General features: G+C 70.7%; 41 protein-coding genes and 1 tRNA gene. 20 read left to right on the plus strand and 22 right to left on the minus strand.

The window, feature by feature from the left end; translation table 11 throughout:
- The first annotated feature begins 95 nt into the window (after window positions 1–95).
- Window positions 96–401 (plus strand): hypothetical protein, encoded by a 306-nt coding sequence (locus tag E6G06_13955; GenBank protein TML89673.1) that lies wholly within the window; start codon window positions 96–98, stop codon window positions 399–401.
- 618 nt (window positions 402–1,019) lie between these two features.
- Window positions 1,020–2,030, plus strand: coding sequence for a site-specific integrase (locus E6G06_13960; protein TML89674.1), 1,011 nt, complete (start codon window positions 1,020–1,022; stop codon window positions 2,028–2,030).
- Window positions 2,031–2,070: 40 nt separating this feature from the next.
- Here E6G06_13960 and E6G06_13965 read toward each other — a convergent pair.
- The 7 genes from E6G06_13965 to E6G06_13995 form a co-directional block, all read right to left on the minus strand.
- Window positions 2,071–2,146: transfer RNA gene (locus E6G06_13965), tRNA-Ala, on the minus strand.
- Between the two features lie 39 nt (window positions 2,147–2,185).
- On the minus strand, window positions 2,186–2,653 hold the full coding sequence (locus E6G06_13970) for a hypothetical protein (protein TML89675.1): 468 nt from the start codon (window positions 2,651–2,653) through the stop codon (window positions 2,186–2,188).
- A 179-nt stretch (window positions 2,654–2,832) separates the two neighbouring features.
- Complete coding sequence (moaC, locus tag E6G06_13975) at window positions 2,833–3,324, minus strand: cyclic pyranopterin monophosphate synthase MoaC (GenBank protein ID TML89676.1); 492 nt, start codon at window positions 3,322–3,324, stop codon at window positions 2,833–2,835.
- Window positions 3,325–3,401: 77 nt separating this feature from the next.
- Window positions 3,402–4,391, minus strand: a complete 990-nt coding sequence (gene moaA / locus E6G06_13980; GenBank protein ID TML89677.1) for a GTP 3',8-cyclase MoaA — start codon at window positions 4,389–4,391, stop codon at window positions 3,402–3,404.
- A 9-nt stretch (window positions 4,392–4,400) separates the two neighbouring features.
- Window positions 4,401–5,597, minus strand: a complete 1,197-nt coding sequence (locus E6G06_13985; GenBank protein TML89678.1) for a molybdopterin molybdotransferase MoeA — start codon at window positions 5,595–5,597, stop codon at window positions 4,401–4,403.
- A 43-nt stretch (window positions 5,598–5,640) separates the two neighbouring features.
- Window positions 5,641–6,525 carry a UTP--glucose-1-phosphate uridylyltransferase GalU gene (gene galU / locus E6G06_13990; protein ID TML89679.1) on the minus strand — a complete coding sequence of 295 codons (885 nt, stop codon included), beginning with the start codon at window positions 6,523–6,525 and terminating at the stop codon, window positions 5,641–5,643.
- Window positions 6,522–6,734 (minus strand): hypothetical protein, encoded by a 213-nt coding sequence (locus tag E6G06_13995; protein TML89680.1) that lies wholly within the window; start codon window positions 6,732–6,734, stop codon window positions 6,522–6,524. Before E6G06_13995 ends, galU begins: the two co-directional genes overlap by 4 nt.
- An 88-nt stretch (window positions 6,735–6,822) precedes the next feature.
- On the opposite strand from E6G06_13995, the gene E6G06_14000 reads away from it, so the two are divergent.
- From E6G06_14000 to cpaB, 4 genes are read left to right on the plus strand one after another with little or no spacing between them, the layout of a single operon-like run.
- Window positions 6,823–7,167 carry an FmdB family transcriptional regulator gene (locus E6G06_14000; protein TML89681.1) on the plus strand — a complete coding sequence of 115 codons (345 nt, stop codon included), beginning with the start codon at window positions 6,823–6,825 and terminating at the stop codon, window positions 7,165–7,167.
- Complete coding sequence (locus E6G06_14005) at window positions 7,167–7,598, plus strand: cyclic nucleotide-binding domain-containing protein (protein ID TML89682.1); 432 nt, start codon at window positions 7,167–7,169, stop codon at window positions 7,596–7,598. The genes E6G06_14000 and E6G06_14005 overlap by 1 nt, the downstream gene beginning before the upstream one ends.
- 27 nt (window positions 7,599–7,625) lie before the next feature.
- Complete coding sequence (locus tag E6G06_14010; protein TML89683.1) at window positions 7,626–8,438, plus strand: S-methyl-5'-thioadenosine phosphorylase; 813 nt, start codon at window positions 7,626–7,628, stop codon at window positions 8,436–8,438.
- Window positions 8,439–8,492: 54 nt separating this feature from the next.
- The gene (gene cpaB, locus E6G06_14015) at window positions 8,493–9,110 is read left to right on the plus strand and encodes a Flp pilus assembly protein CpaB (GenBank protein TML89684.1); all 618 of its coding nucleotides are present in this window, start codon (window positions 8,493–8,495) and stop codon (window positions 9,108–9,110) included.
- On the opposite strand, the gene E6G06_14020 is transcribed toward cpaB, so the two are convergent.
- Together E6G06_14020 and E6G06_14025 are read right to left on the minus strand one after the other, a co-directional pair.
- Complete coding sequence (locus E6G06_14020; protein ID TML89685.1) at window positions 9,079–10,038, minus strand: undecaprenyl-diphosphate phosphatase; 960 nt, start codon at window positions 10,036–10,038, stop codon at window positions 9,079–9,081. The two genes, cpaB and E6G06_14020, sit on opposite strands and share 32 nt — an antisense overlap.
- Window positions 9,947–10,654 (minus strand): PHP domain-containing protein, encoded by a 708-nt coding sequence (locus E6G06_14025; GenBank protein ID TML89686.1) that lies wholly within the window; start codon window positions 10,652–10,654, stop codon window positions 9,947–9,949. Before E6G06_14025 ends, E6G06_14020 begins: the two co-directional genes overlap by 92 nt.
- Before the next feature lie 88 nt (window positions 10,655–10,742).
- On the opposite strand from E6G06_14025, the gene E6G06_14030 reads away from it, so the two are divergent.
- Window positions 10,743–11,012 carry a 2TM domain-containing protein gene (locus E6G06_14030; protein ID TML89687.1) on the plus strand — a complete coding sequence of 90 codons (270 nt, stop codon included), beginning with the start codon at window positions 10,743–10,745 and terminating at the stop codon, window positions 11,010–11,012.
- A gap of 2 nt (window positions 11,013–11,014) precedes the next feature.
- Here the strand turns inward: E6G06_14030 and E6G06_14035 are convergent, their stop codons facing one another.
- Window positions 11,015–12,358: a TldD/PmbA family protein gene (locus E6G06_14035; GenBank protein ID TML89688.1), complete on the minus strand. Its 1,344-nt coding sequence runs from the start codon at window positions 12,356–12,358 to the stop codon at window positions 11,015–11,017.
- Window positions 12,355–13,743: a TldD/PmbA family protein gene (locus E6G06_14040; GenBank protein TML89689.1), complete on the minus strand. Its 1,389-nt coding sequence runs from the start codon at window positions 13,741–13,743 to the stop codon at window positions 12,355–12,357. The genes E6G06_14035 and E6G06_14040 overlap by 4 nt, the downstream gene beginning before the upstream one ends.
- Before the next feature lie 149 nt (window positions 13,744–13,892).
- On the opposite strand from E6G06_14040, the gene E6G06_14045 reads away from it, so the two are divergent.
- Complete coding sequence (locus E6G06_14045) at window positions 13,893–14,180, plus strand: thioesterase (protein TML89708.1); 288 nt, start codon at window positions 13,893–13,895, stop codon at window positions 14,178–14,180.
- 124 nt (window positions 14,181–14,304) lie between these two features.
- Here E6G06_14045 and E6G06_14050 read toward each other — a convergent pair whose 3' ends face one another.
- A complete protein-coding gene (locus E6G06_14050; GenBank protein ID TML89690.1) occupies window positions 14,305–15,975 on the minus strand; it encodes an acetolactate synthase in 1,671 nt (556 codons plus the stop codon).
- A complete protein-coding gene (locus tag E6G06_14055; GenBank protein TML89691.1) occupies window positions 15,933–16,772 on the minus strand; it encodes an alpha/beta hydrolase in 840 nt (279 codons plus the stop codon). Before E6G06_14055 ends, E6G06_14050 begins: the two co-directional genes overlap by 43 nt.
- A gap of 124 nt (window positions 16,773–16,896) precedes the next feature.
- On the opposite strand from E6G06_14055, the gene E6G06_14060 reads away from it, so the two are divergent.
- Complete coding sequence (locus E6G06_14060; GenBank protein TML89692.1) at window positions 16,897–17,802, plus strand: flippase-like domain-containing protein; 906 nt, start codon at window positions 16,897–16,899, stop codon at window positions 17,800–17,802.
- Between the two features lie 89 nt (window positions 17,803–17,891).
- On the plus strand, window positions 17,892–18,641 hold the full coding sequence (locus E6G06_14065; protein ID TML89693.1) for a phosphatase PAP2 family protein: 750 nt from the start codon (window positions 17,892–17,894) through the stop codon (window positions 18,639–18,641).
- Window positions 18,642–18,660: 19 nt separating this feature from the next.
- On the opposite strand, the gene E6G06_14070 is transcribed toward E6G06_14065, so the two are convergent.
- The 3 genes from E6G06_14070 to E6G06_14080 are packed head-to-tail and all read right to left on the minus strand — an operon-like array spanning window position 18,661 to window position 20,480.
- Entirely contained in the window at window positions 18,661–19,425 is a 765-nt protein-coding gene (locus E6G06_14070) for an SDR family oxidoreductase (GenBank protein ID TML89709.1), read from the minus strand.
- Window positions 19,422–20,255, minus strand: coding sequence for an adenylate/guanylate cyclase domain-containing protein (locus E6G06_14075; protein TML89694.1), 834 nt, complete (start codon window positions 20,253–20,255; stop codon window positions 19,422–19,424). Before E6G06_14075 ends, E6G06_14070 begins: the two co-directional genes overlap by 4 nt.
- Window positions 20,256–20,264: 9 nt before the next feature.
- On the minus strand, window positions 20,265–20,480 hold the full coding sequence (locus E6G06_14080) for a lycopene cyclase domain-containing protein (protein TML89695.1): 216 nt from the start codon (window positions 20,478–20,480) through the stop codon (window positions 20,265–20,267).
- 102 nt (window positions 20,481–20,582) lie between these two features.
- Here E6G06_14080 and dxs point away from each other — a divergent pair, with 102 nt between their 5' ends.
- From dxs to E6G06_14095, 3 genes are all read left to right on the plus strand, one after another.
- A complete protein-coding gene (dxs, locus tag E6G06_14085; GenBank protein ID TML89696.1) occupies window positions 20,583–22,475 on the plus strand; it encodes a 1-deoxy-D-xylulose-5-phosphate synthase in 1,893 nt (630 codons plus the stop codon).
- A complete protein-coding gene (locus E6G06_14090) occupies window positions 22,472–23,260 on the plus strand; it encodes a phytanoyl-CoA dioxygenase family protein (GenBank protein ID TML89697.1) in 789 nt (262 codons plus the stop codon). The genes dxs and E6G06_14090 overlap by 4 nt, the downstream gene beginning before the upstream one ends.
- A 97-nt stretch (window positions 23,261–23,357) precedes the next feature.
- Window positions 23,358–24,239, plus strand: coding sequence for an LLM class flavin-dependent oxidoreductase (locus E6G06_14095; GenBank protein ID TML89710.1), 882 nt, complete (start codon window positions 23,358–23,360; stop codon window positions 24,237–24,239).
- A 37-nt stretch (window positions 24,240–24,276) separates the two neighbouring features.
- Here E6G06_14095 and E6G06_14100 read toward each other — a convergent pair whose 3' ends face one another.
- Window positions 24,277–24,501 carry a WhiB family transcriptional regulator gene (locus E6G06_14100; GenBank protein TML89711.1) on the minus strand — a complete coding sequence of 75 codons (225 nt, stop codon included), beginning with the start codon at window positions 24,499–24,501 and terminating at the stop codon, window positions 24,277–24,279.
- Window positions 24,502–24,550: 49 nt separating this feature from the next.
- Window positions 24,551–25,759 (minus strand): winged helix-turn-helix domain-containing protein, encoded by a 1,209-nt coding sequence (locus E6G06_14105; GenBank protein TML89698.1) that lies wholly within the window; start codon window positions 25,757–25,759, stop codon window positions 24,551–24,553.
- Window positions 25,760–25,826: 67 nt separating this feature from the next.
- Between E6G06_14105 and E6G06_14110 the strand changes: the two genes are divergently transcribed.
- Both E6G06_14110 and lepB read left to right on the plus strand, forming a co-directional pair.
- Complete coding sequence (locus E6G06_14110; protein TML89699.1) at window positions 25,827–27,434, plus strand: AarF/ABC1/UbiB kinase family protein; 1,608 nt, start codon at window positions 25,827–25,829, stop codon at window positions 27,432–27,434.
- A gap of 1,131 nt (window positions 27,435–28,565) precedes the next feature.
- Window positions 28,566–29,123, plus strand: a complete 558-nt coding sequence (gene lepB / locus E6G06_14115; protein TML89712.1) for a signal peptidase I — start codon at window positions 28,566–28,568, stop codon at window positions 29,121–29,123.
- 58 nt (window positions 29,124–29,181) lie between these two features.
- On the opposite strand, the gene E6G06_14120 is transcribed toward lepB, so the two are convergent.
- From E6G06_14120 to E6G06_14135, 4 genes are read right to left on the minus strand one after another with little or no spacing between them, the layout of a single operon-like run.
- On the minus strand, window positions 29,182–30,963 hold the full coding sequence (locus E6G06_14120; GenBank protein TML89700.1) for a hypothetical protein: 1,782 nt from the start codon (window positions 30,961–30,963) through the stop codon (window positions 29,182–29,184).
- Window positions 30,960–31,745 (minus strand): WecB/TagA/CpsF family glycosyltransferase, encoded by a 786-nt coding sequence (locus tag E6G06_14125; protein ID TML89701.1) that lies wholly within the window; start codon window positions 31,743–31,745, stop codon window positions 30,960–30,962. The genes E6G06_14120 and E6G06_14125 overlap by 4 nt, the downstream gene beginning before the upstream one ends.
- A 31-nt stretch (window positions 31,746–31,776) precedes the next feature.
- The gene (locus E6G06_14130) at window positions 31,777–32,739 is read right to left on the minus strand and encodes an NAD-dependent epimerase/dehydratase family protein (GenBank protein ID TML89702.1); all 963 of its coding nucleotides are present in this window, start codon (window positions 32,737–32,739) and stop codon (window positions 31,777–31,779) included.
- A 1-nt stretch (window position 32,740) separates the two neighbouring features.
- Window positions 32,741–33,397, minus strand: coding sequence for a sugar transferase (locus tag E6G06_14135; GenBank protein ID TML89713.1), 657 nt, complete (start codon window positions 33,395–33,397; stop codon window positions 32,741–32,743).
- Window positions 33,398–33,907: 510 nt separating this feature from the next.
- Between E6G06_14135 and E6G06_14140 the strand changes: the two genes are divergently transcribed.
- The 5 genes from E6G06_14140 to E6G06_14160 all read left to right on the plus strand — a co-directional run.
- Window positions 33,908–34,846: a hypothetical protein gene (locus E6G06_14140; protein ID TML89703.1), complete on the plus strand. Its 939-nt coding sequence runs from the start codon at window positions 33,908–33,910 to the stop codon at window positions 34,844–34,846.
- On the plus strand, window positions 34,674–36,083 hold the full coding sequence (locus E6G06_14145; GenBank protein TML89704.1) for a glycosyltransferase family 4 protein: 1,410 nt from the start codon (window positions 34,674–34,676) through the stop codon (window positions 36,081–36,083). Before E6G06_14140 ends, E6G06_14145 begins: the two co-directional genes overlap by 173 nt.
- Window positions 36,076–37,512, plus strand: coding sequence for an O-antigen ligase family protein (locus tag E6G06_14150; protein ID TML89705.1), 1,437 nt, complete (start codon window positions 36,076–36,078; stop codon window positions 37,510–37,512). The genes E6G06_14145 and E6G06_14150 overlap by 8 nt, the downstream gene beginning before the upstream one ends.
- Window positions 37,513–39,142: 1,630 nt before the next feature.
- Window positions 39,143–40,057 (plus strand): FtsX-like permease family protein, encoded by a 915-nt coding sequence (locus tag E6G06_14155; GenBank protein TML89706.1) that lies wholly within the window; start codon window positions 39,143–39,145, stop codon window positions 40,055–40,057.
- Window positions 40,058–40,136: 79 nt separating this feature from the next.
- Window positions 40,137–40,482 (plus strand): alpha/beta hydrolase (locus tag E6G06_14160; protein TML89707.1); only part of this gene is annotated, 346 nt, incomplete at its 3' end.

The following is a 40,482-nucleotide window of genomic DNA, read 5'->3' on the forward strand; positions in this document are numbered from 1 at the left end:
CGAGCACAGCGTCAGTTTGCCTGAGTACCTAACTGCCGCTCGGCCCGCTCTCATTGGGCAGTATGTCGGTCGTGCGTAAGGCTGCCCTCACTCTGGTGGTCGCCGCGATCCTGGGCGCGGGCGGTGGCGCCGTAGCGTTCCGGTTTCAAGACGCCAATCAGCCGCGCAAGGTGATGCTCTGCCTGACTGGGGCTGTCGTCGTCGAGGTCGATGGGCGCGAGGTGCTGCTCGAAGACCAAGGCGAGCCGGGGCGTGATCGCTGCGACGTGGATCGCGTGCCTCGACGGGGAAGCGGCTGGCGCTTCGTGCTCGGCTTCGACTGCCGCATCCGCGATGTCGCCGGTCGCGTTGTTGGCACTCGCACTCCCAACCGTCCAGATCACACGTGCGGGCAGGAGTAGGTCCGAGGGACTGCGGCCCCTCGCTTCCCACGCTAACGCTCCCGTACCGCCGCTCGGGACTGGACGCAACCAGCCCTAGGCGGGAGGGCAGGGGATGCCTACTCGCGCCAACAGCGCGCAGAAGGTCGCTCGACCCATCTTCCAGCGGCCGTCCTCGACGCCCCGGGGAGGACAAGAGCTCGCTCCTTGCCTTCGTGGAGTGCTGCCAGCTAAGACGAGTCCGTGCGGAAAGTCCCCGTTGTTCTGGCGTTGCTCCTCGTGATGGCCGGATGCGGTGGCGACGACAAGGCGGCCAGCACGACCGCTGCAACCGACGCGCCGACCACGAACGCCGCGTTCTAGCGACCCATCGGCACAGACTTCTCGGCGAGAACGCTCGGCTGAGATAGGGGAAGCGTCTAACCCGCTCAACCCCTTGGGCAGTAGGGAGGATACGCCAGTCGGGCTTGGGGGCACCGGCCCGTCGCCTTGGCCGCGCGCACCAGAACGGGCACCTTCAGTCGAATGCTGCAACGCTAGGACCGTGAGGCGCATCACGGGAGGCCTGATCGGGGCGACGCGGACGGCAACGCCCGCTCGGAATCGCACCGCACTCTGACCGCGGCGCGGGCGCGCAAGGTGACGATCGAGGCCGACAAGCTGCACGGGACGTTCGTTGATCCCAATCGGGGCAAGATCACGTTCGCGGCGTGGTGCGAGGAGTACCTCGACTCGTCCAACAAGCGCGCCACGACGCTCGCGCGTGATCGGTCGGTCACCGACCGGCACCTCCTGCCCGCCCTGGGCCGGCGGCCGCTGAACGCAATCTCCAAGCGTGACGTGCAGCAAGTCGTCAACCGCATGAAGCGGAACCTCGCCCCCGCCACCGTGCGCACGAACTACGGCGTGCTCCGGGCCATCCTCAGCGCCGCGGTGACCGCCGACCGCATCGGACGCAGCCCGTGTCAAGGGGTGAGCCTGCCGACGCAGGAGCGCCCCAAGATCCGCTTTCTGACGGCCGACGACCTCGTCCGCCTCGCGGATGCCACGCCGGTCGAGTGCCGCCCGATGATCTACCTCGCCGGGGTGCTCAGCCTCCGCTGGTCAGAGGTGGTGGGCCTGCGCGTCGGGCGGGTCAACTTCCTGCGCGAGACGCTCGAGGTGGCCGAGACGACCGCCGAAGTCAGGGGCGTGCTTATCGAGCGGGCGGACGTGAAGTCACGCGCGAGCAAGCGGACGCTCGCGATTCCCCCCTTCCTGGTTGCGCTGCTGTCCGAGCACCTCGCGCGACGAGGGCTGACGGCCGAGACCCCCGACGCGCTCGTGTTCATCGCCCCCGAGGGCGGTCCGGTGCGCGCCGGGAACTTCCGACGACGGATGTGGGCCCCCACAGTGCACGCGGCTGGCCTGGACGGCCTCACCTTCCACGGGCTGCGCCACACCGCGGTGGGGTTGATGATCGCGCTCGACACCCACTTCGAGGCGATCAAGCAGCGGATGGGCCACGGCTCGATCCGGGTCACGTCCGACGTCTACGGCTCGCTGCTCCCCGCGGTCGATGCGTCGGTGACGCAGGCGCTTGAGGCACTGTTCCGACCCGAGGCCGCGAGGTCACGCGTTCACGGCGCGTTCACGGAGGGCGATGACTGAACGGGACGACGACGCGCAGGTGATCTGACCTGCGGTTTCGTGGTGGAGGTGAGCGGACTCGAACCGCCGACTTCTACGTTGCGAACGTAGCGCTCTACCAGCTGAGCTACACCCCCGGGCGGGAGCTTCAGGTTAGCCCTCCGGCAGGCGGGGGCTCAGTTGGCGGAGCGGCGCAGCGCGAGGACCGGCTCGACCTGCTCGCGGGTGCCGGGGAGGAAGCGCAGCTTCATCTCGCGCTCGGCGGTCACACCTCGGAGCCGGATGAGCAGGGCAACGTAGACGACGAACAGCACGTCGACGACCGCGTGCAGCAGCAGCATGGTGCGGAGACCCGGGACGAAGCTCAGCATCAGCGTGGTGACCATGGCTCCGCCGAGAACGAGCATCACGTCGCGCCGGCGCTTCTGGAGTCGCGCCCTCGCGCTCGGGGGGCGCGCGACCGGGAGCGCGCTCGACGCCGACGGGGTGCGGGGGGGTGCGGTCTCGGGGCCGGTGCGCTCGAGGGTGGTGAGCTGGCGGTGGAAGGCGCCGATCGAGTCGCCCGGTCGCCCCTCGGCCCGGCTTCGCAACCAGGGCGGGATCAGAACGACGGCCCACACAACGGCGAGGACAACCAACACCACGGTCAAAGCTCCTCGACCTACCTTTGCGACTCGGGGACCGTAACGCGGGCCAGCCACGTAGCGGTGGATGGGGTGGGGACCCGGCGGTTCCCTTTTACTACGGCGTTGGGGGAGGTCTCAACCCAAGCGCTAGGTAAATCTAGCACGCGCTCGCGTTAGATTGCGAGCGCAGATCTCGTTCAGACGCCGGGTTCGAGGGCCCGCCGATAGCTGCCCGACCGACCGCCGGACTTCTCCCAAAGCGTCAGTTCGCCGATCACCATCGACCGGTCGGTCGACTTGCACATGTCGTAGATGGTGAGCGCGGCGATGGAGCAGGCGGTCATCGCCTCCATCTCCACGCCTGTGCGGTCGACCGTCTCGACCGTCGCCTCGACCTCGACGTGGTCGTCGGCGAGTGTGAACCCGACGAACACCGAGCCCACCAGGAGCGGATGACAGAGCGGGATGAGGTGCGGCGTCTGCTTGGCGGCCTGGATGCCGGCTACCCGCGCCACCTGGAGCACGTCGCCCTTGGTGATCTCGGTGCTCGCGACCTTGTTCACCGTCTCCGGCTTCATGAAGACCTTGCACCGAGCGAGCGCCCGCCGGTGGGTGGCCTCCTTGGGCGTGACGTCGACCATACGGGCACGCCCCAGGGGGTCGAGATGGGTCAAACCGCGATCCGGCATTGAACAAGTCTAAAGCGACCAGCAGCGTCGCCGCGCTGGCCCCGGTCGTCGCCGACCAGGTCTTCGGCGCTCTCGGGTCAGCCGCCGATCTGGCTCATGCTGCGCGCCGGACGTATGAACGTCACCTGACCGATGCTGTGCCCGGCCCACTTGCCGGCGACGTCGCGGGCGATGGCGGACGCCACCTCTTCATCGCCGGCGCCGCTCCGCAATCGCGCCCGCAGGTCGGTCTCGGCCACGGCGAACAGGCAGTTGCGGAACTGACCCTCGGCCGTGAGCCGCACCCGGTCGCACGAGCCGCAGAAGGGCTGGGTGACGCTGGCGATCACGCCCACCTCGCCCCGGCCGTCCCGGTAGCGGAAGCGGGAGGCAGGTGCCGCGCCCCGGCGCACCGGCTCGACCGGGAAGACGGCGTCGATCCGCTCGACCACCTCGGCCGCGGGCACGACCACCTCGGGCCCCCAGGCTCCGTCGGCGTCGAGCGGCATGAACTCGATGAAGCGCACGCCCACGCCCCGCTCGCGACCGAACACGGCAAAGTCGACGATCTCGTCGTCGTTTACCCCGCGCATGAGCACGCAGTTGACCTTGACCGGGTCGAGCCCCGCGTCGAGCGCCGCCTGGATGCCGTCGAGCACCTGAGCCAACGCGTCGCGCCGGGTGATCTCGGCGAAGCGCTCGCGACGCAACGAGTCGCACGAGATGTTCACCCGCCGCAACCCAGACCGAACGAGATCGTCGGCGAGCAGCCGGAGCGTCGCACCGTTCGTGGTCATGGCGAGGTCGACGCCGAGCGCTGCGAGCATCTCGACCAGCACCGTCAGGTGGGCTCTCACCGTGGGCTCGCCTCCCGTGAGCCGGATGCCGTCGAACCCGAAGTGCTCGACGCAGATGCGGGCGACGCGCGTGATCTCCTCGAAGGTGAGCAGGTCGTCGCGTGGCAGCCAGTTCATCCCCTCGGCCGGCATGCAGTAGCGGCAACGGAGGTTGCAGCGATCGGTGACCGACACCCGCAGGTCGCGCACGGTGCGCCCGAAGGGATCGATCAGCGGCGCAGCCGGGGTCATGGCGCCAGGCTACGTCAGGAGGATCAGCTCGACGTCGCTGCCCTCCGCGACGCCGTCACCGTCGGGCACCACCGCCAGCGCGTTGGCCAGGGCCATGGCCCGCAGGAGGTTGGAGCCCTGGCCACCGGAGGAGCGGACGTGCCATCGGCGGTCGTCACCCGTCGACGCGAGCACACGCACGAAATGCACCTTGCCGTCGGGCCGGCGGCGCAGCGCCTCGTCCGCGACCGCCTCGACCGTGGGCCGGAACGGGTCGGTGTGCCCCATCATCCGGCGGAGCGCGGGTCGAGCGAAGAGCTCGAAGGAGACCATCGACGACACCGGGTTGCCGGGCAGGCCGAACACCGGCTTGCCCGAGACGATCCCGAAGGCCAGGGGCTTGGCCGGCTTGATCGCCACCTGCCACCACTGCATGGCGCCCAGCCGGTCGAGCACCACCTTGATGTAGTCGAAGTCGCCCATGCTCACGCCGCCGGTCGTGACCAGCGCGTCGCACTCGGCGAGGCCCTTCTCGAGCACCGCCGTGATGGCGGCTTCGTCGTCGGCGACGACGCCGAGGTCGACGGCGTCGCAGCCCGCCTCGTGCACCATCGCGACAAGCGTCGGCCGGTTGGAGTCGCGGATCTGACCCGGCCGCAGGGCACTGCCGTCGTCGACCAGCTCGTCGCCGGTCGACAGCACACCGACACGGGCCCGGCGGAACACCGGAACGCGCCGGTAGCCCAGGCTGGCCAACACGCCGAGGTGGCCGGGCCCGAGCACGGTGAAGGGCTCGAACGCGACCTGGCCCGCGGCGAGGTCCTCGCCCGCCGAACGAACGTGGTCACCGGGGCGCGCGGTGCGTGCGATCGCGACGAACCCGTCGTCGTCGACCCGGGTGTCCTCCACCATCACGATGGCGTCGGCCCCCTCGGGGATCGGTGCGCCCGTCATGATGCGCACCGCCTCGCCCACGCCGACCGCGCGATCCGGCGCCCGCCCGGCGGGCAGCGTGGCGACGACCTTCAGGCGCGCTCCTGCCTTCGCGTCGGCAGCCCGCACCGCGAAGCCGTCCATCGCGGTGTTGGCGAACGGCGGGACGTCCTCATCGGCGCGCAGCTCGACGGACGTGACGCAACCGAGCGCGTCTGCCAGCGCGACCGCGGAGGGATGGAACGGAGCGCACTCGGCGAGGACGCGTCGCTGCGCGTCGTCGAGCGCGATCACTAGGGACCCTGAAGGACACGGCCCACCGGCGGCCCCGGGAGCCTCAAATCAGCTTCTTGCGTTGCACGAAGTCGGCCAGGAAGGCGCGGAACTCCGGCCCGAGGTCTTCGCGGTCGACGGAGAGCTCGACCATCGCCCGCAGGTAGTCGATCTTCTTGCCGATGTCGTAGCGCCCGTGCTCGAAGGGGAACCCGTAGATGGTCTGCTCCTGGAGGAGCACCGCCATCGCGTCGGTGAGCTGGATCTCGCCGCCGGCGCCCGGCTGCACGTGCTCGAGCGCGTCGAAGATCTCGGGCGTGAAGACGTAGCGTCCCATGATGGCGAGGTTCGACGGCGCGTCTTCGGGCGCGGGCTTCTCCACCACGCCGAGGATGCGGACGAGCGCGTCGTCGACCACCTCGGGGCGGACGCACCCGTAGGCCGAGATCTCGGCGCGCGGGAACTCCTTGAGCGCCACCACCGACCGTCCATAGCGCTCGTACACACCCAGCATCTCGGAGAGCACGCGCGATTCGTCGATCATGATGTCGTCGCCGAGCATCACGACGAACGGCTCGTCGCCGACGTGCTGGCGCGCGACGGAGACCGCGTGGCCCAGCCCGAGCGGCTCACCTTGGCGCACGTAGTGGAGGTCGGCCATCTCGGCGATGGCGCGCATTTCCTTCAGCTGGTCGTGCTTGCCGCGGGCGTCGAGGTAGAACTCGAGCTCGAAGGAGCGGTCGAAGTGGTCCTCGAGCGACCGCTTGTCGCGTCCGGTGATGACGAGGATGTCGCGGATGCCGGCGCGCACGGCTTCCTCCACGACGTACTGGATGGCCGGCTTGTCGACGACGGGCAGCATCTCCTTGGGCTGCGCCTTGGTCGCGGGCAGGAACCGGGTGCCGAGCCCGGCTGCCGGTATCACCGCCTTGCGCACGACTTGCCTCATAGGTCGCCTCCTGCCGTGGTGACCACCACCGGTCGCCCCGGTTCGGCAGTCTCTCTCCGATGTCGGCCGTCGCCTGCCGTCCGGCGCGCCGCCCCGTCGGCCGCGGCGGTGTGCATCCTGTCGACCGGGACGGTGACGCCCTTGAGATCGACGGGTGTGAGCCTCGGAGAGGTGCCCGGTAGGTCGATCAGCGGTGCGAGCACGACCACGGCCCCATGGTACGGAACGCCCCGCTCCCGGTACACTGGCACTCACCCTGTTCGAGTGCCAACAGTGGAAGCCAACAGGAAAGACGGCATGCCCACCTACGAATATGCCTGCAAGTCGTGCGGCGAGCATCTCGAGGTCGTCCAGTCGTTCCGCGACGAGCCGCTCGAGGAGTGCCCCGCATGCGGCGGCCAGCTGCGCAAGGTCTTCAGCCCCGTGGGGATCAGCTTCAAGGGAAGTGGCTTCTACCGCAACGACAGCCGTTCGTCGACGAAGGCTGCGAAGGGCGACGGACACGACAAGTCGGAGGCGAAATCCGCCTCGTCCGAGTCGTCCGACTCCAAGGGCACCGACTCGAAGAGCGGGGACTCCAAGAGCGGGGACAAGCAGGGGACGAGCAAGAAAGAAGCGAAGTCCGAGGCGAAGTCGGCCTGATGCCGAGGGCGCGTCCCGAGCTCGATCTGCTGGCATCGGTCGACCTGTTCCAGGGGCTGACGCGCAAGGAGCTCGACGCCGTCCACGCCATGAGCCGCGAGCAGTCGTTCCCCGCGGGCGCCGTCGTCGCCGCGGAGGGCGCCGCCGCCGGCCGCTTCTACCTCATCGTCGAGGGCAAGGCCACGGTCACCGTCGGCGAGCTCAACCGGGCGCTCGCCACCCTGGGGCCGGGGGGCTACTTCGGTGAGATCTCGCTGATCGACGGCGAGCCGCGTTCGGCGACCGTCACCGCCGACACCCCGCTGCGCACGCTTTCCATCGCCAGCTTCAACTTCAAGGCAATCCTGTTCGAGTATCCCGCCATCGGCCGCAAGATCCTGCTGGAGATGTGCCGTCGCGTCCGGCGGCTCGACCAGTCCCTCGTGCACTGACCCACCTCGAGTGACAGTCGCGATCAGGTGACACTGCCTCAGGCCGACGTGGGCGTGTTCGGCGGATCGGGCTTCTACCGCTTCCTCGACGACCCCGTCGAGGTGGCCGTTCAAACACCCTTCGGGCCTCCGTCGGCGCTGTTGCACGCCGGTTCGATCGACGACGTACAGGTCGCGTTCCTGGCTCGCCACGGGCCGCACCACGAGACGCCAGCCCACCGCGTCAACTACCGCGCCAACGTGTGGGCCATGCGCCGGCTCGGCGTGCGCCGTCTGCTGAGCCCGTGCGCGGTCGGGTCCCTGCGCCGCGACGTGCACCCCGGTGAGTTCGTCGTCTGCGACCAGCTGGTCGACCGCACAGCCGGTCGCGAGGCGACGTTCTTCGACGGCCCGCTCGTGAACTCCATCTCCTTCGCCGACCCCTACTGCTCCGAGCTGCGCTCCGTCGTGGTCGATGCCGCACGCGCTGAGGGCATCACCGCCCACGACGGTGGCACGGTCGTCGTCATCCAGGGGCCCCGCTTCTCCACCCGAGCCGAGTCACGCTGGTTCCAGTCGGCGGGCTGGGACGTGATCAACATGACGCAGTACCCCGAGGCGGCGCTCGCGCGTGAGCTCGGTATCTGCTTCGCCAACATCAGCCTGGTGACGGACTACGACGCCGGCGTCGAGGACGACGACAATGTCGCCGCGGTCGACATGGACACCGTCCTGCGGGTGATGAACGACAACGTCGACAAGGTGCGCAGCCTGCTCATGCGCGCCATCCCCGCGGTCCCCACGGAGCGCGCCTGTGCGTGCGGCGTCGGCGCGCTCGACCCCGGATCCTTCGCGGACTGACGTAAGCTCACCCCATCGCTTCCCCGCGATGTCCCTTCGTGGGAGGAGCGCCCGATGCGCCTGCGCCGCGTCACTCGTTCGCCGGTTGCCTACTGGCTCGCTGTCATCGTGCTGGCCGCGGCCACCGCGCTGTTCGTGTTCCGTCTCGTCGACGCGACGGAGACCCTCCGCGCCCGGTTCGGCACGCGTCGTCCGGTCGCCGTCGCCGTCGATGAGGTCGGGGTCGGCCACGTGCTCACGGGCGACGACGTCGTAGTGCGGGAGGTGCCGACCACCTTCGTCCCGGCGGGCGCGGCCACCTCTGCCGGTGCCGTGGTGGGCCGCACGGTAGTGGTGGCGCTCTTCGCGGGAGAGGCCGTGCTCGAGTCGCACCTGGCGCCCGCGGGTGTCCACGGCCTCGGCGCTCATCTCACGCCGGGCCGGCGGGCGATGGCCGTCCCGGTCGGCGCCGCCGCCCCCGCGGTGCGCGCCGGCGACGCGGTCGACGTGCTGGCCACGCTCGAGGGTGAGAAGACGTTCGCGGTCGCCGAGGGGGCGACCGTGCTCGCGGTCGGCGCCGACGCGGTCACCGTCGCGCTCTCCATCGACGAGACGAGCGGGGTGGCCGATGCGATCGCGCGTGGCGCGGTGACGCTGGCCGTCAGGTCGCCGGTCGAAAACCCGTCACGATGAGCAGGAGCACCGCCGCCCCCGCCATCAACCGGTACACGACGAAGGGCGCGAACGAGCGGGTACGCAACAGCCTGAGCAGGAAGTGGATGGCCACCAGCCCGGTGATCGCGGAGGTCACCACACCCCAGAAGAACGCCGGGCCGGTGCCGTGGGGCAGCCCGCCGTCGGCCATCAACTTGGCGCCCTTGTAGACGAGCGCTCCCGCGGTGACGGGCAGGCTCATGAGGAACGAGATGCGCGCGGCTGCATCGCGATCGAAGCCGAGCAGGCGCCCCACGGTCATCGTCGCCCCCGAACGCGAGACACCCGGCTGCAGCGCCGCCGCCTGCCCGAGCCCCATGAGCGACGCCTCGCTCAGGTGGAAGTCCCCCTCCTCCCTGTTCGTCGCGGCGCGGTCCGCGATGAGGAGCACGACGCCGAAGATGATCAGCATCACCGCCACCAGCCACGGCTGGCTCAGGCTCTTCTCGATGAACGAGTCGAGCAGCGCACCGAGCACGAAGCCGGGCAGCGCCGACACCACGAGCAGGAAAGGGAGCCGCTCCTCGTGGCTCACGGCTCCGCGGCGCGCGATGGCGCGCAGGCCGGCCGGGACGAACGCCTTGAGGTCACCCCAGAAGTACACGAGCACGGCGAACAGCGTCCCGAGGTGAAGCGCCACGTCGAAGGTCTTCTTCAGCTCGGGGAACGCGTCGAGCTCGTGCCACGCGAAGAGCCAGGGCACGAGGATCAGGTGCCCGCTCGAGGAGATCGGGAGGAACTCCGACAGACCCTGAGTGAGGCCGAGCACGATCGCGTGCGCGACCGGGATCTGCGGGGCGGCCACCGCGAACATGTCAGATGCCTTTGGTCGAGGGGACGATGCGCGGCCGCCATTCGCGCGCGCGGTCGTACTGATGGCCGACGACCGCTCCGCCGCGCATGGCATCGAGGAAATCCGCCGGACCGTCGAAGTCGGGCATCTCGAGGTAGGCCGCGCCCACCGCCGACGGTTCGTGGGCGTCGCTGCCCGCGCCGCCGGGCAGGTCGTGCGCCTCGGCGTAGGCGCGGGCCTGCTCGTTGAGGTGCGACAACGACGTCTTGGCGTTGAACACCTCGATCGCGTCGACCGCCCGCGCCGCGACGAGGTCGTCGAGCACGCTCGCGCGCAGGCAGTGGCGGGTGGGGTCGAAGGGGTGCGGGATGTACACCAGCCCGCCCTGCGCACGGATGCGCTCGACGGTCTCGTCGGGCTTCAAGCCATACGGGAGACGCTCCGAGAGGAACAGGCCGATCACCTCACCCGCCCATGTGCGCAGCTCCTGGCCCACGATCACGCGACACGGCAGCTTGTTCGTCTGCGCGAGCTCGCGCGCGCCGTTCACCGTGCCGTGATCGGTGATGCACAGCACGTCGATCTCGGCCGCGCGGACGGCCTCGTCGAGCTCGTCGGGCGTCGTGGTGGCGTCGCCGGACCACATCGTGTGCAGGTGGAAGTCGACCCGCACCTGTCCGGGACGGCGCGGCGCGGCCAGGTGCGGATGGGTGTCGGCTGCCGCGGGCACGACGCGCAAGGGTACCGGCTTCGAAATGTGACCAAGTTCACAACATCGACGCGTTGTCAGCCGTCGAGCCCGAGCGCAGACTGCGGTGGTGATGTGCGGTCGCGCTCGACGGGACTTCTCAGAGTTCGACGAGACCGACGTCGACGCCAACGAGGCGCAGGCACGACGGGAGCGCGGCGTGATGCGCCACGCCAGCCGGGTCGGGACGATCGTCGTCGTCTGCCTGGCAATCTGGCTGCTCACCGGTGCGGGGTACTTCTGGCCCGGTTGGGTGCTGGCGTTCGGCGTCCTGCGGATCGGTATGCACGCGAGCGCCGTCTACGGGCGTCCGTTGCGCGGCGCCGACGCCGATTACTGACCTCAGGCGCCGCTGAGCGTGACGTCGCGGATCGCGAGGCTCAACCCCGCCGCGCCACCCGGCAGCCACTCGAGATCGGACCCCACCCCGACGACGTCGTGCAGCATGCGCTGGAGCGTCGACGCGATCGTCGCCTCGCGCACCGGCTCGGCGGCGACACCGTCACGCACCACGAGTCCTTCGCAACCCACGGAGAAGTCGCCGCTCACCGGGTTGGCGCCGGAGTGCAGACCCTGCACCGAGAGCACGAGCAAGCCGTCTCCGATGTCGGAGAGGAGCTCCTGTTGGGTGCGCGTGCCGGGCACGAGCGCGAGCGCCCGGGTGCCGACGCCCGGTGTGGTCTTGAAGCCCCCGCGCACCGCCGAGCCGGTCGACGCCGCGCCCGCACGCCGGGCCGTGTAGGCGTTCTGCACGAAACCCTGCAACACGCCGTTCTCGATGAGGACGTTGCGCCGGGTGGCCAGGCCCTCGGCGTCGTAGCAGCTGGCGCCCCGTGCCTCGGGATTGGTCGGGTCGTCGGTGAGGGTGAGCCCCACCACGGCGACCTGCTCGCCTTCGCGTCCGGCGAACATGGAGCGGCCCTTGAGCACCGATTCGCCCGACAGCGCGCCCGACAGGACACCGAGGAACGACGCCGTGACCATCGGGTCGAGCACCGCGGTGACTCGCCGCGACGCCGGCTTGGTGGCGCCGAGCAGGCGGGTGGCCCGTTCGGCCGCCATGGACGCGGCGCGGCTCACGTCGAGGTCGTCGGGCGCGCGGCCGATCGACCAGCCGAAACCCGTCTGGGTGTCCGCGCCTTCTCCTGCGATGGCGTACGCGTAGAGCGAGCACGTGGTGCGTCGGGCGTGTGCGCGGACGCCCGTGCTGGACGCGATCGCCGCCTCGATCGATGCGTCGCCGTACTCCGCGGTCTCGACCCCTCGGATGCGGGGGTCGGCGGCGCGCACGACGCGGTCGAGCTCGATCGCGAGCTGCACCTTCCGGTCGGTGGGAAACGCCGCCAACTCCACGCGGAAGAGGTCGAGCTCGGCCGCCGGTACCCCGTCGGGAGCGGGCAGGCCCAGGAACTCGTCGACCGTGCCGAAGCCCGCGTTGTCGCGGGCGTCATCGAGGGTCTCGCGCAGCGACGTCTCGTCGAGCGAGCCGGCGTACGCGAAGCCCTGCCGCTGCCCGGCGATGACGCGAACCCCTATGCCTTCGGTCTGCGCGGAGGACAGCGACTCTACGTCGCCGTCGTACACGCGCACGCTGGTGTCGTGGGTGCGAGCGACGTACGCCTCGACCTGCTCCCCCTCACGCGTCCACCCCGCCACCCGCTCAGCCAAGTCGAGCAGCTCGGTCATGCCGCGGTGCCCCCGACGGTCATGCTCGCGACGCGCAGGGTGGGTTGGCCGGCGGACACCGGCACCGACTGGCCGTCCTTGCCGCACGTTCCCGTCCACGTGAGGAAGTCGTTGCCAACGGCGTCGACGGCCTGCAGCACGTCGGGCCCGTTGCCGATGAGGTTTGCCGCCCGCACAGGATCGGTGACCTCGCCGTTCTCGATCAGGTAGGCCTCGGTCATTCCGAACACGAAGTCGCCCGTCGCGGTGTTGACCGACCCGCCACCCAGCGCCACGCAGTAGATGCCGTACGGCGTCTGCCGGATGATCTCCTCCGGGTCGTCGGCGCCGTCGAGCACGTAGGTGTTCGTCATGCGCACCATCGGCAGGTGTTGGTACGTCTGGCGCCGCCCGTTGCCCGACGAGGCGCGGCCCTCCTTGCGGGCGCGCAGGAAGTCCCACATGTAGTCGGTCAGCACGCCGTTCTCGATGAGCGTGTTGCGCTGCGCGACATGCCCTTCGTCGTCGATGGCGTAGGTGCCCCACTCGCGGCCGTAGGTGCCATCGTCGACGAGCGTGACGAGCGGGCTCGCCACGCGCTCTCCGACGCGGCCACGAAACACCGATGCGTCACGATTCACGAGGTCGGCCTCGAGACCGTGGCCGCACGCTTCGTGGAAGAGCACCCCGCCCGCGCCCGCCTTGAGGACGACGGGCAGCTTGCCGCTCGGCGCCGGGCGCGCCTTCAGCATGTCGAGGGCGCGGCGCGCCGCCGTGCGCGCCACCTCGTCGACGTCGACCTCGGCGAACAGCTCGAAGCCGATCGTGCGCCCGGGCGCCTCGAGCCCGGTCTGCATCCCCGTGTCTCCCGCGGCGACGCACTGGACCATGAAGCGCGTACGGACCTGGTCGTCAGTGGTGTGCAGGCCGTCGCTGTTGGCCACCAGGATGCGCCGGCGGCTGTCGGCGTAGGACGCGCTCACCTGACGGATCGAGCTGCCCTCGGCGCGCGCCGCCGCGTCCGCCCGCTGGAGCAGCTCGACCTTGCGCGCCTTGGGGACGTCGGCCGGGTACTCCGCGATCGGGTGGGCCTGCCGGTCGGCGCGCGGCTGCAGCGCCACCTCGTGCACTCCCCCGCCGCCGGCGCGGGCCGCGGCAGCGGCCGCCTCCGCCGCGCCCCGCAGCCCCGTCTCGGAGAGGTCGGCGGTGTGGGCGAACCCGGTCGTGTCGCCTCGCACCACGCGGATGCCGGCGCCGCGGTCGAGGCCCGAGGTCAGCTCCTCGACGCGACCGTCGTCGAGATGACCGGACGAGAGCCGCTTGTCCTCCGCGAACACCTCGGCGAAGTCGCCGCCCGTGCGCAGAGCCACCGCGAGGACGCGCTGGACGACGTTGTCTTCGATCACCTGAACGCTCCCAAACGGAGAAGTTCGCCTGTTTCGGCGGAAGTTCGTATGGTACCGCCGTGCCCGTGGAACCTGGACTGTGCGCCACGATCGAGCTGACGGTGGCTGAGAGCGACACCGCGGCCTCATTGCGCTCGGGCGACGTGCCCATGCTCGGCACCCCCCGGGTCGTGGCCCTGGTCGAGGAAGCGAGCGTCGCCGCCATCGCCGGCCGGCTCGCGCCCCACGTCACGAGCGTCGGGATGCGCGTGCAGCTCGACCACCTCATCCCCGTTCCCGTCGGCGTCACCGTGCGGGCCGAGGCGACGCTCGAGCGGGTCGAGGGCCGGCGCCTCAGCTTCACCGTGTCGGTCAACAACGACCGGGGGCTGGTGGCCGCGGGCAAGCTCACGCGCGTGCTCGTCAACCGCGAGCGGTTCCTCGAAAAGGCTCAGTAAATGGCGGCGGCCTCCAACTGACGCGGGCGATCGGCCCGCCAACGTCAGGCTTCTTGTCGCGCTCGACCACCGTGACGGTGGGTGAGCGCGACAAGAACGCGGAGGGGGACCCGACCCGCGGCCGTCAGGCGAGGTTGGACGTGCGCGGGTAGGCGATCGCGGGGTCGGTGAGCACGTTGACGAGGTAGGGCACACCCGCGGCGAACGCGCGATCGAGGGCGGGGCCGAGGTCGGCGGGCCGCTCGACGGTCTCACCTGCGCCGCCGAGGCCCTCGACCACACGGTCGTAGCGGCACCCGGACTGGAGGTCGGCGGCGACGTCGTAGCCGTAGATCGCCTGCATCGGATGCTTCTCGAGACCCCAGATGCCGTTGTTGCCCACGATGGCGACGACCGGAAGGTCGTGGCGGACGAGCGTGTCGTAGTCCATGCCGTTGAAGCCGATCGCGCCGTCGCCCTGCAGCAGCACGACCTGCCGGTCTGGATGCGCGACACGAGCCGCGATCGCGTAGCCCAGCCCGGTGCCGAGGCAGCCGTAGGGCCCCGGGTCCATCCAGCAACCGGGCTCGAAGGAGTCGATCAGCTTGCCTGCGTACGACACGAAGTCGCCGCCGTCGCCGATCACCACCGCGTCGCGCGCCAGGCGCGCGCGCAGCTCGCCGTAGACGCGTGCCGGGTGGATCGGGTCGGTGTCGGCTTCGAGCTCGGCCCGCTCGGCCTCACGCCGTGCCGTCTCCTCGTCGCGGAGCTTTGCGATCCAGGCTTCGTGGTCCGCTCGCGCGCCGGTGTGGGAAGCCATCCCGTCGAGGATGGTCGAGAGGTCGCCGGCGGGTGACACCGCCGCGTCGACGTGGCCGGCGCGGCTGTCGGGGTGGTCGACGACGTGCACGACCTGGGCGGCGCCGAACGAGCCGAACGACAGCCGGAAGTCGAGCGGAGTGCCGACGACGACCACCACGTCGGCCTGCTTGAGGAAGCTTCGGGTACGCGCGAACGCCAGCTCGTGATCGGCGGGCAGGCACCCGCGCCCCTGGCCGTTGACGAACGTCGGCACCCGTAGCGACTCGACACACCGTCGCAGCGCCTCCCACGCGCCATCGGCCCACACGTCGCCCCCCGCCACCAGCACCGGGCGCTCGGCGCTCGCGACGAGGGCCGCGGCGCGGGAAACGTCGTCGGCGTCGGGCTCGGGGCCGGCGGGCACCACACCGTCGGGCACGTCGGACGCGTCGCTCGCGAACACGACGTCGAGCGGGAAGTCGAGGAACACGGGCCCGCGGTGGGGAGTGAGCGCGAGGGTGACCGCCTCGTGCAGCTCCTTGGCGATCTGACCGGTCGACGTCACGGTGCGCGCCACCTTGGTGATCGAGGCCACCACCGGCACGTGGTCGAACTCCTGCAGCGACCCCGCGCCCCAACGAGCCTGCGGGGCGCGGCCGCCGAGCACCACCAGCGGCGACCCGTTGAAGTGCGCGGTCGTGACCGCGCTGACACCGTTGGTGACACCCGGCCCTGCGGTGAGCACCGCCACACCGGGTCGGCGTGTGAGCTTGGCGAAGCCCTCGGCCGCGAACGTCGCCGTCTGCTCGTGGCGGACGTCGACGATGCGGATGCCGGCCTTCACGCACCCGTCGTAGATGGAGAAGATGTGGCCACCCGACAGCGTGAAGATCTCGCGCACGCCGAAGGCGCCGAGCGTGGCGGCGACGAGCTGGCCGCCGTGGCCCTCGAGGTGCGTGCCAGGCAACTGCGTCACACCACGTCCTCGAGGAACGAGCTCAGCACCGCCCACCATGCGTCGGTGTTCTCGAACTGCGGCGAGTGCCCGGCCTCGGGAATGATCGCCAGCCGGGCGCCGGGGATCGTCTTCGCCATGCGCTCCGCATGGGCGACGAACGGTGTGTCCTGCTCGCCGACGATCAGCAGCGTCGGCAGGTCGACGTCGGCCAGCCGGTCGAGGCGGTCGGGTTGGCTGAGCAGGGACTCCGACATCGACAGCCACATGGCCGGAGAGGACGCGAGCAGCTTGGCGTCGCAGAACTCGCTGTAGCCGGGCTTCTCGTGGAGCAGTCGCAGGAAGGCCGGTGTCATGAGCGGGTCCTCGTCGCGCAGGAGCTTCAGCGCCTCCATCAACGCCGGGATGCCCTGCTCGCGGACGATCGCAGCGGCGAGCTCGCGCGTGTCCGGCTCGACCCAGTCGATCGGGCCGTGGGTCGTGTCCATCAGCGCGAGCGCGTCCACCCGCTCGGGCCGGGCGAGCAGCAATTGCTGGGCGACCATCCCACCCATCGAGTGGCCCAGCAGGACGAAGCTCTCCCACCCGAGCGCATCCGCGAGTGCCAGCAGGTCGGCCGCGATGATCTCGAGCGAGTAGCTCGCCTCGTCGCCGGGATGATCGCTCACCCCGTGGCCGCGCAGGTCGGGGGCGACTGCATGCCATCCGCGCTCGGCCAAGGGCTCGAGGAAGTCGGTGAAGTCCTCCTTGGCCCCCGTGAAGCCGTGCACCAGCAGGATCGGCCGACCGCCGACGCCCGCCTCCGCGATCGTCAACCGCACGTCGCCGAGCCGGACCTCTCTCGCATTCGTCGCCATCGGCACAGCGTATGGGGTCGCGCACCGTTCGGGTCGGGCCTAGGCTGGATGGATCGCCGGACGTCTCGCACGGGGTCGCCGACGGACGACCCTCCTCGCCCTTCGGCTTACGGTCAGCGTGGCCATGCTGGCGTACCTCCTGACGCGTCTCGACATCTCCTCGCTGCTGCCCCGTCATCAGGCGTCGACGCTCACGTGGGTGATCGCGGGCCTCCTCGTCACCGGCGCCTCGGTCGTCCTCTCGACGCTGCGCTGGCAACGGGTGCTCGCCGCGCTCGAGATCCCCGCCCGGCTGCCGACGCTGCTCGGGCACTACCTCGCGGGTCTCTTCGTCGGGAACTTCCTGCCCTCGACGATCGGAGGCGACGTGCTGCGTGTCACACGCCTGTCCGTGGAGAACGGTGAGCCGCCCCCGACGTTCGCGTCGGTCGTGCTCGAGCGCCTGAGCGGTTGGATCGTCCTGCCCGTGATGACGCTGGTCGCGATGGCCCTGCAGCCCGCGCTGCTGCACAAGGGCAGCGCGACCCGGGTGGCCGTCGCTCTCGCGGCGGGCACGCTGGTGCTGCTCGCCGGCATCGTGCTCGTTGCCGCCCATCCGCGGCTCCTCGGGCGCCACGCCGACAACCCGGGCTGGCTGCGCTTCGTCGGCGCGGTTCACCTGGGCGTCGACCGCTTCCGCCACCATCCCGCAGCCGCGGCCGGCGTGCTGGCCGCCGGCTTCGTGTACCAGTTCACCGTCGTCCTCGCCGCCTGGACGGCAGCCGAGGCGCTCGGCATCGACATCGGACTCACCGTCCTGCTCGCGTTCTTCCCGGTCGTGGCCATCGCCCAGGTGCTGCCCGTCACGTTCAGTGGGCTCGGGGTGCGCGAAGGTGCACTGGTGCTCTTCCTGCACCCGTTCGACGTCACCCAGGCCCAGGCCATCGCCCTCGGACTGCTCTTCTATGCCATGAACCTGGCCGTGAGCCTGCTCGGCGCCCCCGCGTTCGCGGTCGGTGCGCGGGCCAGGTCGGTTCCGGCTCCCTCGTGAGCTGGCCCGCAGCTTCCCGCTCTGCCCCTTCGGGCTCGACATCCGCGAGCGCGACGCTCGAGGGCGAGCCGCGCGGCGATCCGACCGCCATGCGACGAGCGCTCGGCCTGCGCTGGTGGCGCGAGGTCCTCTACATCATCGCGTTCTACATCGTCTACTCGGTCGTGCGGAACCTGCAGGGATCAGCGTCGGTTTCAAAGGCCCACGCGCTCAGCCACGCCCGCTCGGTCATCGATGTCGAGCGCTGGCTGCACATCTTCAACGAGCGTTCGGTGCAGAAGGCGTTCCTCGACTACCACGGCTTCATCGAGTTCTGGAACCTCTTCTACGGCACCTTCCACTTCTTCGTCACCATCGGCGCGCTGCTCTGGCTCTTCCGCCGGTTCCCTGAGCGCTACCAGAGGTGGCGCAACGCACTGGCATGCACGACCGCGGTGGCGCTGGTCGGCTTCGCGCTCTATCCGCTCCTGCCTCCTCGCCTGCTGCCCGGGTCGTTCCGCTTCGTCGACACGCTCCACGTCTACGGCAGCCTCTGGTCGTTCGATTCAGGCGCGATGCACAAGATCTCCAACCAGTACGCAGCGATGCCGAGCCTGCACTTCGGCTGGTCCGCATGGTGCGCCCTCGTCTTCATCTCCACGGTGCCCCGCACCTGGATGAAGGTGCTCATCGCGTTCTATCCGCTCGCCACCACGTTCTCGATCGTCGTCACCGCCAACCACTACTGGCTCGACGCGGTGGGCGGCGCCGTCGCGCTCTCCATCGGCTACGGCATGGGCGTCGTCATCACCAACGCGCAGGCCCGCCGTCGGCCCGTGCTTCGGCCCGTCGACACCTGACCGCGCGGCGACGCGAGCGTCAGAACAACGAGTAGCCGCCGTCGATGACGAGCGTGTCGCCCGTGTGGTACGCGGACGCGGGACTGGCGAGATAGACGGCGACGGCGCCGAAGTCGTCGGGGCAACCCCATCGGCGCATTGGCACGCGCGGCAGCACGCGCTCGATGAAACGGTCCCAGTGCAGCACGGGCGCGGCGAGCGCCGTGTCGACCCAGCCGGGCAGCACCGCGTTGGCGCGGATGCCGTGGCGGGCGAGCTCGACCGAGAGTGACTTCACGAGCGTGACCACCGCGCCCTTGCTCGCCGCGTAGTGCTCGCCGCGGGGCTGCCCGACGATCGACGAGAGTGACCCGGTCGCCACGAGGCTCCCCCCGCCACCGCGCTCGATCATGTGCCGCGCCGCGGCACGGAACGTGAGGAACGCGCCGTCGAGGTTCACGCGCAGCACGGCACGCCAATCGTCTAGGGTCATGTCGACGAAGGGACTGGCGCGGTTCGTTCCCGCGTTGGCGAAGCAGGAGTCGACGCGGCCGAGCGCTTCCACCGTGCGCGCGAACGCATCGTCGACCTGGGCCTCGTCGCCCACGTCGCACCGCAGGCCGACGACCGGCCGGCCGTGACTGCGCAGTTGCTCCGTGGCGGCGAGGTTCTTCTCCTCGTTGGTGCCCCAGATGGCGATCGACGCGCCCGCCGCCGCCAGGCCCTCGGCGTAGCCGAGGCCGATGCCGCTGTTGCCGCCGGTTATCAGCGCCACGTGGTCGGTGAGGTCGAACGCGCCGGTCACCGTGCGTCGGCCGCCCACATGACGGGGCTGATGCGCACGGGCTCGCCCACGCCCTTGTAGCTCTTCCGGCGGTAGCGCCCGAAGCGCAGAGACGTGAGCTCGGCCACCGCGACGCGCACCTCGGCGGTCACGAGCACCTCGCCGCCGCGCGCGGACTCGGTGACGCGGGCCGCGACGTTGACGACATGGCCGATGACGTCGTCGCGGGTCACGACCAGCTCACCCATGTGCACCCCCGCGCGCAGGCGGAGCGGCTTGGGGTTCGAACCCACGAGCTCGAGGCACGCGAGCACCGCGGCTTCGGGCTCCGGGAACGTGAGGAGCAGGCCGTCGCCCAGGCGTTTGGCGACCCTCCCGCCCCGACCGCGCACCAGTGGTCCGACCGCCCGATGGTGATCGGCGAGGAGACGGCTGGCCGCCTCGTCGCCCTCGCGCGAGGTGAACGCGGTGAAGTTCTCGAGGTCGGTGAACGCGACCGCGAGTCGCTCGCTGGAACCTTCACCGGCATCGTCCTCCGCCCCGGACGAGAGAACCTGGATCGCGGTGAGGCCCAGTGACGCGAGCAGCGACGGGCGCTTCTCGACCGATCCCTGGAGGTAGCGCTCGACCACCTCGACGGGGGTCGCGGTCGAGAGGGGGCCGTCACCGGGGCGCTCGAGCCACTCCCGCCGGATCAGGCCCACCTCGACCGCATGGGCGAGACGGTCGGGGTCGCGCTGGAGCAGGTCGGCGACCCGCTGGGCCAGGTTGCGCCGCCACCCGGCCACGGTGCGCTGACCCACGACCCGCGGGCCCTCGGGTCGGGGCGGTTCGACCGGGAGGCGCGCCACGTCGTCAACCTACCGGCCCGTCACCCCTCGAGCGCTTTCGAAGGTGCGCAGCGCGCACACGGGCACCACGACGAAGAGAACCACCTCGTCGACTGCCACCGAGTACAGGAAGTCCCATCCCGTGACGTACCGTGGGTTGTACTGCCAGATGTCCCGGGCCACCGCGATGGCATCCCACACGAAGAACAGGGCGACGGTCGGCAACAGAACGTGACGACGAGGCAGGCAGCCATCAGCAGTAGATACTGGAAGCGAGACATGAGCCGGGCGTTGAACCTATCGGTCAGGGTCGGGCTACCGTTTCGTAAGAGGGGGGACGCCGACGAGATGCTGCTAGAGACGATCCACAGGCCCGCCGACCTCCGAGGTCTCGACCACGACGAGCTGAGCACGCTCGCCACCGAGATCCGCAGCTTCATCGTGCAGGCGACATCCGTCACCGGTGGTCACCTCGGCTCCAACCTCGGCGTGGTCGAGCTCACGCTCGCGCTCCACCGGGTCTTCGACTCGCCCCGCGACATCCTGCTCTGGGACACGGGCCATCAGGCGTACGTGCACAAGATCCTCACCGGACGACGCGACCGGTTCGACACCCTGCGCCAGGCCGGCGGGCTCTCGGGCTACCCGTCGCGCGAAGAATCCGAGCACGATTGGGTCGAGAACAGTCACGCGTCAACCATCCTCAGCTACGCGCACGGTGTTGCCACCGCGCTGCACCTGAGCGGGGCCGAAGCCGAGCGGCGGGTCGTCGCGGTCATCGGCGACGGATCGATGACCGGCGGCATGGCCTACGAAGGCATCAACAACCTGGGACACAGCGGACGCCGCGTGGTGATCGTGCTGAACGACAACGGCCGCTCGTACGCGCCGACGATCTCGCGCCTGAGCCACGGCCTCACCAACCTTCGCCTCAAGCCGTCGTACGTGCGCAACCGCGATCGCATCGAACACGTCCTCGGCGAGGTGCCCGTCATCGGTGAGCACCTGCAATTGGGCGTGCAGGGCCTGCGCGCCGCGTTCCGTGAGTTCCTCGAGCCGCAGAACTTCTTCGAGGCGCTCGGCGTGCGCTACGTCGGCCCCGTCGACGGGCACGACGTGGATGAGATGGAGCACGTCCTGCGCTCGGTGAAGGACCACAACGGTCCGATCATCGTGCACGTCATCACCCAGAAGGGAAAGGGCTACGCGTTCGCGGAGGACGACGAGGACAAGTGCCTGCACGACGCGCCCATCTTCGACCCCGTCACCGGCCCACCGCCCTGGGCCCCGACGGGCTACACCGAAGCGTTCTCCGAGGCGATCATCGCCGCAGCCGAGCGCGACAAACGCGTGGTCGCCATCACCGCGGCCATGCCGAGCCCGACCGGGCTCATCCCCTTCCAGGCGCGCTTCCCCGACCGGTTCTTCGACGTGGGCATCGCCGAGCAGCACGCGGTCACCGCGGCCGCGGGAATGGCCATGGGTGGCCTGCGCCCGGTGGTGGCCATCTACTCGACATTCCTCACCCGTGCGTTCGACCAGGCCAACCTCGACGTCGGCCTCCATCACCAACCCGTCGTGTTCTGCCTCGACCGGGCGGGCATCACCGGAGACAACGGGCCCTCCCACCACGGCGTGCTCGACATGGCGTTGCTCCTCCGGGTGCCGGGCATGACGATCTTCGCCCCGTCGTCGGCCCAGGAGCTCCAGGTGATGTTGGGTGAGGCGCTGGCGATCACGAGCGGCCCGTCCGCCATTCGTTTCCCGAACGGCGCAGCGCGGCGCGTCCCGCTCGAGCAGGTCGGCTCCGGGCTGACCGCTCGCCGCGTCCGTCAGGGCGACGACGTTTGCATCCTCGCGGTCGGGAAGTTGCTCGAGGCGGCCGAGGACGCCGCGCTCCTGCTCGACGAGCAGGGGGTGAGCGCGACGGTCTGGGACGTGCGCGTCGTCAAGCCGCTCGACCCCGACATGATCTGCGACGCGGCCCGTCACCCGCTCGTCGTGACCGCGGAGGACGGCGTGCGCGACGGCGGAGCCGGGGCGGCCATGGCCGACGCAATCGCCGACCTCGACGAGAGCCGCCAATCGCCTCCGGTGCTCGTGCTGGGCACGCCCGACCGCTACATCCCGCAGGCCAAGCCGGCCCAGATCCTCGCCGAGTTGGGCCTCGACGGCGCTGGCATCGCCGCGTCGGTAATCAAGACGCTGCACGCGGCGCACTCCCCCCTGTCTCCCCGGTGACCGCCACCCTCACCACAGATTTCCAACGGGCTCAGGCCGACCTGGCCGAGCACGGTTACTGCCTCGTCGAGGGTGCGCTCGACGAGGCGCGGCTCACTGCGATCAAGACGCGCCTGGCCGAGCAGGCCGAGGCCGAGATCGCCGACGGCACCGACTACGTCTACGACGCAGGATCGAACCAGCGGGTGTGGAACCTGCTCAACAAGGGCGAGGTGTTCGAGGAGCTCGCGCAGGACCCGCTCGTGTGCCGGTTCATGGCGCACCTGCTCGACTCCGACTTCCTGCTCTCGAACATCGACGCCAACATCGCGGGACCGGGGGGCACGCCGATGTTCCTGCACGCGGACCAGAGCTTCGTGCCCAACCCGTGGCCCCCGTATCCCCTCGTGGCCAACGCCATGTGGATGCTCGACGACTTCACCGCGGACAACGGCGCCACGCGGATCGTGCCCGGCAGCCATCGGCGGGGCCGCGGCCCCGACTACGGCACCGACGACCCGGTCAGCGAGACGGTCCCCGTGTGCGCGCCCGCCGGCACGGTGATGGTGTTCGAGGGAAGGCTGTGGCACCAGACGGGCGCCAACGTCACCGCATCCGAGCGCCGGCACGGCATCCTCGCCTACTACTGCCGCCCGTTCATGCGGCAGCAGGAGAACTTCTTCGTCTCGCTGCGACCCGAGGTGCTCGAGCGGGCGACGCCGTTCCTGCGCCACCTGCTGGGCTGGGAGCACTACTTCTCGCTGGGGATGATCGACGGCATGCCGCGCGAGGGCTTCCGGTACTGACGCACGAGCTCGCTTCTCGTCGTACTCAGCCGTCCTCAGGACGGCCGGCTACGACAAGAAAGAGGGTCGTGGGGAGAGGAGACGTGTGAAGGTTCGCATCGGGTACGGCCTCGGCACACAGACCGTTGTCGACCAGGAGCGGTTCGCCGGATTCGTCGACGAGCTCGAGCGACTGAGGTTCGACTCGCTCTGGCTCTCCGAGCGGATCACGGGCACCGCGTTCGACCCCGTCGTCGGGCTGGCGTTCGCGGCGGGCCGCACCACCCGGCTCAAGCTCGGCACGAGCGTGATGGTGCTGCCCGGACGCAACCCGGTGCTGGTAGCGAAGGCGCTGGCGAGCCTCGACCGGTTGTCCGCTGGTCGCCTGCTCCCCGCGTTCGGGCTCGGCGTGGTCGACCCGAACGAGCAGCAGGCATTCGGGGTGGCGCGCGAGGAACGGGCGGCGTGGTTCGACGAGGCCCTGCCGCTGATCCGCAGGCTGTGGACCGAGGACTCCGTCGATCACGACGGACCGCGCTTCACCTACCGCAACCTCACCGTGCGACCCCGACCCGCGCAGTCGCCGCCCGACGTGTGGCTCGGCGGCATCGCGCCCAGCGAGTTGCGCCGCGTCGGGCGCCAAGGCGACGGTTGGCTGCCGAGCTTCTGCACCCCCGCCGACGCGATCGCCGGTCGCGTCGTGGTCGAGAAGGCGGCAGCCGATGCGGGCCGCGCCATCGACCCCGAGCACTTCGGGGCCCTCGTCATCTACACCCGGCGGGAGCTCCCCGAGCGCCTGGCGCGCGCCGTTGCGGCACGCCGGCCCGGCGTCGACCCGGCTGAGCTGATTCCCGCGAACCTGCCCGCGGTGCGCGCCACCATCGAGCGCTTCATCGCGGGCGGCTTCTCGAAGTTCGTGCTCGTGCCCGCCGAGGAGCCGTCGTCGTGGTCCGACGAGCTCGCGGAGATGGCCGGCGAGCTGCTTCCCTTGCAGGCCTGACCCCGGCAAACGCTCGACCGGCGCGAGCCGGGCTCGGTCAGGCAGCCTGCCGGCGGCGGCGGCGCAGGCGGCGACGTTGCGTCTCGGTGGCGCCGCCCCAGATGCCGTCGGGCTGGTTGGTGGTCAGGGCGAACTCGAGACATGCGTCGCGTACGGGGCACTCGGCGCAGATCGCGAGCGCGGGACCGGCCTGGGCGTCGGAGTCGGGAAAGAAGATGTTGGTGTCAGAGTCGCGACAGGCTGCCTGTTGGCGCCACATCAGCTTCTGTTCCTGCATGTTGCATCACTTCCAAAGAGGCGGAGAGCTTGGCTCATGAACAACGGCCGCCCCCGCCCAGGCATTCCCGTAGCCCACCGGCCAGGTCGCCCCGTTCGCCGACCTCGATGTCGTCCAGCCCCAGCCATCCCGCCAGGCGGACCAGCTCACCCACGAGCGGCCCGACCAGCTCCCTGCTGTCGGCGTCCGGCTCCGCGAACGCCCCGGGCACGAGCAGCACCCGGCGGCGCCGATCGGCCTTGACGTCGACCCGGCCCATGAGGCGCTCGCCCAGGAGCAACGGCAGGACGTAATAGCCGTGCACCCGTTGGGCGGATGGGACGTACACCTCCAGCCGCAAGCGGAAGCCGAAAAGGCGCTCGGTGCGTGACCGCTCGAACACGAGCGAGTCGAACGGTGAGAGCAAGGCGCACCCGTCGATCCGACGCGGCAGGCGAGCGTGGACGTGCAGGTAGGCGGGCCGCTCCCACCCCTCGACCTCGGCCGGCACCAGCTCCCCGGCCTCGACCAGCTCGGCCAGTCGGGGCCGGGCTTCGGGAACCCGGATGCGGAAGTAGTCGGCCAGGTCGGCGGCCGTGCCCACCCCGATCGCGGCCGCGGCCTGGGCCAGGAGGCGGCGGTGGGCCTCCTCGACGGGCGGCGTGGGCAGGGCCAGCACCTCAGGGGGGAGCACCCGCTCGGGCAGGTCGTAGCGCCGCTCGAAGTTGCGACGCTCGGCCACCGCGACCTGGCCGGTCCAGAACAGCCACTCCATCGTGGCCTTGCCGTCGCCCCAGCCCCACCAGGGCCCCCGCCTCACACCCGGCTCGCTGAGCTCGGACGCCGCGATCGGGCCCCGGTCGGTCACCTCGTCGAGCACCGCCTGCACGTAGCCCGGCTTCTCGTCGGCCATGCGGGCCATCCGGCCCCACGCCTCACCCCGTGCCATGCGCCACCGCAGCAGCGGGTGGAGGGCCACCGGCACCAGCGAGGCCTCGTGCGCCCAGTACTCGAAGAGCGTCCGTCGGCGATATGCCTCGCGGTCGATCAGGTCGCGTTCGTAGGCGCCGAGCCGGGAGAACACGGGCAGGTAGTGCGAACGAACGACGACGTTGATCGAGTCGATCTGTAACACGCGGAGCCGCCCCATCAGGCGCTGCAGATGCCGGCGGTCGACGCGACCCGCGGGCGCTGCGGCCGCGAAGCCCTGGGCGCCGAGGGCTACCCGGCGGGCCTGAGAGACCGAGAGTCGCTTCGGGCGCATCGGCGAGCGACGCTACAAGGCCGGTTCCTCACTTGGCCGAGACCCTCGGTACGGTCGCGACCAACGCATGAGCAACGATCACATCAGCTACGACGCGACCTCCGATCTCCGACTGGGCGCCTTCCGCGAGGGCGGGCCGTGGGTCGTCGACCCGCCCGCGATGGCGTGGAGGCACAACATCGAGCGCATCCGGGCCGCCACCCATTCCGAGGTGCCGCGCCTCCTGCGCGCCCGTCGGGTGCCACCGGGCGGACGGGTGGTCGCCGTCGCCGGACGGGTGGGCCTCGCGCTCGCAGCGTGGGCCCGCATCGAACGGGGCACCGGCGGGCCCACGTCGCGCGCGGGCCTGTCCCGCCGGCTGCGGCGGGCGTTCGAGCGCCTCGGCCCGACCTACGTGAAGCTGGGCCAGATCGTCTCGTCGGGCGACGGCATCTTCCCCGAGGAGTTGGTGAACGAGTTCCGGCTGCTGCGCGACAAGGTGCCGCCGGAGCGATGGGTCGACGTCCGCGACATCATCGAATCGGAGCTGGGCCGGCCGTTGCATGCGGTGTTCGCGAACGTCGACGAAAGGCCGCTCGCGGCCGCGTCGATCGCGCAGGTACACGCCGCCACGCTCCTGACCGGCGAGCACGTGGTCGTCAAGGTGCAGCGGCCGTCGGTCGAGCGTCTCGTCCGGCGCGACCTGGCAGCCATGGCGTGGCTCGCGCCGCTACTCGTCGGGCGCATCCCCGTCAGCGCACTCGCCAACCCGCCGGCGCTCGTCGAGCTGTTCGCCGAGACCATCGTCGAGGAGCTCGACTTCCGGCTCGAAGCAGAGAACATGCTCGACATCGCGCGCGTGCTCGCGGCCACCGACCAACGCTCACTCGTCGTCCCCCGGCCTCATCCCACACTCGTGACGAGGCGCGTGCTGGTGATGGAGCGACTCGACGGCTTCGCGTTCGACGACGTCGCCGGCATGCATGCGGCGGGCATCGACACCTCGGCGGTCGTGCGTGCCGGGCTCGTCGCCGTGCTGGAGGGGGCGGTGCTGTTCGGCGTCTTCCACGGCGACCTGCACGGCGGGAACCTCTTCGTGATGGCCGACGGACGGGTCGCCCTGCTCGACTACGGCATCACCGGCCGGCTCGACGAGCGCCGCCGGCTGGCGTTCCTCCGCCTCCTCATGGGCGGCACCATCAACGACGTGCGGATGCAGCTCGGTGCGCTCGTCGACCTCGGCGCGCTGCCCGAGGGCACCGACCTCGACGCGGTCGTGCACGACCTCGGCCTCGACCGGCCGGCCAAGGACCCGACGACGATGTCGGCCGACGAGCTGGTGCAGGAGATGCGTGAGCTGACCAAGTCGCTGCTCGGGTACGGTGCCCACCTTCCGAAGGAGCTCATGCTCTTCGTGAAGGACCTGCTGTTCCTCTCCTCGGCGATCACCCTCCTGGCCCCCGACGTCGACCTGCTGGGCGAGGTGACCTACATCGCCACCTACTTCGCCCGCGTCCACGGCGAGCAGATCACCCGCGACGTGGGCCTCGACCCGCGTGCCCTTCGCGTCGACCTCGACGGCGTGCGGGCGTCGATGGGCCTGACGAGCGAGGTGGAGAGCATCACCGCCAGAGACCTGCAGCGCAGGCGCCAGCTCATCCTGAAGCGGATGGGAGAGCACCGGGGCCGGCGCTGAGCGACCGCTCGCCGGAGCGAGAAGCCCAACGGGATGACAGGGATTCCCCCACACCCCTCCGCCACGCGTCATCCTCTAGGTGTGGTCGCGCCACCCGATGACGACGCAGTCAAGCGGGAAACTGCCGACGCCGAGAACGACCAGGTGGGCGTGAACGGCGGGGAAGAACCCCGCCGCCGCGACGACGCGCTGGCCGACTGCGACCGGCTGCTGGCCGACGCCGCCCGCGTCATGCGTGACGCGCGCGTCGTCTCGCAGCGCTTGCGGGACGACACGCTGGCGGAGGTCGAGACCCAGGCGAGCCGCCTCATCGCCGAGGCCGAACAGGCGCGCGACGCGATCATCGGCGACGCCCGCCGCATCCGCGACGAGGTGCTGGCCGAGGCCGACGCCGAGGCCGAGCGCCGGCAGGCCGAGACGGAAGAGGCGCACCTCGCGGCGGTCGCCGCAGCCGAGACCCGGGCGCGTGAGCTCCGCGAGGAGGCAGCCGCCCACGCACGCGAGGTACGCGACCGCGCGGTCGCCGCCGCTGCCGCCGAGGCCGAGCGCGAGGCCCGTCGCCGCGAGGCGGAGGCAGCGGCCGAGCGCCGGGCCCGCGAGGAAGCGTTCCGCGCCGAGCTCGAGCAGAAGCAAGCGGCGGTGCTCGAGGTTTCCGTGAACCAGGCCGAGCGGCTGCTCGCGGAGGCCGCGGCGAGCGCGGAGGAGCACAGGGTCCAGGCCCAGAACGAAGTGGCGCGCATGCTCATCGAGGCACGCGCCGAAGCCGAGCGTCTCACCGCGGCCGCCCTCGCCGAAGGCCGCGCGGAGGCAGCGCGGCTGCTGGCGGAGACCCTCGCGCAGGGACGCGAGGAGGTCGAGCGCCTGGTGGCCGCGGCCACCGCAGAGCGGGCCCGCCTGCTCGACGACGCCCAGCGCGAGGTTCGCGAGCTCGTGCGTCAGGCCGAAGCGGACTCGAGGCTGGTGCGCGCCGAGGCCACCCGGTGGTTCGCCGAACGCGCCCGCGACGTTGCCGCCATCGCCCTCCCCGAGCCGGGCGCGCCCCCCGAGACGCGACCCGAGGCGCCCCCCGAGACGCGACCCGAGCCGAAGGACGCGGGACGCACCCGCGCCCGCCGCGTCGCGGGCGAGATCATGCTCCTGGTCGCGGTGCCGATGCTCGCCGCCTTCTTCCTCAAGAGCTACGTCGCCCAGGCCTTCTACATCCCCTCCGCCTCGATGGAGCCGAAGCTGGAGGTGGGCGACCGTGTGATCGTGTCCAAGCTCGCCTATCGCCTGCAGTCCCCGAAGCGGGGCGACGTGGTCGTGTTCCATCCGCCCCTTCCCGCCCCCGAGGACCACGCCGCGCTCCCGCTGCGGGTGCTGCACGGGATCCTGGCCGCGATCGGTGTCCGCCAGCCGGGAGACGACACCTTCATCAAGCGGGTGGTCGGCCGTCCCGGCGAGACGGTGGAGGGCCGCGAGGGCAGGGTGTTCATCGACGGCGAGCCCCTGAACGAGCCCTACCTCAGGCCGGGCGTGGTCACCAGCGACTTCCCTCCGGTGCATCTCGACAAGGACCAGCTGTTCCTCATGGGCGACAACCGGCCCAACTCGAGCGACAGTCGGTCGTTCGGGCCCGTCGACCGCAGCCGGGTGGTGGGCGAGGCCACGACGCGCGCCTGGCCACCACCACGCGCCGGGTTCTTGTAGCCGCGACCTGCCGGCTCAGCCCACGTGCTCGCCGACGCGCACCGGTGAGTGGCTCGACTCAGCCGCCCGCCGTGTGCTGACGGGCGAGAGAGTCCGACTGAGGACGTCCACAGCGCGGGCAGTTGGCGAACGCGGGTGGGTTGTCGCGGCCGCACGAGCACGTCCACGACGCCCCCGCGGCAACGATTGCCGGTCGCACGCCTCGACGCGCGGCGGCCACGGCGAGCCCCGCAGGCGCGTCGGCGATCGCGGCCGGGACCGCGGGCTTGCGACGGACGCCGCCCGCCACGCGCCGCTTGCTCGCGGGGTGGATGTAGAGGTAGCCGATGGGCGCGCGGCCGATCAGCCGCAGCCGCCGGCCGATCTCCTCCTGGTCGGCCAGAGCGCCACCGTGGCTCACGACGACGAGCACGCTGTCCGCTCCGCCGGCGAGGGTGGCGGCGTGGGTGACCTGCAGGAGGGGAGGCGCGTCGACGATGACGACTTCGTAGCGGTCCGCGAGCTCGGCCAGTAGCACCTCGAGCAGCCGACGCGAGTTGTCGGCACCGAAGAACTCGGCCGCCGACGTGCGCGTCTTGCCCGCGGTGAGGAGGTCGAGCGGGAGGCCCTCGGCGTTGGCCGCCGGAACCTGCACGATGACATCGCTGAGACCTGATCGCCCGGCGACGAGGTCGAGCCACCCGGGGTGGTCCGCGAAGTCGCTCCGCAGAAGGCGACTGAGACCCTGCGACTCGAGGTCGCCGTCCATCACGAGGGTGTGCACCCCGCTCGCGGCCAGTGCGAGCGCGATGTTGGCGGTGGCGGTGCTGCGGCCGCCGTCCTCACTCGCCGAGGTCACGGTGAGGCGCCGTATGCCGGACGACACGCGCTGGATGTCGATCGACGCCGCCGCATACCGGTACGCGTGCGCGGCGGGCGACACGGGCCGGTCGACGACGGGCAGCACACCCGTCGACGAATGCGACGCGAACGCGGGCACGTCGGCCAGCAACGGAGCGCCGAGCACCAGCTCCGGCTCGTTGGCGCGGAAGAACGTCGGCTTGCGGGTCGCTCGGACGTACGCGGCCAGGCCCGCGATGATCCCGCCGAGCACGAGCGCGAGGACGAGGGTGCGGGCCGAGCTCATCAGGCCGGCCTTGGTCGCCTTCTGGGGCGGGTCGTAGAGCGAGACCGTCCGCGTGGCCTGGTCGACTTGAGTGTCGATCGATGCATGCTCGACTCGCAGCGCGTCCTGGCGGTCGAGCAGCTGACGCTGTTGCACGTCGAGGCCGTCGAGGAGCGGGCCCGTCGGGGCGGGGATCGCCTTGAGCTGCGCGGTGAGGGCGGTGAGCTCGCCGTCGATCCTCGCCAGCTCGGCGTCGATCTGGCCGAGCGTCCCTTCGAACTTCGTGATCGCGTTGGTGCGCAGGACGCTCTTGTACGCCTGCACGACGTTGTCGACGCCCAGCTTGGCGGTCGTGGCCGTCGAGGTCGAGAGGCTCACGCGGATGAGGTTGCTGTCGCGCGCCGACAGGGTCATCGTCACGTGCTTGAGGTAGAAGGCCGTGGGCAGCCCGACCGGGGTCTTGCGCGCCCGATCGATCCGTACCGCCTCTCGCGCCACGTTCGACGAGCGGAGCACCGCGGCCTGGTCCGCGACATAGCGCTCGGGCGGATCGCCGCCGGCCTGGTCGCGCGGGTCCTCGACCAGCACCGAGGCGGCGGCGGTGTACCGCACGGGCCGGGTGACCGCGTAGGCGATGGCGAGGCCGAACGAAACGAGCAGCACCAGGACAACCAGCCGGCGGTCGCGCCAGATGGCGCCGACGAGCGACGGTTCGAACGGCGAGGTATCGGTCATGCGTGCACCTGGACTTCCTGGTCGATCCGTGCCGTCGTCATCGGGCGCGGGGGGTGCGTCATCAGACGCACCGCGAATCTGGGATTGTTGCTGAGGTAACGCCGCCACAGCCGTCGGGGCTCGACGGCCAAACGGAAGAGCCACTCCGTGCCCGACCGCTGCATCCAGCGCGGGGCCTGCCGCAGCGTCCCCGCGTGGATGTCGAACGCAGCACCGACACCGAGCAGCGCGGGAGCGTGCAGCAGCCCGACGTGCGCGGCCATCCAGCGTTCCTGCTTCGGCGTGCTGAGCCCCACGTAGACGAGGTCGGGTGCCGCCGCGTTGATCCGCTCCACGACCTCGATGTCCTCGGTCGGGCTCAGCGGGCGGAAGGGCGGCGAGTAGGTGCCGGCGACGCGTAGGCCCGGGAACCGGGCGGTGAGCTCGTGCGCGAGCCGGTCGGCCACGCCCTCGGCGCCACCGTAGAAGTACGACGTCCAGCCCGACTCGACCGCCCGCTCGCACAGGGCGAGCATCAGGTCCGGGCCGTACACGCGCTCGACGGCGAGGCCGGCCCACTTGCCGGCCCACACCATCGGCATCCCGTCCGGCGTGGTGAGGCCCGAGCGGTTGTGGATGGCCAGGAGCTCGGCGTCGGACTGCGACTCCATGACGCCGTGCACTCCGGTCACGCACACGTAATGCGGCTCGCGTCGGTCGATCCAGCGGCCGATCTCGTCGGTGGCAGTGGGGATGTCGATGGCGTTCACGTGCACGCCGAGGACGTCGAAGCGAGGGATCATGGTCGTCGAGGCGAGGAGCGGCGGAGCCCGGCTAGCGCCCGGCCACCTGCTTCTCGATCCATCGATAGGTTTCGGCCAACCCGTCCTCGAGCTTGATGCTCGGCTCCCAACCGAGCACCTCCCGCAGCCGCGTGTTGTCGGAGTTTCGGCCCCGCACGCCCTGCGGTCCGTCGATGTGGACGATCGAGACCGACTTGCCGGCCACGTCCATGACCATCCCGGCCAGCTCGTTGATCGTCACCATGTGGTCGGTGCCGAGGTTGAGAGGCTGCCCGTAGTCGGAATGCATGAGCCGGTAGATGCCTTCGACGCAGTCGTCGACGTAGCAGAACGAACGGGTCTGCTCGCCGTCGCCCCACATCTCGATCGAGCCGCCGTCCTCGGCGAGCGCCACCTTGCGACACATTGCGGCGGGCGCCTTCTCGCGCCCTCCCTCGAACGTCCCGTACGGGCCGTAGATGTTGTGGAAGCGCACCGTCCTGGTGGTCATCTCGAACTCTTGGGAGAAGTACTCGCAGAGCTTCTCGCCCATGATCTTCTCCCAGCCGTACGCGTCCTGGGGCTCGGCAGGAAACGCGTCGTCCTCCTTGAGCGGAGTGACGTTGGCGTCGACCTGGAGGCTCTCGGGATAGATGCACGCGGACGACGTGTAGAGGTAGCGCGACACGCCGTTCACGCGCGCCGCCTCGATCGTGTGCAGGTCGATCAGGCCGTTGTTCCTCAGGATCGTGCCGTGGAAGCGCGAGATGAACCCCATGCCGCCCATGTCGGCCGCGAGCGCGTAGACGTGGTCGACGCCCCTCGTCGCCTGCAGGCACGCGTCCCACAGGCGCAGGTCGAGCAGCTCGAACTCGTCCGCGTTGGAATCGCTGAACTCCGGTTCTTTGATGTCGACACCGCGCACCCAGTAGCCGCGCGCCTTGAGGTAGTCGACGAGGTGGTTACCGATGAAGCCACCGGCGCCGGTCACCAGTACACGTGTCTTGTCACTCATCTCAGAATCCTGTTCTCCGGCCCAGGAGCGCCGGAATCGTGTGGAGAAGGATCTTGCAATCGGTCGTGAAGCGCACCTGCCGCACATACGCGAGGTCGAGGTGCGTGTTCTCGTGCATCGGCCCGTCGCCGCGGGCCAGGACCTGCCAGAGCCCGGTCAGCCCGGGCTTCACCGCATGGCGCTCGTGCTGCCAGCTCTCGTACCGGTCGACGATGTCGACCAGCTCGGGGCGGGGCCCGATGAGGCTCATGTCACCGCGCGCCACGTTCCACAGCTGGGGCAGCTCGTCGAGGCTCCACTTGCGGAGGAACCGACCGAGCGCCGTGAGCCGCGGATCTTGGGGGTGCTTGTGCGTCAGACGACGCTCGGGCGCGACCCGCAGCCGCGCCATGCGCCGGTCCGGGTGCATGGTGCGGAACTTGTACATCGTGAAGACGCGCCCGCCCCGACCCACCCGTCGTTGCTTGAAGATCACGCTGCGCCCGAGCAGAGCTCGCACGGCCAGCGCCACCAACAGCAAGGTTGGGAGCACGGCCAGCAGGAGCACCGTGCCCACCGCGCGGTCCATCACGGGCTTGACGAAGCGCTCGTAGCGGGTGACCCGGCGGAGCGCTTCGCTGCCTTCCCGCTCGTCGCGCCTTGCCCGGCCGCCGTCCATGGCGACCAGCCACGGCCCCTGCAGGACGACCTCGTTGTCGCCGGACCGTTCCGGATCGTTCGATGACAGCACCTGCCCACCCCCCCTTGGGATCACGCCCGCGGCGGCGGGCTCGGCCCGGCCAAGCCGCCGCCTCGCGGCGCCTGGGCGGGGGGCTTCCCTCCTGAGCGGGTCCTCGATATTCCTACGCACCGAAGTCGAATCACCACGGGGCGTGTACGAAAGATGGCAGACCCGCGGGACCGCCGCTATAGGCCAAGTGACCTAATCGCCCACCGCGTCAGGAGGACCCGAAACGGTCCATGAACCCGCCTCGCGACCCGTTGACGTCACGCTGAGTACACGCCACACTTCTCTCCGTTGTGAGGTCCGCGAAGGAGCAGGCGGAAGACGCGCCCGTATCGCGCAGTTCGCGCAGGAGCGCTCGGGGGGCATGGAAGTGGCGAAGTCGTTGAGAACGAGCATGGCGACCGGCGGTTGCCGCGCCGCGGCCGGGAACGACGGCTGACGATGGCGACCCCCACGCGTTCGCCGGGCATCCAGACCCTGACCTGGAAGAAGGGCCTCCTGGTACCTCGGCGTTTCGACTTGTCCGCCACCGCCGGCAGGAGCGGGGCCCTCGCCTTCCGGTCGCTGTACCGACCTCGCCGGCTGCGAGCGCGCATCGCGACCACGATCTCGTTGTTCGCCATGACCCATGGCATCGGGCGCGCGTCCGCGGACCCGGGCGACGAGGCCCGCGAGCTGTGCGAGCTCGTGGGCGTGACCCCCGACGGCGGCGCGGCCGTGCGGTCGAGACGGTCCGGGCGCGCGACGTTCGGACTGACCGAACGCGGGCGGTTGTGCGTGGTCGTCAAGGTCGCAGCCGGCCGCGACAGCGTCCTGGCCCACGAGAGCGACGCGCTCCAGCGCCTCCACGGCGCGATCCCGGGCGTGGTCGTTCCCGCCGTGCGCTGGGTGGGCCAGTGGCGGGGCCACCTGGCAATGGCCACCGAGGCGCTCGCGTTGACCCCCGACGGGCGCGACATCGATCTCGAGGAGGCGCTGGTGATCGCGGTCGCCCTGGCTCGGGGCTCGGAGCGGCACGGTCCGGTCGTGCACGGCGACTTCGCGCCCTGGAACCTCCTGCGAACCCTGGACGGCATCGGGCTGGTCGACTGGGAGTCGAGCCGCTTCGAGCTCGACCCGCTGTACGACCTCGCCCACTTCGTCACCTCGAAGGGTGTCCTCCTCGGGTCACACGAGCCCGCGGACGCCGTCCGCCTGCTCACCGCCGATGCCTCGCCGGGATGGCGCTACCTCGAGGCGCTCGAGATCGACCCTCGCCAGGCGCCGCAACACGTCCGCAGCTACCTGGAGCGCACCACGGATCGGGGCACGCCGACGACGCGCCGCTACCGGCGAGCCATGCTCGAGCTGCTGCCAACGTCGGTGGACCGCGTGGCGTGAGGTCAACCCCCCGCGTGTACCCGTCGACAACAAGTCCGTGAGGATCCTCCAGCTCCACAACCGCTACCGCGAGGCCGGCGGTGAGGACTCGGTCGTGCGCGACGAGACCCGTCTCCTACGCGCCGCCGGTCACGAGGTCGTCGAGCACCACGTGTCCAACCCCAGCGGCGCGCTCGCGGCCGCGGGCGCGCTGGTGCTCTCGCCGTCGAACCCAATGAGCGCGCGGGCGGTGAAGCGGCTTGTCGTGTCACACCGTCCCGACGTGGCTCACATCCACAACACCTGGTACTCGCTCTCGCCGTCGGTGGTGCAGGCCCTGAAGCAGAGCGGCGTGCCGGTCGTGATGACGCTGCACAACTATCGACTCTTCTGCGCCAACGCGCTGCTGTTCCGCGACGGACGTCCGTGCGAGGACTGCATCGGCACCCACCCCTGGCGCGGCGTGCAGCACCGCTGCTACCGCGACTCGGTCGTGGCCTCGGCCTTCGCCGCCTCGACCATCGCGCTCGCCCGTGCCCGTCGCACGTGGTCGACAGGTGTCGATCGTTTCGTCGCGCCCTCGTGGTTCCTGCGGGAGAAGCTCGTCGCCGGAGGCATCCCCGCGGAGGCCATCGCGGTCAAGCCCCACGGGGTTGACGACCCCGGCGCACGAACCGCGGCACCGTCGAACTCGCGATCGGTGCTGTTCGTCGGCCGTCTCTCGCACGAGAAGGGTGCCGACACGCTGCTCGACGCGTGGGCGGCGCGCGGTGCGTCGAGGCTCGAGCTGGTGATGGTCGGCGACGGTCCGCTGCGCAAACGACTCCAGGCGCGCCGCGTGGAGGGCGTCCGCTTCGCGGGTTGGCAGACGCAGGCCGAGGTCGCTCACCTGCTCCTCGGCGCGAGGGCGCTCGTGTTCCCATCGGTCTGCTACGAGAACCTCCCCCGCGCGGTCATCGAGGCGATGGCCGCGGGTCTGCCAGTGCTCGCGTCGGACCATGGCGGACCGGCCGAGCTGGTCCGAGAGCTCGGGCCGGCGTGGACCGCGGGCGCCGGCGACGAATGGGCATGGGCCGGCGCGCTGGCGGTGCTGGACGACGACGCGGCCGTCGACGTTGCCGGCGCACGGGCCCGCGCGAGCTTCGAGCGGCAGTACACCGAGGAGGCCAGCCTGACCGGTCTCCTCGACGTCTACGCGTCGGTGCTCCGCGGTGCCGCCGACGGGTTGTTCGTCCACGAGACCTCGAGTCGTGGCTGACACTCCCGTGCGCACCGGTCTCCTGGCTCCGCCGCGCCCCGTCGAGGCTTCTCCCCCGCGACCGTTGCCGATGTCGCCGTCGACGGTTGCCCACGCTCAGGTCCCGCGGGGACGACGGGTGGTCAACCTGTTGTTGCGCCTGTTGCCGATCGTCCTCGCCGGCTACGCGCTGTTCGATCGCACCTTCGCGTGGCTCCATTTTCCCGGTGTGCCGCTGTTCCAGGGCGAGTTGATGGTCGGTCTGGCGTTGATCGTCACCGCCTCCGCCACGCACACCGTTCTTCCCGGTCTCAAGAACCGGATCCCGAGCACGTTGCTGCTGGTGTTCATCCTGTGGGGCCTGGTCCGGACGGTGCCGTACGTCGGCACGTACCACGTCGACGCGGTGCGTGATGCCGCACTCTGGTACTACGCCATCTTCGGCATCGTGGTGGCCGGGCTGGTCGTGAGCCTGCCGCATCTCCCCAGGCTGTGGGCGGGTTCGTACTGCCGCTTGCTCCCGTGGCTGCTGCTGTGGAGCATCCCCGCCATCCAGTTGGACGCGCGGCCCGGCGGCCCCTACATGCCCGACGCCCCCGTCGTGTCGTGGTTCGCCCACAAGTCGGGCAACATCGCCGTGGGCGGGGCGATGGCGCTCGCCTTCCTCTGGCTCGTGCCGGTCGAAGGCCTCGGACGGCGCAAACGCGTCCTCCTCACCGTCTTGGCGAGCCTGCTCGTCGCGATGACCGCCACGCAGAGCCGCAGCGGGCTGATCGCCGCCGCTGCGACGGTGGTCGTGATGTTGCTCATGTCGAGCAGGCGTCGTCAGATGATCGCCGCACTGGTGGTGCCGCTCGTGCTCATCGTCGGGCTCGCATGGGCCGTGGATTTCAAGATCCCCGCCCGCCCGCGTCCCATCTCCGTGACGCAGCTCGCCATGAACCTCGGCAGCCTCACCGGTGGTGGGAACAGCGAGCTCAGCGACACCGCGCAATGGCGTGACCAACTCTGGTCGTCGTTGCTCAAGGAGACGCGTCGGTCCAACAAGCTGACGACAGGATGGGGCTTCGGTGAGAACCTCGCCGCGAAGATGGGCTTCGAGGGCGAAAGGCGGGAGGGCCCGCTTCGCAGCCCGCACAACAGCCATCTCGACGTCCTGGCGCGCATGGGGGGCGTCGGGCTGACGATTTGGATCGCGCTCTGGATCGCGTGGTTCACCACGATGATCCGCGCCGTACGCCGCGCAACTCACGATCTGCGCTTCACGCGCGGCGTCATGGGCTTCGCGATCGCGGGTGTCGTCGCCATCCTCGTGAACGCCTACTTCGACCCGACGCTCGAGAGCCCACAGGTCGCGATGTGGCTCTGGTTCCTGTTCGGGCTGGGCCTCGGCGTCGTGGCGCGGGAACGTTTGCGCCGCGAGCAGGACGTCGCCAGCCGCGCGGCCTGACCCTCGGTCGCTCGAGGCCGAAGCGTCTGCGGCCGCGAATGGGTCCGTCACGGGCCGCCGCGCAGGTCGACCCCACGGGGTGCTGGCACGAGGACCATCGGAGGTGGTCGCGCACTTGCGCCGCGTGCCGAGGTTCATGCCAAATGAAGTCGTGGCCGAGGGGCGGTGCACGTGACCGCGGTGTTGTTCCGGCTGCGCGCCGAGGCGCGGGCTCGGTGGCGGGCGTGGGTGGGCGTCGGCCTCCTCGCGGGCCTCGCCGGCGGCGTGTCGATCGCCGCGCTGGCGGGTGCCCGCCGCACGGAGACCGCCTATCCGCGGTTCCTCGCGGGCACGGGTGCGTTCGACGTGGCGGTCGTCAACGGCACGACCGCCGCCAACTACAACCGCCAGTTCGACTTCAACCAGATCGCCGCCCTCCCCGACGTCGGCGATGCCCTGCGCGTCCGCTACTACTTCCCGGGCGGCAGCACCCCGTCCGGCCGCATGGTGGACGCAAACGCCATCATGCCGTTCACGAGCGTCAGCGGTGAGTTCGGGACGACGATGAACGGCGCGCGCGTCCTCCACGGCCGCCGGCCGCGTGGGCAACGCGAGCTCGCGATCACCGCGCTGGCGGCGGAACGGCTGCACGTCCACGTCGGTGACACCTTGCGATTGCGGCTCTTCGGTCCCGAGGCGATAGGGGCGGCCGCGGCACGGGGCGGCGACGAGGCGGTGACCGCGTTGTTCACAGGCGCGGGCTCGCAGCCCTACACGGTCGTCGGGGTCGTGGCGATGCAGGGCGGCTTCGCGCCGTACACCGGCGGCATCCCGCCGCTCGTGCTGCCCTCGGCGGACTTCGCGCGCTCCCATCCCGACGCAGACGAGGTCATTTGCGTGAGGCTCCGCCGGGGCCGTGCCGGCATCGCCGCGTTCGAGCGTGAGCTCGACCGTCTGAGCCCGGGCAGCCAGGTCGTGTCGGTGGACAAGAGTGCGCTGGCCTCCGCGGTCGAACGCAGCCTCGACGTGCAGGCGACGGCGCTCCGGATCCTCGGGGTCGTGGTCGCGGCGGTGGCCCTGCTGCTCCTCGGACAGGCCTTGGCCCGCCAGGCGGCGTTGGAGTCCCTCGACCACGACGTGCTGAGTGCGCTCGGGTCGGTCCGGGCGGAGCTCGGCCTCTTCGGTCTCGTCCGCGCGTCGGTGGTCGCGCTGGTGGCCGGGCTCGCGGCGGTGGTGACTGCCATCGCACTCTCGCCGCTCACTCCCGTCGGGGTTGCCCGCCAGGCCGAGCTCCACCCAGGGTTCGAGGTCAACCTTGCGTACGTCGGCGCCGGCGCTCTCGCGGTGGTAGGTGTGATGCTCTTCGTGGGGGCCGGCCTGGCGTGGTGGGAGGCGGCGTCGGGGCGACGGGGGCGGGCGGGCGAGAAGCCCTCGCGCGTGGTGGCCGCCCTCGGGGGATGGGGGCTCTCGGCGCCAGCCACCTCGGGGCTGCGGATGGCGATCGAGCCCGGCCGGGGAAGGACCGCGGTGCCGGTGCAGTCGACGATCGTCGGCACCGTGCTGGGAGTGGCGACCGTCGCCGCCGCGCTGACCTTCAGCGCCAGCCTCGGCCACCTGTTCGATCGCCCGGACCTGTACGGCTGGAACTGGGATGTCCAGGTCGGCGATCAGTTCACCTCTGACCTGTCGGGTCCCGCGAGGTCGGTGGCACGCGATCCTTCGGTGTCAGCCATCGCCTACGGCACGGTGGGTGGGGTGCAGATCGGCGGGACGCGCCGAGCCGATCAGGGGCGTGATCGAGCCGGTGGTGGTGGCGGGCCGCGCCCCGCGGCGCGCCGACGAGGTGCTGCTCGGGACGCGCACGCTGCACGCTGCGGGCGCGCACATCGGATCGACCGTGGTGGTCGGGCTGGTTGAGCGGACCGTGCGCATGCGGGTCGTCGGCCGTGGCGTGTTCACCGAGGCAACGGCGCGCCTGGGCGAGGGCGCCGCGCTCACGTTCGCCGGGATGCGGCGGCTCGCGCCGGACTCGATCCACAACGTCGTGCTGGTACGTCTGCGCGACCGCGACCGCACCGACGCGATCGCCCGCGAGCTCGGAAGCAGTTCGACGTCGAACGTCTACAAGCCGGTGAAACCGAACGACCTGGCCGACCTGCAGCGGGTGGGCGGCATACCTTTCGTCGTGGCCAGCCTCCTCGCGCTGCTCGCGGCCGCGACGCTCGCGCACACGCTGGTGACCTCGGTGCGCCGCCGCCGGCGCGACCTCGCGATCCTGAAGACGCTGGGGTTCGTGCGGACCCAGCTGTCGCGCGCGGTGGCATGGCAGGCGTCTGCGCTCGCGGTCGTGGCCGTTGTGGTCGGCCTGCCGCTCGGCATCGCTGCGGGTCGGTGGGTCTGGGCCGTCTTTGCGGGCCGCCTCGGCGTGTCCACGCGCCCGGTCACGCCGGTGCTCGCCGTCACGCTGCTCGTCCCCGCGACGATCGTGCTCGCCAACCTGGTCGCGGCCGTGCCCGCGCGACTGGCGGCACGCACCCAGCCGGCGGCTGCGCTCCGCACCGAGTGATTGGGCGGGCCAGGACAACGATCGGCATGCCCTCCCGAGTCAGCGGGCGCACGCGGTAGCCAACCAGCAAGATGTTGACGTGGCCATGACACCGGAGACGGACTACGCCAAGACGCCCGGCGGACACCACATCGCGTACCAGGTGCTCGGTGATGGGCCACTGGACTTGATCTATGTCCATGGGGTCAGCCATCTCGACGGCCAGTGGGAGGAGCCTCGCTACGCCCACTTCCTCCGTCATCTCGCTTCCTTCAGCCGGCTCATCTTGTTCGACATGCGCGGGACAGGGCTTTCGGACCCTGTACCTCTCAGTGACCTCCCCACCCTCGAAGAGTGGACGTCGGACATCGGCGTCGTCATGGAAGCGGTGGGAAGTTCTCGGGCGGCACTTGTTGCGGCGAATGACGGCGGGCCGATGGCCATCT

Source organism: Actinomycetota bacterium (genome assembly GCA_005888325.1).
Lineage (GTDB): Bacteria > Actinomycetota > Acidimicrobiia > Acidimicrobiales > AC-14 > AC-14.

Excerpts from the sequence above, each read along its gene's own strand:
- moaC (TML89676.1), bottom strand. The coding sequence starts at position 3,324 with ATGCCGGATCGCGGTTTGACCCATCTCGACCCCCTGGGGCGTGCCCGT.
- moaA (TML89677.1), bottom strand. The coding sequence starts at position 4,391 with ATGACCCCGGCTGCGCCGCTGATCGATCCCTTCGGGCGCACCGTGCGC.
- galU (TML89679.1), bottom strand. The coding sequence starts at position 6,525 with ATGAGGCAAGTCGTGCGCAAGGCGGTGATACCGGCAGCCGGGCTCGGC.
- E6G06_14000 (TML89681.1), top strand. The coding sequence starts at position 6,823 with ATGCCCACCTACGAATATGCCTGCAAGTCGTGCGGCGAGCATCTCGAG.
- E6G06_14005 (TML89682.1), top strand. The coding sequence starts at position 7,167 with ATGCCGAGGGCGCGTCCCGAGCTCGATCTGCTGGCATCGGTCGACCTG.
- cpaB (TML89684.1), top strand. The coding sequence starts at position 8,493 with ATGCGCCTGCGCCGCGTCACTCGTTCGCCGGTTGCCTACTGGCTCGCT.
- E6G06_14020 (TML89685.1), bottom strand. The coding sequence starts at position 10,038 with ATGCCATGCGCGGCGGAGCGGTCGTCGGCCATCAGTACGACCGCGCGC.
- E6G06_14035 (TML89688.1), bottom strand. The coding sequence starts at position 12,358 with ATGACCGAGCTGCTCGACTTGGCTGAGCGGGTGGCGGGGTGGACGCGT.
- E6G06_14045 (TML89708.1), top strand. The coding sequence starts at position 13,893 with ATGCTCGGCACCCCCCGGGTCGTGGCCCTGGTCGAGGAAGCGAGCGTC.
- E6G06_14050 (TML89690.1), bottom strand. The coding sequence starts at position 15,975 with ATGGTGGGCGGTGCTGAGCTCGTTCCTCGAGGACGTGGTGTGACGCAG.
- E6G06_14055 (TML89691.1), bottom strand. The coding sequence starts at position 16,772 with ATGGCGACGAATGCGAGAGAGGTCCGGCTCGGCGACGTGCGGTTGACG.
- E6G06_14060 (TML89692.1), top strand. The coding sequence starts at position 16,897 with ATGCTGGCGTACCTCCTGACGCGTCTCGACATCTCCTCGCTGCTGCCC.
- E6G06_14065 (TML89693.1), top strand. The coding sequence starts at position 17,892 with ATGCGACGAGCGCTCGGCCTGCGCTGGTGGCGCGAGGTCCTCTACATC.
- dxs (TML89696.1), top strand. The coding sequence starts at position 20,583 with ATGCTGCTAGAGACGATCCACAGGCCCGCCGACCTCCGAGGTCTCGAC.
- E6G06_14105 (TML89698.1), bottom strand. The coding sequence starts at position 25,759 with ATGCGCCCGAAGCGACTCTCGGTCTCTCAGGCCCGCCGGGTAGCCCTC.
- E6G06_14110 (TML89699.1), top strand. The coding sequence starts at position 25,827 with ATGAGCAACGATCACATCAGCTACGACGCGACCTCCGATCTCCGACTG.
- lepB (TML89712.1), top strand. The coding sequence starts at position 28,566 with ATGCTCCTGGTCGCGGTGCCGATGCTCGCCGCCTTCTTCCTCAAGAGC.
- E6G06_14120 (TML89700.1), bottom strand. The coding sequence starts at position 30,963 with ATGACCGATACCTCGCCGTTCGAACCGTCGCTCGTCGGCGCCATCTGG.
- E6G06_14125 (TML89701.1), bottom strand. The coding sequence starts at position 31,745 with ATGATCCCTCGCTTCGACGTCCTCGGCGTGCACGTGAACGCCATCGAC.
- E6G06_14130 (TML89702.1), bottom strand. The coding sequence starts at position 32,739 with ATGAGTGACAAGACACGTGTACTGGTGACCGGCGCCGGTGGCTTCATC.
- E6G06_14135 (TML89713.1), bottom strand. The coding sequence starts at position 33,397 with ATGGACGGCGGCCGGGCAAGGCGCGACGAGCGGGAAGGCAGCGAAGCG.
- E6G06_14140 (TML89703.1), top strand. The coding sequence starts at position 33,908 with ATGGCGACCCCCACGCGTTCGCCGGGCATCCAGACCCTGACCTGGAAG.
- E6G06_14145 (TML89704.1), top strand. The coding sequence starts at position 34,674 with ATGCCTCGCCGGGATGGCGCTACCTCGAGGCGCTCGAGATCGACCCTC.
- E6G06_14155 (TML89706.1), top strand. The coding sequence starts at position 39,143 with ATGTCCAGGTCGGCGATCAGTTCACCTCTGACCTGTCGGGTCCCGCGA.